Origin of the sequence: Acinetobacter sp. MD2(2019) (assembly GCF_035615615.1) — a bacterium.
Lineage (GTDB): Bacteria > Pseudomonadota > Gammaproteobacteria > Pseudomonadales > Moraxellaceae > Acinetobacter.
In genome coordinates this window covers 1-57,671 of the sequence record NZ_VTDU01000003.1, presented here as the reverse complement: position 1 = coordinate 57,671, position 57,671 = coordinate 1, and the positions used below count along the sequence as shown (strand labels likewise).

At 42.8% G+C, this 57,671-nt stretch carries 45 protein-coding genes and 2 tRNA genes (1 of these 47 running past the window's edge); 22 read left to right on the top strand and 25 right to left on the bottom strand.

Annotated features, from left to right (window positions below; translation table 11 throughout):
- The 13 genes from I2F62_RS02585 to I2F62_RS02525 form a co-directional block, all read left to right on the top strand.
- On the top strand, positions 1-23 hold the 3' end of the coding sequence (locus I2F62_RS02585) for an FFLEELY motif protein (protein WP_324625462.1). Its footprint begins 688 nt before the window's first position; 23 of the gene's 711 nt are visible here — the last part of the coding sequence; the start codon falls outside the window, past its left edge; it ends in the stop codon at positions 21-23.
- 125 nt (positions 24-148) lie between these two features.
- A complete protein-coding gene (gene ubiE, locus I2F62_RS02580) occupies positions 149-1,093 on the top strand; it encodes a bifunctional demethylmenaquinone methyltransferase/2-methoxy-6-polyprenyl-1,4-benzoquinol methylase UbiE (protein ID WP_324625461.1) in 945 nt (314 codons plus the stop codon).
- Between the two features lie 13 nt (positions 1,094-1,106).
- A complete protein-coding gene (locus tag I2F62_RS02575; protein WP_324625460.1) occupies positions 1,107-1,778 on the top strand; it encodes a hypothetical protein in 672 nt (223 codons plus the stop codon).
- Between the two features lie 12 nt (positions 1,779-1,790).
- Entirely contained in the window at positions 1,791-3,410 is a 1,620-nt protein-coding gene (locus I2F62_RS02570) for an ABC1 kinase family protein (RefSeq protein ID WP_324625459.1), read from the top strand.
- A gap of 77 nt (positions 3,411-3,487) precedes the next feature.
- Positions 3,488-4,570 (top strand): patatin-like phospholipase family protein, encoded by a 1,083-nt coding sequence (locus I2F62_RS02565; protein WP_324625458.1) that lies wholly within the window; start codon positions 3,488-3,490, stop codon positions 4,568-4,570.
- A 105-nt stretch (positions 4,571-4,675) separates the two neighbouring features.
- A complete protein-coding gene (gene hisIE, locus I2F62_RS02560; protein WP_324625457.1) occupies positions 4,676-5,467 on the top strand; it encodes a bifunctional phosphoribosyl-AMP cyclohydrolase/phosphoribosyl-ATP diphosphatase HisIE in 792 nt (263 codons plus the stop codon).
- 9 nt (positions 5,468-5,476) lie between these two features.
- Positions 5,477-6,997, top strand: coding sequence for a UvrD-helicase domain-containing protein (locus I2F62_RS02555; RefSeq protein WP_324625456.1), 1,521 nt, complete (start codon positions 5,477-5,479; stop codon positions 6,995-6,997).
- A 295-nt stretch (positions 6,998-7,292) separates the two neighbouring features.
- Positions 7,293-10,121, top strand: coding sequence for a monovalent cation/H+ antiporter subunit A (locus tag I2F62_RS02550; RefSeq protein WP_324625455.1), 2,829 nt, complete (start codon positions 7,293-7,295; stop codon positions 10,119-10,121).
- A gap of 4 nt (positions 10,122-10,125) precedes the next feature.
- A complete protein-coding gene (locus I2F62_RS02545; protein WP_324625454.1) occupies positions 10,126-10,497 on the top strand; it encodes a Na+/H+ antiporter subunit C in 372 nt (123 codons plus the stop codon).
- On the top strand, positions 10,494-12,314 hold the full coding sequence (locus tag I2F62_RS02540) for a monovalent cation/H+ antiporter subunit D (RefSeq protein WP_324625453.1): 1,821 nt from the start codon (positions 10,494-10,496) through the stop codon (positions 12,312-12,314). Before I2F62_RS02545 ends, I2F62_RS02540 begins: the two co-directional genes overlap by 4 nt.
- Positions 12,315-12,836, top strand: coding sequence for a Na+/H+ antiporter subunit E (locus I2F62_RS02535; RefSeq protein WP_324625452.1), 522 nt, complete (start codon positions 12,315-12,317; stop codon positions 12,834-12,836).
- Positions 12,833-13,108: a monovalent cation/H+ antiporter subunit F gene (locus tag I2F62_RS02530; RefSeq protein WP_324625451.1), complete on the top strand. Its 276-nt coding sequence runs from the start codon at positions 12,833-12,835 to the stop codon at positions 13,106-13,108. The genes I2F62_RS02535 and I2F62_RS02530 overlap by 4 nt, the downstream gene beginning before the upstream one ends.
- A 15-nt stretch (positions 13,109-13,123) precedes the next feature.
- Entirely contained in the window at positions 13,124-13,510 is a 387-nt protein-coding gene (locus tag I2F62_RS02525; RefSeq protein ID WP_324625573.1) for a Na+/H+ antiporter subunit G, read from the top strand.
- Positions 13,511-13,538: 28 nt separating this feature from the next.
- Here the strand turns inward: I2F62_RS02525 and I2F62_RS02520 are convergent, their stop codons facing one another.
- The 7 genes from I2F62_RS02520 to I2F62_RS02490 form a co-directional block, all read right to left on the bottom strand.
- A complete protein-coding gene (locus I2F62_RS02520) occupies positions 13,539-13,931 on the bottom strand; it encodes a ribosome-binding factor A (RefSeq protein ID WP_324625450.1) in 393 nt (130 codons plus the stop codon).
- Positions 13,931-16,621, bottom strand: coding sequence for a translation initiation factor IF-2 (infB, locus tag I2F62_RS02515; RefSeq protein WP_324625449.1), 2,691 nt, complete (start codon positions 16,619-16,621; stop codon positions 13,931-13,933). Before infB ends, I2F62_RS02520 begins: the two co-directional genes overlap by 1 nt.
- 10 nt (positions 16,622-16,631) lie before the next feature.
- Positions 16,632-18,116 carry a transcription termination factor NusA gene (nusA, locus tag I2F62_RS02510; protein WP_324625448.1) on the bottom strand — a complete coding sequence of 495 codons (1,485 nt, stop codon included), beginning with the start codon at positions 18,114-18,116 and terminating at the stop codon, positions 16,632-16,634.
- Positions 18,117-18,148: 32 nt separating this feature from the next.
- The gene (rimP, locus tag I2F62_RS02505) at positions 18,149-18,673 is read right to left on the bottom strand and encodes a ribosome maturation factor RimP (protein WP_324625447.1); all 525 of its coding nucleotides are present in this window, start codon (positions 18,671-18,673) and stop codon (positions 18,149-18,151) included.
- A gap of 201 nt (positions 18,674-18,874) precedes the next feature.
- Positions 18,875-18,951, bottom strand: a tRNA-Met gene (locus I2F62_RS02500).
- 325 nt (positions 18,952-19,276) lie between these two features.
- Positions 19,277-21,643 (bottom strand): membrane-bound PQQ-dependent dehydrogenase, glucose/quinate/shikimate family, encoded by a 2,367-nt coding sequence (locus tag I2F62_RS02495; RefSeq protein WP_324625446.1) that lies wholly within the window; start codon positions 21,641-21,643, stop codon positions 19,277-19,279.
- Between the two features lie 845 nt (positions 21,644-22,488).
- Positions 22,489-22,565 (bottom strand) — tRNA-Met (locus I2F62_RS02490).
- 816 nt (positions 22,566-23,381) lie between these two features.
- On the opposite strand from I2F62_RS02490, the gene I2F62_RS02485 reads away from it, so the two are divergent.
- Positions 23,382-23,855: a pilin gene (locus tag I2F62_RS02485; RefSeq protein ID WP_324625445.1), complete on the top strand. Its 474-nt coding sequence runs from the start codon at positions 23,382-23,384 to the stop codon at positions 23,853-23,855.
- Between the two features lie 132 nt (positions 23,856-23,987).
- Here I2F62_RS02485 and I2F62_RS02480 read toward each other — a convergent pair whose 3' ends face one another.
- The 13 genes from I2F62_RS02480 to I2F62_RS02420 form a co-directional block, all read right to left on the bottom strand.
- Positions 23,988-24,542, bottom strand: a complete 555-nt coding sequence (locus tag I2F62_RS02480) for a TPM domain-containing protein (protein ID WP_324625444.1) — start codon at positions 24,540-24,542, stop codon at positions 23,988-23,990.
- Complete coding sequence (locus I2F62_RS02475) at positions 24,536-25,591, bottom strand: TPM domain-containing protein (RefSeq protein ID WP_324625443.1); 1,056 nt, start codon at positions 25,589-25,591, stop codon at positions 24,536-24,538. Before I2F62_RS02475 ends, I2F62_RS02480 begins: the two co-directional genes overlap by 7 nt.
- 16 nt (positions 25,592-25,607) lie before the next feature.
- Complete coding sequence (locus tag I2F62_RS02470; protein WP_324625442.1) at positions 25,608-26,198, bottom strand: LemA family protein; 591 nt, start codon at positions 26,196-26,198, stop codon at positions 25,608-25,610.
- Positions 26,199-26,325: 127 nt separating this feature from the next.
- Positions 26,326-27,747: an FAD-dependent oxidoreductase gene (locus I2F62_RS02465; protein ID WP_324625441.1), complete on the bottom strand. Its 1,422-nt coding sequence runs from the start codon at positions 27,745-27,747 to the stop codon at positions 26,326-26,328.
- A gap of 75 nt (positions 27,748-27,822) precedes the next feature.
- Positions 27,823-32,298 (bottom strand): glutamate synthase large subunit, encoded by a 4,476-nt coding sequence (gltB, locus tag I2F62_RS02460; protein ID WP_324625572.1) that lies wholly within the window; start codon positions 32,296-32,298, stop codon positions 27,823-27,825.
- 479 nt (positions 32,299-32,777) lie between these two features.
- A complete protein-coding gene (locus I2F62_RS02455) occupies positions 32,778-33,584 on the bottom strand; it encodes a hypothetical protein (RefSeq protein ID WP_324625440.1) in 807 nt (268 codons plus the stop codon).
- 5 nt (positions 33,585-33,589) lie between these two features.
- Positions 33,590-34,675: a 3-dehydroquinate synthase gene (gene aroB, locus I2F62_RS02450; RefSeq protein WP_324625439.1), complete on the bottom strand. Its 1,086-nt coding sequence runs from the start codon at positions 34,673-34,675 to the stop codon at positions 33,590-33,592.
- 19 nt (positions 34,676-34,694) lie between these two features.
- The gene (gene aroK, locus I2F62_RS02445) at positions 34,695-35,240 is read right to left on the bottom strand and encodes a shikimate kinase AroK (protein ID WP_324625438.1); all 546 of its coding nucleotides are present in this window, start codon (positions 35,238-35,240) and stop codon (positions 34,695-34,697) included.
- Between the two features lie 34 nt (positions 35,241-35,274).
- Entirely contained in the window at positions 35,275-37,359 is a 2,085-nt protein-coding gene (gene pilQ / locus I2F62_RS02440; protein WP_324625437.1) for a type IV pilus secretin PilQ, read from the bottom strand.
- A 16-nt stretch (positions 37,360-37,375) separates the two neighbouring features.
- The gene (locus I2F62_RS02435) at positions 37,376-37,903 is read right to left on the bottom strand and encodes a pilus assembly protein PilP (protein WP_324625436.1); all 528 of its coding nucleotides are present in this window, start codon (positions 37,901-37,903) and stop codon (positions 37,376-37,378) included.
- Positions 37,904-37,906: 3 nt separating this feature from the next.
- The gene (locus I2F62_RS02430; protein WP_324625435.1) at positions 37,907-38,656 is read right to left on the bottom strand and encodes a type 4a pilus biogenesis protein PilO; all 750 of its coding nucleotides are present in this window, start codon (positions 38,654-38,656) and stop codon (positions 37,907-37,909) included.
- The gene (locus I2F62_RS02425; RefSeq protein ID WP_324625434.1) at positions 38,653-39,282 is read right to left on the bottom strand and encodes a PilN domain-containing protein; all 630 of its coding nucleotides are present in this window, start codon (positions 39,280-39,282) and stop codon (positions 38,653-38,655) included. The genes I2F62_RS02430 and I2F62_RS02425 overlap by 4 nt, the downstream gene beginning before the upstream one ends.
- Complete coding sequence (locus I2F62_RS02420) at positions 39,282-40,340, bottom strand: pilus assembly protein PilM (protein ID WP_324625433.1); 1,059 nt, start codon at positions 40,338-40,340, stop codon at positions 39,282-39,284. Before I2F62_RS02420 ends, I2F62_RS02425 begins: the two co-directional genes overlap by 1 nt.
- Before the next feature lie 164 nt (positions 40,341-40,504).
- Between I2F62_RS02420 and ponA the strand changes: the two genes are divergently transcribed.
- Positions 40,505-43,024 carry a penicillin-binding protein PBP1a gene (gene ponA / locus I2F62_RS02415; RefSeq protein WP_324625432.1) on the top strand — a complete coding sequence of 840 codons (2,520 nt, stop codon included), beginning with the start codon at positions 40,505-40,507 and terminating at the stop codon, positions 43,022-43,024.
- Between the two features lie 40 nt (positions 43,025-43,064).
- On the opposite strand, the gene pgsA is transcribed toward ponA, so the two are convergent.
- The 4 genes from pgsA to I2F62_RS13165 all read right to left on the bottom strand — a co-directional run bounded on the left by pgsA (position 43,065) and on the right by I2F62_RS13165 (position 46,819).
- Entirely contained in the window at positions 43,065-43,652 is a 588-nt protein-coding gene (gene pgsA / locus I2F62_RS02410; protein WP_324625571.1) for a CDP-diacylglycerol--glycerol-3-phosphate 3-phosphatidyltransferase, read from the bottom strand.
- Between the two features lie 149 nt (positions 43,653-43,801).
- On the bottom strand, positions 43,802-44,275 hold the full coding sequence (locus I2F62_RS02405; protein WP_324625431.1) for a hypothetical protein: 474 nt from the start codon (positions 44,273-44,275) through the stop codon (positions 43,802-43,804).
- Positions 44,276-44,373: 98 nt separating this feature from the next.
- Positions 44,374-46,173: an excinuclease ABC subunit UvrC gene (gene uvrC, locus I2F62_RS02400; protein WP_324625430.1), complete on the bottom strand. Its 1,800-nt coding sequence runs from the start codon at positions 46,171-46,173 to the stop codon at positions 44,374-44,376.
- Positions 46,174-46,267: 94 nt separating this feature from the next.
- Positions 46,268-46,819 (bottom strand): CHAP domain-containing protein, encoded by a 552-nt coding sequence (locus tag I2F62_RS13165; protein ID WP_420713701.1) that lies wholly within the window; start codon positions 46,817-46,819, stop codon positions 46,268-46,270.
- Between the two features lie 545 nt (positions 46,820-47,364).
- Here I2F62_RS13165 and fadB point away from each other — a divergent pair.
- The 7 genes from fadB (at position 47,365) to I2F62_RS02360 (ending at position 55,372) form a co-directional block, all read left to right on the top strand.
- Positions 47,365-49,518 (top strand): fatty acid oxidation complex subunit alpha FadB, encoded by a 2,154-nt coding sequence (gene fadB / locus I2F62_RS02390; protein WP_324625429.1) that lies wholly within the window; start codon positions 47,365-47,367, stop codon positions 49,516-49,518.
- An 11-nt stretch (positions 49,519-49,529) separates the two neighbouring features.
- The gene (fadA, locus tag I2F62_RS02385) at positions 49,530-50,702 is read left to right on the top strand and encodes an acetyl-CoA C-acyltransferase FadA (RefSeq protein WP_324625428.1); all 1,173 of its coding nucleotides are present in this window, start codon (positions 49,530-49,532) and stop codon (positions 50,700-50,702) included.
- Between the two features lie 382 nt (positions 50,703-51,084).
- Positions 51,085-51,783, top strand: a complete 699-nt coding sequence (locus I2F62_RS02380) for a DsbA family oxidoreductase (protein WP_324625427.1) — start codon at positions 51,085-51,087, stop codon at positions 51,781-51,783.
- A 156-nt stretch (positions 51,784-51,939) separates the two neighbouring features.
- Positions 51,940-52,125 (top strand): hypothetical protein, encoded by a 186-nt coding sequence (locus tag I2F62_RS02375; protein ID WP_324625426.1) that lies wholly within the window; start codon positions 51,940-51,942, stop codon positions 52,123-52,125.
- A 6-nt stretch (positions 52,126-52,131) separates the two neighbouring features.
- Positions 52,132-53,388, top strand: coding sequence for a hypothetical protein (locus I2F62_RS02370; protein WP_324625425.1), 1,257 nt, complete (start codon positions 52,132-52,134; stop codon positions 53,386-53,388).
- A gap of 100 nt (positions 53,389-53,488) precedes the next feature.
- Complete coding sequence (locus tag I2F62_RS02365) at positions 53,489-54,376, top strand: hypothetical protein (RefSeq protein WP_324625424.1); 888 nt, start codon at positions 53,489-53,491, stop codon at positions 54,374-54,376.
- A gap of 84 nt (positions 54,377-54,460) precedes the next feature.
- Positions 54,461-55,372 carry a cation diffusion facilitator family transporter gene (locus I2F62_RS02360; protein WP_324625423.1) on the top strand — a complete coding sequence of 304 codons (912 nt, stop codon included), beginning with the start codon at positions 54,461-54,463 and terminating at the stop codon, positions 55,370-55,372.
- 77 nt (positions 55,373-55,449) lie between these two features.
- Here I2F62_RS02360 and htpG read toward each other — a convergent pair whose 3' ends face one another.
- Positions 55,450-57,372, bottom strand: a complete 1,923-nt coding sequence (htpG, locus tag I2F62_RS02355; RefSeq protein ID WP_324625422.1) for a molecular chaperone HtpG — start codon at positions 57,370-57,372, stop codon at positions 55,450-55,452.
- Positions 57,373-57,671: the final 299 nt, after the last annotated feature.

The following is a 57,671-nucleotide window of genomic DNA, read 5'->3' as shown; positions in this document are numbered from 1 at the left end:
CGAATCCATTTCATCCTGTATAAGCACTGTTGATAAACATCCACAAGATTCGGTTTTTTCTGTATATTATGGGCAGTCCATGCCAAATGTTAAAACACCCTCATTTGGCAATTTTAAATTATTTGTAACGGGTGATGAGGAGAGACTCATGTCAAATGAACAACAAACACCAAATACCGTGAATGAGTCGACACAAACTTCTAAAAAAGTCAGTCCATTTTTAACCGCACCATTGCCTGAAGGCACCGCACAAGGACAGCAAGAAAGCTTGAATGCCTTAAATACCGACACAACTACGCATAGCATTCCAAAATATAATTTACCCCGCGGCGCAGGCAAAACCAACAACGTGGGCGAAACCACACATTTTGGTTTTGAAACGGTTCGCTCTGAAGATAAAGCCCAAAAAGTTGCCGAAGTGTTCCATTCGGTTGCCAGCAAATACGACATCATGAATGACTTGATGTCTTTTGGCATCCACCGTTTGTGGAAGCGTTTTGCAATTAACATGTCTGGTGTGCGTCGTGGACAGCACGTTTTAGATATTGCCGGCGGTACAGGCGACTTAGCCAAAGTATTTAGCCGTGAAGTCGGGCCGCAAGGTCATGTGGTGTTATCTGACATTAACGAATCAATGCTAAATGTTGGGCGTGATCGTTTACTCGACGCAGGCTGCACCAATGTCGATTTCGTTCTTGCCAACGCAGAAACCTTAGAACCTTTTGCCGATAATAGTTTTGACTTAGTCACCATCAGCTTTGGTTTACGTAACGTCACCGATAAAGATGCCGCTTTAGAAGCCATGTACCGTGTACTTAAACCAGGCGGCCGTTTACTCATTTTAGAATTTTCAAAACCTGTATTCGAACCGTTCTCAAAACTGTACGATTTGTATTCATTTACTGCACTGCCAATTATGGGCAAAATTATTGCCAACGATGCAGAAAGTTATAAATACTTGGCTGAATCGATTCGTATGCATCCAGACCAACGCACCTTAAAAGGCATGATGCAAAACGCTGGCTTCCAAAACTGCGACTACCACAACCTCACTGGCGGTATTGTTGCCGTTCACCGTGGTTTTAAACTGTAAAAAGGCACCATCTATGTGGTCAATTCTTGCTCTGGGTGCAGCCGAACGCCTCATCAATCAAACCATTGATTTAGATGCTATTAGCCGTCAGCAACTCAACCAATTACATGGTCAGTTGCTACGTGTCTGTATTGATCATCCACACATGAGTGTTGATGTATTTTTTGACCTTGACCGTATTCGCCTAGAAACAACGGCCACAGGTCAACCCGAGCAAGAATCTATTTTTGAGCCGCAAGGGCAATTCAGCAGCGAAACAAAACAACAAGCGATTGAAGCCACAGCAACCTTAGGGGTTAAAAATATTGTGGAATTAGTGAAACTTGTCTCGGCGCAACACGTCGGCAATATTTCACTTTCAGGCGATTACCGCCTGTTGCAAAGTATTCAGCAGATTATGCAACAGATGCACCCCGACCTTGCAAGTAAACTTGCCCCATGGATTGGCAGCACCGCTGCGCATGAACTGGGAAAATTGCAACAACTTCCACAATTACTGAAACGAAACCTACAAAGTAAATTATTCTTTGTCGAAGATGCGTTAAAAGAAGACAGCCAATTACTTGCCCCACGTTGGCAAATGGATCAATTACAGCAAGGCAGCCGGCAATTACAGCAAAACCTTGACCGCTTAGACGCACGAATTCAAGCATTACAGCAGCACATCTCTCCCGATCAAACTTAGGTGACACTTTTAATGATTCCGCACATTTCCCGTTTATTCGAACTTTGGCGCATTGCTGCGCACTATAGACTCGACACGTTGGTCGCTGCGGAAGATGTGCCTATTAAAATTCGTCCCTTACTTAAACTCATTCATTTACACCCTGCGGCATGGTCAAGCAAAGAACGTAAAAATCCGCTCAAGCTAAAAGAAGCGCTAGAGGATATGGGGCCTTTAGCGATTAAATTAGGGCAATTGCTCTCGACCCGTCGCGATTTAATTGCACCTGAAATTTTACAACAATTGACGTTATTACAAGACCGCGTTAAACCATTCGACAGCGATGTCTCAAAAATGCGAATTCAGCAATCACTCAAAGCCGACATCAACAGCCTATTTTTGCGCTTTGATGACAAGCCATTGGCTGCAGCGTCAATTGCACAAGTACATACCGCAGCATTGCACGACGGCAAAGAAGTGGTGGTAAAAGTCACTCGGCCCAATATTCGTGCACAAATTATTCAAGATTTTGAAATTTTAACGTGGTTAGGTCAGTTCTTAGAAAACCGTTTAGATGCCGCGCGCGCGTTGCATTTATCCGAAATTATTCAAAGCTACCGACAAACCATTTTAAATGAACTCGATTTAAGCTTAGAAGCAGATAACACCCGCCGTATGCGTCAGTATTTCACGGGCTCAAGCATGATGTATGTGCCTGAAGTGTATATGGATAGCACAGATGTGATGGTGGCAGAGCGCATTACAGGCGTACCCATTTCAGACACCGAAACCTTCGACCGTTTGGGGATGGATCGTGCCGATTTAGCAGAAAAAGGCTTAACCATTTTCTTCACCCAAGTATTTCGGGACAATTTTTTCCATGCCGATATGCACCCGGGAAATGTGTTTGTTGAAACACTGAATCCAAGTCAACCGCGCTATATTGCACTCGACTGCGCCATTATGGGCGAGTTATCTAAACAAGACCAAATGACGGTTGCACGCATGTTATTGGCGGTTATGAATAGCAATTTCATGCAGCTGATACAAATTGTGCATCATGCCGGCTGGATTCCACCGGGCACCGACCAAGACACGCTGGCGCGTGAAATGCGCCGTACCGTTGGGCCCATGGTGTCTAAACCAATGGATCAACTCGATTTTGCTGGCATTTTATTGCAAGTCATGGATATTGCACGGCGCTTTCATCTTGAAATTCCACCACAACTGATGCTGTTACTTAAAACATTGGTCCATGTGGAAGGCTTAGGCACAGATTTATATCCGCAACTCGATATTTGGAAACTCGCGAAGCCAATTCTGACTGAATGGGTCAAGTCGAATATGGATCCGGTGAAGAATATTAAACAACTGGGGCAGCAAATTCCTGATTTGTTACTCGGTGCACAAGATATTCCGAGTTTAATTGTCGACAGTTTAAATGGTCTGAAAAATCAATCGGCATGGCAAGACCGCCAATTAAAAGAACTGCAACAACTTCGCCTGCAAATGCAAATGCAACAGCGCCGCAGTTGGTTATTCGGCAGCATGGTGGCTATTTTACTCAGCATTGCCATCATCTCGCCTTGGTATATTTCAATTGCGCTGATACTGTGTGCAAGCTTCATCGCCTTTTGGCGTATCATAAAATAATTGCACTTGGCGTATCTACACGATGCGCCAATGTAAAAACGACTGAACTACAAATTCATTATTTATAAAAATGATCTATGACATATATTTTAAAACAACATCCGCCTGCCCTGAATTTGCGTGTCGGGCATTTGGCTAAACAACATATTTTACAACATGGGCTACAAGCCAAAGACGTCGATATTATTCCGGGCGCTGCGGGCGGGCCTAAAGGCATTGGCTTAACTGGTTTAGACCAAGCCATTTTTGCCGACTTTTTAACTCAAGCACCACAGCGACGCTTTTTGGTGGGATCCTCTGTGGGTGCTTGGCGCTTTGCTGCAATGATTGCCCAAGGCGCCAAGCGCGGCCCTGCCTGCCTAGCCGAGCTGTACAGTCACTTGCGCTTTCATACAAAGATGACCATGCAGGACATTGAAATCATTTCTCGTGAAATGCTAAGTAATATTCTGGCGCAAGGTACGCAACATTTAATCAGCCATCCGGACTATCATCTCACCATTATTGCGGCCAAAGCCGAAAAGCAGTTTCAGAGTGACCATAAACTGGCGCTTTACAGCGCGTTATTGGGTATTGTGGTTGCCAATAGTCTTTCGCGCGATCGCTTAAGTCACTTTATGCAACGTGTGATTTGTCAACCAGCACAGTTTCCGCAATTTCATATTCAACCCGATGCTTTCAAAACCCATTATCTTCATTTTAATCAGGATAATGTGGCCGATTGGTTAATGGCTTCTGGTTCTATTCCCAGTGTTGCGCCTGCGGTTAAAAACATTGCAGATGCACCGCAAGGTGCATATCGAGATGGCGGCTTGATTGATTACCACATCGACCTGCCATTTGAAAGTCAAGGCATTGTTTTATATCCTCATTTTAGCAACCAAATTACGCCCGGTTGGTTCGATAAAATGTTTAAATCGCGCAAGGCCAATCCTCAAAACCAAGCGCGTACCTTACTGATTTCACCCTCACAAAGTTATTTAGATGCATTACCTTTGCAGCGCTTACCCGACCGCAAAGACTTTGTGTTAAAAGGTTTAGATGATCAAACGCGTATTCAAATGTGGAAGCAATCGGTGACCGAAAGCCAGCGTTTGGGCGATGAGTTTTTAGAGATGGTTGAAAAACAAAATTTTGCCGAACATCTTCAAGACTTATAAGGCCAAAATGCTGTAAATATTCGTTTTAGAAAACGGCACAGATGCCGTACACTATAGCTTGTTTCAGATGTTGCCTTTTTACACTTATCCTTTTGGTGATTTTTCATGAATAATTTGCAGTGGCTCGATGAAGTAACATTTAACGAACAAGGCTTAGTACCTGCTATTGCACAGCATCATCAAACAGGCCGTGTGCTGATGGTGGCATGGATGAACCGCGAAGCTTTACAAAGCACCGCCGAAAAAAAACAAGCGGTCTATTATTCGCGCTCTCGACAAAAACTTTGGCACAAGGGCGAAGAATCTGGGCATTTTCAAAGCGTGTATGAAATTCGCTTAGACTGCGATGCCGATGTGATTGTGTTACAAATTGAACAACACGGTGGCATTGCTTGTCATACTGGGCGGGAATCGTGTTTTTATCGTAAATTAACTGAAAATGGCTGGGAAATTGTCGATACACAACTTAAGGACCCCGAGCAAATTTACGGCAAAAGTGCAGCATCGACCAATCCGCATACGCAAGCCATGAATGCCTCGAATGCACAAGCCGAACAACTTGAAGTCATGGCGTATTTGGGCCAAATGATGGCAGAACGGAAACACGCCGACCCTGACAGTTCTTATGTGGCCAAGTTGTATGCCAAAGGCTTAAATAAAATTTTAGAAAAAGTGGGTGAAGAAAGCTTAGAAACCGTTCTTGCGGCTAAAGATTTTGACCGAAATGCTTCTGAAGACAATAAAAATGACTTAATTTATGAAGTGGCAGATCTTTGGTTTCATAGCATTATGATGCTCGGTTATTTCGACCTCGACCCTCAACTGGTGCTCAATGAACTGGCACGCCGCCAAGGTTTGTCTGGCTTGGTTGAAAAAGCCAATCGTCAGGCGCACTAAGTCAAATTTATGCACAAACCATCGCATCAAGCCACCTATGAACAATCCATTGCTATCGATAATGCCCGTTTGGGAGAATCGTTTAAAGTCGTGGCTTATGCAGGTACTGGTAAAACCACCACGTTACAAATGATTAGTGATGCCATGCCCGAACGGCGTGGCATGTATTTGGCGTTCAATAAAGCCATTGCCAGTGAAGCCCAACAAAAATTTCATCGCAATATCGACAGTCGAACCTTTCACTCGTTGGCGTATCGCAGTGTTCCACGTGAAATCACCGACAAATTGCGCCTTCCTCGGCTCAGCCCAAGTTTTGTTGCCAAAGAATACCGACTCGAACCAATTACCTTGCGTCGGTTAATGGGCGGACGCTATGAAAAATATGTCTTAATGCCAAGTCGATTGGCCAGCATTGTTGTGAATGCCGTCGGCTATTTTTGCTCGACCAACTCACAATATCCTGCGCCCAGACATATTCAGGCACCGAGTTGGTTACATGACGACGATATTCCCGCATTACAACAACATTTATACCCTGCCTTAGAAAGACGTTGGCTCGATTCAATTCACCCGCAGCACCAAGCCGGTATTGGGCACGATATTTATTTAAAATTATGGGCACTGTCTGAACCGTATATTCCGGCAGACTATGTGTTATTTGATGAAGCACAGGATGCCGATCCGCTCATGCTTGGCATTTTGCTGAAACAAAAAAATACCCAAGTGATTTATGTGGGTGATGCACATCAACAAATTTACGCATGGCGTGGTGCCATTAACGCCATGCAAAAACTGCCGTTGCCCGAATCTCGCCTGACCACATCGTTCCGTTTTGGCGATGAAATTGCCGACGTTGCCAATGCTTTGTTGGGAGGATTAAAAGAAACCGTGCCGTTGCATGGCAATCCGCAGCAAAAATCGAGTGTATATAACAAACCACACACCAAGAAGCGCGATGCTATTTTATGCCGTACCAACGCCCGAGCGATGGAGTTGCTATTAGCCGGTTTGGTTAATGGCGATAAAGTCAGTTTACAAGCAGATCATGCCAAAATTAGTAAATTTATTGATGCGGCAAGTATGCTCAAACAAGGCAAACGAGTCACCGATGTTCCTGAATTGGCATGGTTTAATTCGTGGCATGACGTACACGAATATTGTGAAACACACGAAGGCAGTGATATCAAACCGTTGGTGAAATTGGTTGATGATCACGGCACCAATCCACTAAAAAAAGCACTCGACAAAATTACGCCTATCGCACAGGCCGATTATGTAATTTCAACCGCACATAAAGCCAAAGGGCTCGAATGGGAACGGGTTCATTTAGAAGATGATTACCAGTTTAAGGTGAATCAGAACGACCACAAAATTAGTGATGAAGAATTGCGTCTGTTATATGTTGCTGCAACACGGGCAAAAAGCAGCCTGAATATTCATCACATTTACGACTTAGTGCAACAACTCAAAGTGAAAATGCCCGCATCACTTAGAAAAGCCAAGCCCAATAAAAGCAGCACTGAAGCTTAATTGCGTCAAAAAAATTTAAAAAACAGAATATTAACGCCCTGTTGTGCTGTTCAACACTCAATATGCCTCAGCATGCTACATAATGTAAAAATCCTAGCAAGATCTAATGCTTACTGTATAATCAAATCGTATATGCAGCATTTTTATACTTATTTTATTGTGTCATTTTCATTACATATCAACGAAACATCGGCTTTTAAAATTTGAATTTTTGGATTGCTCTTTGACATCCTGTAAATTTTAAAAGAAATATAAAACTTAGGGAATCATCCCTAACTCAACTTAGGATACACGTGTGTTATTAATTATCATACTGTTACCTCTGCTTTTGGGTACTGGCTTAATGGCATGCTTATGGCATGCGCCACGCAAACTTAGCCTTGGAATTGCAGTCAGTATTAGTTTAAGTTGTGTAGGTATTTTACTCAGTCAGTCAACCTATGTGCTTGCAGGTGGAACCTTACTGCAAACATGGTCGTGGATGCCGCAACTGGGCATCGACTTCAGCTTTCGTTTAGATGCGCTCGGTTGGTTATTTGCCCTGCTCATTAGCGGCATTGGAACACTCATTTTTATTTATGCTTATTTTTATTTAAGTCAGAAAAATTCTCTGAGTAAGCTGTACCTGCTTTTACTGTTGTTTATGGCAGCCATGCTGGGTATTTCGCTGTCGAATAATTTAATTTTGTTACTAACCTTTTGGGAACTCACCAGTATTTCATCATTTTTATTGGTGGCATATTGGAGTCATTACCATGCAGCGCAACGTGGTTCCCGTATGGCGCTCAGCATTACCGGCATGGGTGGTTTAAGCATGTTGGGTGGTTTTTTACTGTTAGGACACATGGCTGGCAGCTATCAAATTGACCAAATTTTAATGCTTGGCAGTTCATTACAACAACAGCCGCTGTTCATTCCAGCCATGCTCCTGATTTTATTGGGGGCATTTACCAAAAGTGCTCAATTTCCGTTTCATTTTTGGCTACCCAATGCCATGGCCGCGCCGACACCCGTATCGGCTTATCTACATTCAGCCACCATGGTGAAAGCCGGTATTTTTCTAGTTGCACGATTATTGCCAATTTTTACCGGGGTGGCATTATTTCACCAATTGGTGACCAGTATTGGCTTAATTACCCTGTGTATTGGGGCATTTTTTGCCATTTTTAAAGAAGATTTAAAAGGCTTACTTGCCTATTCAACCATTAGCCATTTAGGCTTAATTATGGCCTTGCTGGGCTTAGGTTCGCCGCTTGCGGTTGCTGCAGCGATTTTTCATATTATTAACCACGCCACATTCAAAGCTGCATTATTCATGATTGCAGGGATTATTGATCATGAAACCCAAACCCGCAGCCTGAAAAAACTTAAAGGGATTTGGCATTTGCTGCCATTTACCGGCACCTTAACCATGGTGACCTGCGCAGCGATGGCCGGCATTCCGCTCACCAATGGATTCATTTCTAAAGAAATGTTTTTCACTCAGCTGTTACAGCATCTTTCTGGCTACGCGCTGATTTTTGGTCTTTTGATTGCCACCATTTCAGGCATTTTTGCAGTTGCTTACTCGGTGCGGCTCGTCCACGGGGCGTTTTTTGATGGCGAGCTTGGCAAAAACATCCCTAACCAAAATGCCCATGAACCACCTTTAGGCATGCGCCTACCGGCGACATTTTTGGCTATATTGTGTATTGCTATCGGTCTTCTACCGGCTTTTTTTGCAGAGAAAATCGTCAACAGCAGCACCATTGCCAGTACTCAAGATTTCAACTTTGCAGGTGAGCATTTGGCCATCTGGCATGGGTTTAATCTACCACTGATGATGAGTATTGCAGCGATTGTCGGTGGTTTAAGTCTGTATTTTGTGCTCGCCAAAGATGGACTGATTCGACAAATCGACCTAGACCGTATGTTGCGAAGCATCCAAGGGAAAAACGTATTTGAACGGTTTTTAGAAAAATTGTTTTTATGGAGTCGGCGGTTAAAACGCCGCACCGAAACAGGGAAATTACAAGATTACTTATTATGGATGATCTGTTTTAGTTTGGCTTTAAGCAGCATTCCATTTATTGGCGGCCCGTGGATTGGTACCGGCACACGCATTCTCACCCACGCACCGTGGATTGCCATCATTTTATGGTTATTGCTATTTAGTGGCTGCTGGATGATGCTTTGGTTCCATCACGAACGGATTAAAGCAGTTTTAATTAGTGGCGCCATTGGTTTAGTGGTTTCTGTAACCTTCGTAACGTTATCGGCACCCGATTTAGCACTCACACAAATTACGGTCGATGTTGTAACCACAGTTTTACTGTTAATGAGCTTATCGCTATTACCACAGCTCACTCCTTATGAGTCGACCGTGGCACAGCGCTGGCGAGATGCCGTGATTGCCATTGGCGCAGGTGCTGGCATGGGCTGGATTTGTTGGCTGATGCTTACGCGTGACCACAATTCTATTTCATGGTTTTTTGCACAACAAGCACTGCCTTTAGGCGGCGGCTCAAACATCGTTAATGTCATTTTAGTCGATTTTCGTGGTTTCGATACCTTTGGTGAAATTACTGTTTTAGGCATCGCAGCAATTGGGACGTTGTGTTTAATGGATGGCATGCGCATTCATGGCACATCTATCACCCGTGGGCTGACTTACCGTTTTAATCCATCGCCGCTGTTGGTGCGCACCACTACATCGTGGGTGTTACCTATTGCCTTGGTCGTGAGTCTGTATATTTTTATGCGCGGACATAACTATCCCGGCGGTGGTTTTATTGCAGGCTTAATTACTGCAATGGCGCTGATTATGCAATATATCTCGCTGGGTCAAGACTATACCGAACAACTGCTGAATGCTAAATCGGGGCGCTTATATGAAATTTGGATTAGCACTGGGCTCAGCATTGCCGGCATCACTGGCCTTTTGGCTTGGTTTTGGGGACGGCCTTTTCTCACCAGTGCACATATTTATCTTGAATTGCCTGTACTTGGAAAACTCCATCTTGCTTCGGCAGCCGTGTTTGACTTAGGGGTTTACCTAACCGTTGTTGGCGCAACCATGTTGATGATTTCGGTCTTAGGCGATGCACGACATTCAAGCATGTCTGGCCCTGTTCCAAAGGAGTAAATGAATGATTAGTTTAGAATTATTAATTGCATCAGGAATTGGGCTTTTGGTTGCCAGCGGCGTGTATTTATTACTGCGTGCGCGTACCTTTGCCGTGGTTCTCGGTTTAGTGATGATTGGCTATGCCGTGAATTTATTTTTATTCACGACCGGCAGCGTTCAACTCAATGCACCAGCCATATTAACTGAAGCCACGCATATTACCGATCCCTTGCCACAAGCATTAGTGCTAACCGCGATTGTGATTGGTTTTGCAACCACTGCCTTTATTGTGCAATTGGCGCTGCGCAGTCGTTATGAATCTGGAACAGACCATGTCGACTCGAAGGAAATTGCCGAACTGCCCAATGACCCAAGCGAGGATAAAGTCCAATGAGCGTGGTGTTCAATCTGTGGCAACAGCATACGCCCATTTTAAGTATTCTCATTCCAGCATTTACGGGATTTTTCCTATTACTTTTGGGCAATCCCGGCAGTAGTGCATTAGCCACCGACTGGCGCCAACCCTGGCGGCGCGGCATCAGCCTAATAGCAACTGCACTTGGGCTAATCACCGCATGCGGTTATTTATACCAAGCCAACCAAGGGCACATTGTGGTTTATCAACTCAGCCAATGGACCGCGCCTTTTGGCATTGTTTTGGTCTTAGATCGGCTTGCGGCCTTTATGTTGGTACTGACCTATGTCTTAGCGTTACCATTGCTTTGGTATGCCAGTAAAGATTGGGATTTACGCGGTCGATATTTCCACGCCTTGGTACAATTTTTATTGATGGGGCTATGCGGAGCATTTCTTACAGGCGATTTATTTAACCTATTCGTATTCTTTGAAATTTTACTGATGTCCTCTTATGTACTGCTCATTTACGGACAAGGTAAGGCACGTTTTCAAATTGGTGTGCACTATGTCAGCATTAACTTATTGGCAAGCAGCTTTTTCTTAATCGGACTGAGTTTAATCTATAGCAGTGTCGGCAGTTTAAATATGACCGATGTTGCACGCCTGTTACCCACACTCACCCCAGACCAAAAAAAACTGGCCACCTTAGGCAGCTATTTACTGTTTACCGTATTTGCAATTAAAGCGGCACTATTACCACTAGGGTTTTGGCTACCTAAAACCTATGCTATTGCTAGCACACCGGTGGCGGCATTATTTACCATTATGACCAAAGTCGGCTTATATGCCATTTTACGGGTCAATTCGGTTTTATTTTTCCAAACCAATGATGCCTTTTTATTTAATTTTTTACTAATTTTAGGCTTACTGTCTTCACTTTATGGCGTGATTGGCGCATTAGGCGCTATACGCTTACGCCGATTTGTTGGCTTTATGATTCTGTCTTCACTGGGCACCATTTGCGTGGCTTTAGGTTTACATCAACCACAAGCATGGGCCGGTGCATTGTATTATTTGTTCCATAGCACATTAATTGGTTCGGTGTGTTATTTACTCTGCGGCTGGATTACCGCGCAGCGCGGTGAATTTAAAGACCATCTTAAAATTTCACCACGTATGAAACAGCACAATATATTGGGATTATGCTTTTTTCTAGTGGCGTTAATTATGGCCGGCTTACCACCATTTAGTGGCTTTATTGGGAAGGTATTTATTTTACAAGCCAGCCTGCAACATCCTTATGCTTGGGCCATTATTGCCGTTGTATTGGTGGTCAGCTTGCTAAGCATTTTAGCGTTTGTCCGTGCAGGCTTTATTTTATTTTGGCAAGCAGCTGAGCCGTCACAACGCCTCAATAGCGAAGAATATCAACAATATTTAGCCTTGCCGAATCGGCCACCGGCACGAAATAACATTGCCACTTATATTTTACTCGGCAGTTTAATTAGCTTGGTTGCGTTGGCATCACCAATCCAAAACTACTTGGCGGCAACCGCACAACAGCTTGCCAATCAACACGCCTATCAGCAACGGATGTTAAAAACCGATGAAACTGGGCAGTACATCAGCACACAACCGTTCGACAGTCACTATATTCCCGAAACAAAATATAGCGGTGAAAATTTCGACCCGAATGCGCATCTAATTCCCTACTTAATTGCCCCTGAAACATTGGCAGGCGAGCACATTTCGGAATATAAATGGCGCCAAATTAACGAGCAAAAAACCGCCAAAAAACCGCTCAGCAATAAAAACACCACGCCACTCAAATTCAGTGCCACGGAGGATCCATAAATGTCAAAACCCAATTGGATCGCAAAAATTTTTCCCCATCCACTGGTTTCGGTGATGGTTGGGCTGAGTTGGCTAATGTTATCACATAGTGTAGATGCCAGTGATCTGCTGCTTGCGCTGTTACTGGCCATTATTATTCCAAAAACCATCCGCCGCTTTATTACCTACACGCCCAATATTCATTGGCTCAGTGCGATTCGACTGCTGTTTGTAGTGTTGTGGGATATTGTAGTGTCCAACTTTATGGTAGCCAAATTGGTGCTGGGGCCACAAAAAAACTTACATCCGCAATGGTTCCGCGTGCCTTTAGAAACACAGCATGAACAAGTCAATTCATTATTGGCAATGATTATTACCACCACACCCGGCACGGTCAGTGCCGGAATTGACCAAGAACGGCGTGATATTTTAGTACATGCCTTAAGTACAGACGACCCAGAAGCGGATATTCAAATGATTAAACGGCGCTATGAAGCCCCTTTAATGCATATTTTCCATGTCCATACGGAGGATACTCCATGATCATCTTGCCTTATGTACTGGCCATTTGCCTGTTGGCCATCTGCCTATCGATGTTCTTGTGCCTGATTCGCTTGGTGTCTGGACCTTCTGTCGTTGACCGGCTGCTTGCACTGGATACTCTATTTTTAAATAGCACCTGCTTGGTGGTGGTTCTTGGGATTTATTGGACCTCCATTCATTTATTTGAAGGCGCATTACTGATTGTGATGTTAGGTTTTATCTCGACCATGGCACTTGCGCGCTACTTTACCACCGGTCATGTGATTGATTAGGAGAACAACATGCATATGCAACTCATCATGGAAGTGTTGGTTTCATTTTTCTTACTGATTGGCAGTTTTTTTATGTTGGTCGGTGGCATCGGCATGGTTCGCCTGCCCGATTTATTCACACGCCTGCATGCACCCACAAAATCAAGTACGCTCGGTTTAGGCAGTTTTTTAATTGCCTCTATGCTTTTTTGGGCCTTTCATAGTCGCTATGGCTTTGCAGAACTGTTAATGACTTTATTGGCGTTTATTAGCGCACCGGTTTCAGCCAACTTAATGGCGCAAGCGGCACTGCATTTAAAATTACGTTCTTTAAGTGGCGATGTGCCTGAGTCGATTGAACGTCCGTTGCCATGGAATCGTTATCGTTTCAAAGCTGATGCGAATGATGAAAAAAAGTCATAAAAAAAGTCACCCGAAGGTGACTTTTTACTTATTCATCTTTTGACTCGGGCAAGTCTTTGACTGCCTCGGCAATTAAGCCAAACATATAGTTACCATACGCATTGGTTTTATCGTAATGAAAACGCAAACGCGGGGTAATACGTGTTTTGATGCGACGACTCAATTCGTGACGTAAGAAACCCGATGCTTTATTTAACACATCTAAGGTTTCTTTATTGGCTACGGCACTTTGTTCATCGCCCAGTTCACGCCCCATAACAGTGACATAAACTTCGGCATAACCTAAGTCTGGGCTTACTTTTACCGCAGAGATGGTCACAAGACCACCTAAGCGTGGATCTTTTAGCTCTTGACGAATCAGTTCAGACAACTCGCGCTGAACTGAATCCGCCATACGCTTCAGACGTTGACTACCCGCCATTAAAGACTCCGTTTCACAATTTGAACATCGTACACTTCAATTTTATCTAGTGCTTTGATGTCTTTATAGCCTTTCACCGCAAGACCACATTCCATACCTGCGCGAACTTCTTCAACCACATCTTTGAAGCGACGAAGTGATTCAAGCTCACCTTGGAAGATCACCACATCATCACGCAATACGCGAATTGGTTTATTACGATGTAACATACCTTCAAGAACCATACAGCCTGCAGCCGCACCAAATTTACTTGAATGGAACACTTCACGCACTTGTGCTACACCTAGAATCGTTTCACGATGTTCTGGTGCAAGCTTACCGCTCATTGCGGCTTTAACATCATCAATTAATTGATAAATCACAGAATAGTAACGGATGTCGATGTCATCTTGATCGGCTTTTTGACGTGCTGTGTTATCGGCACGAACGTTGAAGCCAAGTAAAACAGCTTCTGAAGATTCAGCCAATGTCACGTCAGATTCAGTGATTGCACCTACGCCTGAACCAATAATACGGACTTTAACTTCATCCGTTGCAAGGTCAGCAAGCGCAACGTGTAATGCTTCTAAAGTACCGCGTACATCAGTTTTCAAGACCACGTTAACAATTGGCACATCTTTTTTGCCCATTGACGCCATCAAGTTTTCAAGACGCATTGCAGATTGACGCTCAAGACGTTTTTGACGTTCACGATCCATACGTGCATCGGCAACTTCACGCGCTTTTTTCTCGTCGGTAACAACAAGAACTTCGTCACCCGCCATTGGCGCTTCAGGTAAACCTAAAATTTCAACTGGAATTGAAGGACCTGCCGATTGAATACGTTTACCATTTTCATCGGTCATGGCACGAACACGGCCGTAAGATGAACCAGCAAGCACCAAGTCACCTACGTTTAATGTCCCGTTTTGAACCAGAATAGACGTCACCGCACCACGACTGTTGTCTACACGTGCTTCAATAACAACCCCTTGTGCAGCACCTTCTTCAGACGCTTTCAACTCTAACAACTCTGCTTGAATTGAAATGAGGTCAAGAAGATCATCAATACCTGCGCCTGTATGTGCAGATACCATTGCCACAGGAACATCACCACCCCATTGTTCAGGCACAATTTCTTTGGTGGTTAATTCGTTTAGTACGCGATCTGGATCGGCCGATTCTTTGTCCATTTTGTTAATGGCAACAATAATTGGCGTACCCGCTGCGCGTGCATGGTCAATCGCTTCGGCAGTTTGTGGCATAACACCATCGTCTGCTGCAACAACCAATACCACGATATCTGTAGCTTTGGCACCACGTGAACGCATTGCTGTAAATGCTGCGTGTCCCGGGGTATCTAAGAAAGTAATAATGCCTTTGTCGGTTTCAACATGGTAAGCACCAATGTGCTGGGTAATGCCACCTGCTTCGCCTTGTGCCACTTTTGCACGACGAATACGGTCTAGTAACGATGTTTTACCATGGTCAACGTGACCCATAATGGTAACCACTGGCGCACGTGTGGTTTGTGCGCCACGCGCTTCTTCAGCAGCTTCAAACAAGTTATCTTCGGCTTGAGTATCAGAGACTAAAACAGGATTATGGCCCATTTCTTCAACCACAAGTGCTGCAGTTTCTTGCTCGATGGCTTGGTTTTGCGTAACTAACTCACCCATTTTCATAAGTGTTTTAATCACTTCACGCACTTTTACAGCCATTTTTTGTGCAAGGTCAGCAACAACAATAGTTGAACCAATTTCAACATCATAAACTTGTTTTTTAACTGGTTTTTCAAAGCCATGCTTGTTAGATTGGCTGGTTTTTAAACCACGTTTATGATGATTTTGGCTGAAGTTTTGCTCTTCTTGACCACGGCGACCGCCTTTTTTCTGGCTACGTGGATCTTTCGTACCACCGCCACGTTTAATTTCACGGTCTTCCTTATTAAAGGAATCTTCATAGGCTTGACCAACCAAACCTGCCGCTAAAGGCGAGTCATCAATCACGCGAATGGTTGCGCCGCTTTCGTCATTTGAATATTTAGATGCCATTTTACGCATCTGTTCAAGTGTACGTTGCTGCGCTTCTTCTGCCGCTTTACGACGTGCTGCTTCTTCAGTCGCTTTAAGCTGAGCCGTTTGTGCTTCACGCGCTTTTTTCTGCTCTACAGTTTCAACCGCTTTAACCGGTTTTACTGTACCGCCACCTTTACGCTTAACCACAACAGCTGCTTTCGGTGCTGATTCAACGGCTTTGTCTTTCTTTTGCGCCGCGCGCATTGCATCTAAAGTTGCAGCCGCTTTGTTTTCTACCACAACACGCGCCGGTTCTTCTGCACGTGCTTTCACTTCAACGTTAATCCGTGTTTTGGCTTCTGCAGCTTTCACGTCGGCTTTCATTTGCTCTGGATCGGGCTTGGTAAAAGTATGCTTTTTGCGTACTTCTACATTAATGGTTTTTGCTTTACCTGAGGTACTTGCAACTTTTGCTGTACTGGTTGTTTTACGTTTCAACGTGATTTTTCCTGCATTACTGCTTTCTTGACCATGAACTTTTTTCAAATGGTTCACTAAAGCATCTTGCTGTTCTGTAGTAATCATATCATCAGCGCGTTGCTGAGGAAGACCTGCATCGCGAATTTGCTCTAGGAGCTTCTCGACGGGACGCCCAACTTTTTCCGCCAATTCTTTAATCGACTTATCCGTCATTGTTTACCTCCTAGTTAAACCATGATTCGCGAGCTTTCATAATGAGTTGACCCGCAGTTTCTGCATCCATTCCTTCAATATCTAAGATATCGTCAGTGGCTTGATCTGCTAAATCGTCAATCGTCACTATGCCGCGGCTAGCAAGTGCATACGCAAGTTCACGCGTCATACCTGCCATATTTAATAATTCTTGACTTGGCTCTTGTACATTTTCTTGTTGCATTAAGGCATCAGCCACTGCCGCTTCTTTTGCACGGCCTTGCAACATTTCAACGGTGTCTTCATCCAATTCAATTTCATTGAATGTTTCGGCAGGAACGTAAGCCACTTCTTCTAATGAAGTAAAGCCCATTTCCACAAGTGCCATCGCTAAGTCTTCGTCAATATCTAAACGGGTAACAAACATATCTAAATATTGTTGTGCTTCATTTTGTTGACGCGCACGGTACTCATCTTCAAGCATCATGTTGAGTTTAAAGCCTGTTAATTCAGACGCTAAACGTACGTTTTGCCCTTGAGAACCAATAGCACGTGCCAATTGATCGCTGGTTGCGAAAATGATGTCTGCGGTGTTGGCGTCTTCATCAATCACAATGCCCGATACATCGGCAGGCTCAAGCGCACTTGCGATATATTGTGCAGGATCATCCGACCAGACCACCACGTCAATACGTTCACCGTTTAACTCTTGTTGAACCGCTTGAATACGCGTACCACGCATACCAATACATGCCCCAACAGGGTCGATACGATGATCGTTGGTTTTCACTGCAATTTTAGCACGAACACCCGGATGACGGGCAGCCGCTTTAATTTCAATGATTTCTTCGGCAATTTCCGGAATTTCTTTCTTCATTAAAGCAATGAGCATTTCAGGCTTCGCACGCGACAATAACAATTGTGCGCCACGGCCTTCACGGTTCACTTCAAAAAGAATGGCATTCATGCGTTGTTTCGGACGCAACATTTCTTTAGGAATAGTTTCTTCGCGTGCCAAATACGCTTCAGCATTGTCACCTAAGTCAATGATGAAACCGTCTTTGGTTTGCTTTTTCACTTCACCGTAAACCAATTCACCCACTTTAGAGGCATAGGCATCGGCAATTAATGCACGTTCAGCTTCACGAATTTTTTGTACAATCACTTGTTTGGCAATTTGCGCCGCAATACGACCAAACTCAATCGATTCCACTTCAAGTTCGCGAATATCGCCAATCGACCATTTTGCAGGATCGACATCAGAAATCGCATCTTGGCAAGCTGGCATTTCGTGGTCTTCATCTGCCACCACTTCCCATTGACGGAAAGTACGGTAATCGCCAGTTTTACGGTCAATTTCTACACGTAAAGCAGCTTCTTCAGCATGCGTTCCGTCGTAGTATTTTTTGCGCGTTGCTGCAACAAGTGCTTGCTCAAGGGCTTGGAAGATGGCTTCGCGGCTCACACCCTTTTCATTACTAACCGTTTCTGCAACGGTAAGAATTTCACGACCCATAAGTCACCTATATTTCAGATTTTATTAATAATTTAGTCTTGATAAACCAGATTGGCTTTATCAATATTATGGCTATCGATTTCAAGTACTTGTTGCTTTTCTACTTCCACCTGAATGGTTTCTGCGTCTAAATCGACTGCAACCAATTTTGCCTGAAATTTACGACGATTCTCAACCGCGCTGATTAAACGCAATGCCACTTGTTGCCCAATATAATCAGGCATTTGTGACAATTCAAAGAAAGGACGATCCCAACCTGGTGAAGAAACTTCTAACGCGTATTCACCCGAAATTGGGTCGTGAACGTCAAGCATAGCGCCCACTTGTTGGGTCACACGTACACAATCTTGCACACCAACACCACGGCCTTCTTCAACTTCACCGTCTTCATTTAATACTGGCGCTGCATTTTCATCGACGGCTTTGTCGATATAAATGCGTAGCAAAGAACGTTTGCCTTGAGGTAAAAATTCAATCCCCCAAAGATTTACATCACACGCTGCAACCGCAGGGGCGATAAGATCTTGTAAGGCTTGGGTTTTATTTGATAGTTTCATGTACTCTCGTCATTTTGTGCAATACGACAATCGGTTTAAACCGATAACCTCTTGTAGTGAAGCACGTCTATTTGACCAATTGATGTCCACACTACACGAATAGCCAATAAAAAAGGGCGTAATCGCCCCAATTCTGCACAGTATTTTAAAGCCCACTGTGCAAAAAGGCCCACCTGTCTGTGAGCCTTTCCAAAAGAATCTTGGTAGCGGGAGCTGGATTTGAACCAACGACCTTCGGGTTATGAGCCCGACGAGCTACCAGACTGCTCCATCCCGCATTAACGTGCAATTATTATAAATAAATAACCGCAAAAGTCAATTTAAGGTTTGACTAAAACCTTGAGTTGTTCAGCTTTTAATTTTAAAAACCACAACATCTCTGGTGGTGCGAACTATAGTGTGGTTGAGCAAGTATGTCAACATTTAAATCTAAATATGCCCAACAACAGTGCAAATTACAACCAAAAGTAGACCTTTTTTATTTTTAGAAATTTTACGATATCTGCCATTTTGACCTTCGGGTCAATACATTCTCAAGTTCAGCGCTCGAATCAATTTTTTATAAAAAAAGCTTGTCGAAACAAGCTTTTTTTAATGCAGATTTTATTTTAGTCTGAAGGCCACCACACTATCACCCTCGGTTGTACCAAGCGAACCATGTCCACCTGCCGCAATCACAACATATTGTTTACCATCTTTACCGATAAACGTTGATGGGGTTGATTGAGCACCTGCACTCAGTTCAGTTTGCCATAACAACTCACCGGTTTTGCTGTTATAGGCACGGAAGAAGTTATCTGCGGTTGCACCGTGGAAAATAATATCTCCTGCGGTAAGTAACGGACCACCATGCGCAACCATGCCCATGTTAAATCCGATAGGGAAGCGTCCCGGCAAGAAGCTGGTTTTTAAGTTTTTGGTATTACCAATACGACGTAACCATTCAGTTTTACCTGTCTGTAAATCAACACCCGCTAAACGCCCCCAAGGCGGAGTAATACATGGGATGCCAAGCGATGAAGCAAACTGTTGAATATGAATTGCATATTTACCTTGGAAGTTTTCATTCCAATAAGGTTCACCATTTTTTGTGAATAAACGCGTATTTTCTGTTTGCGCATCGCGTTTAATTAAGTTGTACTTATATGCAAGTCGAATAGGTGAAGCCACTAACAATTGACGTTGTGGATCAATCGCCACAGAGCCCCAATTGAATACACCAATATTACCAGGGAAAATAAGCGACCCTGCTTCTGTTGGCGGTGTCCAAGGATTACCATCATAACGCAATCCTTTAAAGTCGATACGACATTGGATTTGGTCAAATGGCGTAATCCCCCACATAGATTTTTCAGTCAATTTCTCAGGAATAAAATTCAAAGCAGACACAGGTTGGCTGCTTGCATATTTTTCACCCGTGATGCCACCTTCGGTAGATGTTTTTTGCATTTGAATCGGATAAACAGGCTGTCCGTTTAAACGATTCAAGACAAAAATATTACCCACTTTGGTTGGTAAAATTACAACAGGCTGCGGCTTACCTTGATAATTAATATCAACAAGACTTGGCTGAGATGGATTATCACGATCCCATAAGTCATGATGAGAGCTTTGGAAACGCCATTTTAATGCACCTGTTTTTAAATCCAGTGCAACTAAAGCATCTCTAAATTGCTCTGCGGTGCTATGGTCATCACGTGCAGTCCCAATTTCATCGGGTGACGCATTTCCAAACGGCACATATACAATGCCATTTTTAATATCGGCACTTAATGTACCCCATGCAACAGGTGTATCTTGTGGATAGCTTGAATTTGCAGCGATAGGCTGTGTTTTGCTTGGATTGGCTGGGTCAAAATTCCAGACTAAACGACCAGTGTGTACATCATAAGCGCGAATCACACCCGATGGATTGCCACGATCGTAGCCATTGTCCATTACCGAACTGCCCAAAATGACTAAATTCCCTGCAACCAAAGGCGCTGCCGTTTGCATTAACGCATGCGGTCGGATTTTACCCATATTTGCACTTAAATCGATAACACCATTTTGACCAAAATCACTACAAACTTTGCCGGTATCGGCATTTAACGCAACAAGTTTTGAATCTGCTGTGGCATTAAAAATTCGTTTTGGACAAACAGCAGATGTTTCTGGTTTAGCTGAATTATTCGTTGCTTGTACGACATCTTCATAGTAACTCACACCACGACAGGTTTGATGTTGTTGTAAATATGAACGATCTTTAGTGGGTACATATTTCCAATTCAACTGACCATTTTCAGGATTCAGCGCATGAACTTCATTGTGCGGTGTACACAAGTACAGCATGCCATTTACTTTTAATGGCGTTGCTTCAAACGTATATTCTTTTGCATCATTATTTTTACGTAAGTCGCCGGTATGATATGTCCATGCAACTTCTAAATTTTTCACATTCTCTTTATTAATCTGAGATAAACGCGAAAATCTTAAACCGTCTGTTGTGCCACCATACGCCGACCAATTATCAGCAGTACCTTGTTCAGTACTCTGTGCGCGTGCGGTGTTGATCTCACCCTGTTTCGGTAATGGATCGTAAAAGAACATCCCAAGTACAAGCAGTATCATTAAAATAACTGTTGTGCCTAAAAATGGATGGAATTTACGCTGTCCTTGATACAGTGGTTTAACAACCCAAGGTAGTGCTAACCAAGCACCGAATAACGCAATTAAATCTCCACGAGGAATCCACTGCCACTTATCAAAACCGACTTCCCAAATGATCCATATCAGGGTCATCCACATGAGAACTGCATAAATTGATAATGCAATGCGCTTATTTAAAAACAGCAAAATAGCGCAAAGTAGTGATCCGATGGCAATGATAAAATAGAAAATACTACCGCCAACCAGTGCGAGCTTTATACCCATGTATAAAAGTGCAACTGAAAAAATAGCAAGTAGAATACTCGTTATTTTATTAAACATAATTAAACCTATCCTTTATAGACTCGTTTTAACAGAATTTAGATTAGATGTTACAGGCCAAAATAAACCTTTTTATTCAAACACTTATATCTTAAAATTTACTGAATTTAATAATCATGTATGGGATGCAATATAGGGATGATGTAACACAGTTGCACTCATTAGCCCACAAAAGTAGCGTCCTAAGTGATTACGCTGCGATAACTATTAAAATTGTTTAACGTATTTTTTATTAAATAGGGATAAGACAATTCACCGAGTATCATTTTATCTAAACTTTAATTATGGTGTTATTGCATTGTACACCTGCAGATATTTTTTGCGGCAAAAAAATTGTTAAACGCGTAGCAATCAAGATTAAAAACTAAAGGTGCACTTCACTTCTGATTTACACAACACATTACCCAGCTAGTTTTAATTTGATCAGCCGTCATTAGCTAAAACTCACAGCTATGATATTTGATGTAGACGTATAGGATGTCTATTCAATTTCATTCTGGATATAAGTAGCAAAAAAGATAAATTTTTAAGTGTTTATTTTCTAATCGTTATCGTCCTTCATATTTTTACTTCTATGAAGTCAGGCATACATCATCTTTAAGAGAGACAAATTGAGTTTGGCTTTTTAATTTAATAAAGCAAAAGAACTTTTAAAAGTTCCAGAAAAAAAAAGCATCTTATATAGATGCTTTTACTTACAAAATTTTGTTTTTTACTTCAATAAATTTGCATACTTTATTGAATTGGTAGCGGTAGCTCAATTTAAACCGAACAACCTTCGATGCTTTTATAAAGTGTTGAGCCAGACGGGCTAATACCACTTATGCATCTACTACTATAAAACTTGGTAGCGGGAGCTGGATTTGAACCAACGACCTTCGGGTTATGAGCCCGACGAGCTACCAGACTGCTCCATCCCGCAACAACCACTTACTTTCTGGTGTAAAGTAAGCTTTACTATCAACCTTAGTTGATGCGCGCATTGTATATAGAGGCCGCAAATTAAGCAAGGTATTTTCATGTTTTTGTTGCATTTATAGATCAATCACTCATTTTTTACACAATTTAAAGCATTTTTTAGTTCTTTATTCGGCTATGTTTAAATTTAAAACAGCATTGTACGCTTTAGCTTACATGCGTTATTGTCTTTTGCGACTATAGATAGAACCAATTTAATTTTAATATAGCTTTATCAGCAAATGGATATGAACAACGGATGTGTTCAACATGGATGACGCTGATGGTGTCACGGATTTGACCCAATATGGATAAAATGGATGTACCTTTCAAGATATTAAACCCGAACCCTTGGTTCGGGTTTTATCTTTTGTGAATTAAATTTCCTAGATAAGTCCAAACGATTGATTAATCCTTCCAAAACCAAGCACGAAATTAGACACAAAAGCACTGAACTTAGAGATAATTTAAAAAAATTGATCATTTTTTCATTGAATAAGAAGCGCATACCAACAATAAAAACATTTAGCGACTTTATAGCAAAAAAATTCTTTCAATATTTACAACCAACTGACAAATTTCGTCTATTTCTAACTGACATTTTTTGTCACCTATTGACACTTAATGTAACAATGCGAAACAGTAAAAATCTAAGATAAATATAAAGCAATGTTTTTTATAGCTTTTAAAAGTTGGCATGCTTTGTGCTAAGATACACTCAGAAATAAATGTATAATACAGATTATACATAAAACTATAGTTCGTAAATTGGAGAAACACTATGAACGCACAAAAGGGCTTTACCCTTATTGAGTTAATGATTGTGGTTGCAATTATTGGTATTTTGGCAGCAATTGCGATTCCTCAATATCAAAATTATATTGCTCGCTCACAAGTAGCTGAAGCATTCACACTCATGGATGGTGGTAAAACTGTTATTAATACAAATTTACAAAATAACAAATGTACTTCGGATACAACAACCGAAAATACTATTAATGGAAAATATGGTGCTCTCGTAATATCTGGTACTCCAACAGCAGGAACTAAAGATGCAGCTGTAGACACAGATAAAAATGGCTGTACATTAACGTATAAATTTAATAAAGATGGCGTATCATCTAAAGTTTCAGAATTGACTGTTGTTGCAGATATGGCAAACAATGGCCAATTATACAATAATGGCAGTACTGTAGCCGCCGATTTACTTCCAAAATCATTTGGCGCTGCTGTTACTACTAAAAAATCAGGCTAATAATATAAAGTTCTGCTTTTTTACAAAACGCATCAAATTTGATGCGTTTTTTTATTTAAACTTAAAATTTTATAACAGTACAAATCTAAACCGATCCCATGCTTTTTAATCTTCATTCACTATCACCTTAACTTATAACAACACTGGACTATTCGGCAGTTCATCGTCATCATTTTTTTGTTGTTGCAAATAAAACTGTTGTAATTGCTGACCAATTTGCTCGACCCCAATTAATACCGCTTGGCGGTATTCGGCTTGTTTTAAGCATATAATCATATTGTCGCAAATCTGTTGCCATACTTCTGGCATAACCAACGCATGAATACCGCGGTCGACCACAATTTCAACTTGGCGTTCGCACAAATTTAAATACAACAAAACACCACTATTGGCAGCCGTGTCCCATACACCCAAACTTGCAAATAAATGTTGCGCGCGCTGTTGCGTATTTTGTTGGTAAGCAACTGCACAAGGAATATGCCCCTCTATCACCACCTGAATTTCACCGGCATGGCCTTGCTCGGCGTGTTGCACGGCCGTTGCAATTGCCTGTTCATCTTGCTGCTTAAAGTATCGTTTGCTGGATGACACATAGCAAAAATGCTTAAGCCAACGCTTAAAACTGGGCTGAGGCTGCGGGGTTAGCTTCACTGTTGCCACAATGGTTTGATCTATAATATTTACCATGAGCCAGATGCACCTCCACCACCAAAACGACCGCCACCACCACCGTAGCCGCCACTTCCGCCACCAAAGCCACCGCCTGAACCGCCGCCACGCCCCGAACCGGATAAAATCATCTGTAAAATCAGTTGTGCCAAAGAGGTAATCAGCAAGAAAAAGACCGCCACACCAAGCAGCAAACTGGTTAGGAATCCTGCACCGCTAACCAAACCAGCCGTGGTTGCAGCAACGCTTGCGGTTGCAGCACTCACCCGATTTCCCACCACAAACGAAGCAAACACACCCACCACCAAAATAATGGCGGTATACAACCACATTTGCTCTCGCGCTTGTTGCTCTGCCAATGCTTGTTCGTGTTGGCGTTTTAAGTTTTCTGCCGCTTGTTTGGCAATTTCAGGGTCTTGATTTAAAATCGTTATAATGGCATTTAGCCCCGAATCTAAACCTTGCGCAAACTGATTTTGTTTAAAATACGGGGTGATTTGATTACGGATAATTCGACTGGTTATGGCGTCTGGTAAAATCCCCTCTAAACCATAACCATTTAGAATTTGTATACGATGATCATTCACCACCACCGCAATAAGCAAGCCATTGTCTTGCTTAGCTAAACCCAATTTCCATTGGTTTGCAACGCGCATGGCGTAATCAAAAATATCCTCTTGGCCGGTGGTAGGCACAATAATAATGCCAATTTGCGCCTTACCTTGCTGATACACCGTTTGGATTTTTTGACTTAACTGTTGTTGCTCTGCGGCAGTTAAAATATGTGCCTGATCAATTACGGGTTGATTCAGACTAGGCAGTGTACGCGTCGTCTGCCCTTGCATATCATCAGCAACATTTAAAGCCGTAGGTTCACTGGCAGCTACGGCTTTTTTAGGCGTTGCCGCAGTCATCGGTTGGATGATTTTGGCTGCCACCACTGCGTCAGAATCGTCAGCCGTAGCAGTGGCATTTTCTGCCCACACGAAGCTGACTGGCGCAAAGCAGAATACCGCCAGTAAAAGCAGCCACAATCGCCGATTCAAACCTAGTGCATCGCCTTGCATTAGTGCTGATCCGTGTTTATTCAAACGAAACTTTCGGGGCTTTTTCTGCGCCAGCATCGGCACTAAAATTGGCTTTTGGTTTCATGCCAATGACTTTCGCGGTCACCACTTGCGGGAACTGACGCACGTAGGTGTTATAGTCTTGTACGCTGCCAATATAGCGGTTACGCGACACAGCAATGCGGTTTTCTGTGCCTTCAAGTTGGGCTTGCAAGTCTAAAAATTGTTGGTTGGCTTTTAAATCGGGATAATTTTCAGACACGGCAATTAAACGCGATAAAGCCCCCGTTAACTGTGCTTGTGCTTGTTGATATTTTTGAAATAACGCTGGATCTTCTAGTACTTGTTTATCAACCTTTAAACCAGCAACATTTGAACGCGCTTCGGTTACGTCGGTTAAAACTGTTTGTTCATGTTTGGCATAGCCTTTGACCACATTCACCAAATTCGGCACTAAATCGGCGCGGCGCTGATATTGGTTTTCAACGTCAGACCACGCAGCAGTGACTGCTTCATCTTTGGCCTGCAACGTGTTATAGCCACAACCGGTCAATAATAAACTGCTACTTAGCATAACAACCAACGTGCTTTTTTTGGCCCAGTTCATGTTTAATCCTCTTTTTATAATCTGTTTTGCTTATTGTAATTAAAATTCAACCCATCTTTGTTATTTTATTTATCAAAAAAAACGCCAAGTGACAACTTGACGTTTTTTAGCTTAATGCAATTGCGCGTTAAACATTTAAGTAATCTAAAATGCCTTCGGCTGCTTCACGGCCTTCCCAAATTGCAGTCACTACAAGGTCTGAACCGCGCACCATGTCGCCGCCTGCAAATATTTTTGGATTAGACGTTTGGAACTTAAATAGTTGTTGCTCTGCTGCCACAACACGACCGGAACCATCTAAATTAATATTTACATCTGCAAACCAATCCGATGGGCTTGGGCGGAAACCAAAGGCCAATAGAACCGCATCAGCAGGTAAAATTTCTTCTGAATTTGGAATTGGTTCTGGGCTACGGCGACCACGACTATCAGGCTCGCCTAATTGTGTAGTCACCACTTTAATGCCAGTCACTTTGCCATTTTCACCGACAACCTCAATAGGTTGACGATTAAATAAGAAGTTCACCCCTTCTTCACGCGCATTGGTGACTTCACGGCGTGAACCCGGCATGTTTTCTTCGTCACGACGATACGCACAACTCACTTCGGCCGCGCCTTGACGAATCGCGGTGCGGTTACAGTCCATTGCCGTATCACCACCACCAAGAACAATGACCTTTTTACCTTCCATGCTAATGTATTCGCTTGGGTCTTTTTCCCAACCTTGGCAGCGGTTTACATTGGCAATTAAGTAATCGAGTGCATCGTACACACCATCGAGTTCTTCGCCCGGGAAACCGCCTTTCATATAGGTGTAAGTGCCCATGCCCATAAACACGGCATCGTACTCATTAAGCAATTCTTCAATGCTAACATCTGTGCCAATTTCAGTATTTAAACGGAATTCAACACCCATGCCGTGGAAAATTTCACGGCGGCGTTTCATTACATCTTTTTCCATTTTAAATTCTGGAATACCGAAGGTGAGCAATCCCCCAATTTCTGGGCGTTTGTCGAACACAACTGGTTTAACGCCATTACGCACCAAAATATCCGCACAACCTAAACCAGCTGGGCCTGCACCAATAATGGCCACTTTTTTATCCGTCCATTGCACAGACGACATATCTGGACGCCAGCCCAAAGCAAAAGCGGTATCGTTAATGTATTTTTCAGCATTACCAATGGTCACTGCACCAAAACCATCATTTAAGGTACAAGCGCCTTCACACAAACGATCTTGCGGACAAACACGACCACACACTTCAGGTAAAGTGTTGGTTTGATGGCACAATTCTGCCGCTTGGAAAATACGACCTTCCGAAATGAGTTTTAACCAGTTCGGAATGTAGTTATGTACCGGGCATTTCCATTCGCAATACGGGTTACCACATCCCAAACAACGATGGGTTTGATTCTTTGCAACATCTGCCGTAAACGGTTTATAGATTTCAACAAACTCTGTTTTACGAACTTGAACTTCTTTTTTCTCTGGATCTTGGCGCGCTACATCTAGAAACTGAAAGTCGTTATTAAGGCGTTCTGCCATGTTTCTCTCCGTGGGTAAGTATGAAGAACATGCGCTGTTCTCCATACCTGCCTATCAATTTTCTTGAGTCTTGAATTACTGTGGATCGGCTTGAGTGGCTTTAAGCAAGGTTAACAAGTTCGCAGCTTTTGGTTTAACCAGCCAGAATTTACGGCTATAAAAGTCAAACTCATTGCGAATTTTGTAGGCCCAAGCACTTCCTGTTTCTTTGATATGTTCATCTAGAATACGCAATAAGAACTCTTGATGATCTTCCATTGACTCAGTCGAAATACGGGTTAAGTCAATCAGCTCGTGGTTGTAATAATCCACAAAGCTATTGTCTAAATCAAGTACATAAGCAAATCCACCAGTCATCCCTGCACCGAAGTTATGACCGACTTTACCGAGCACCGTCACAATCCCGCCAGTCATATATTCACAACAATGGTCGCCTGCGCCTTCAATGACTGCAAATGCGCCAGAGTTACGCACTGCAAAACGCTCGCCGGCTGTTCCTGCTGCAAATAATTTACCGCCCGTTGCACCGTATAAACAGGTGTTACCAATAATGGCGGTTTCTTGGGTTTGGAACGGTGAACCTTTAGGTGGGAAAATTGAAATGCGTCCACCCGCCATGCCTTTACCGACATAGTCGTTGGCATCGCCTTCAAGTTTAATGTGCAGACCACCGGCATTCCACACACCCAAAGATTGACCCGCTGTACCCTTTAAATTCACGACTAATGGATTGGCTTCCATGTTTAAGTCACCATGGCGACGCGCAATTTCACCTGAAATTCGCGCACCGATCGAACGGTTACAGTTACCAATGCTGTAGCTGAATTCACCCGCCTGACCTGCTTCAATATTTGGCAGCATATCGGCAATCATTTGCTCGGCAAGTTCGCCTTTATCAAACGGTGCATTGCCTTGTACTTGGCAATATTGTGCTTTGCCTTCGGCTGCAGGATGCGACTGTAATAGCGGGCTTAAATCTAAATGCGCATGTTTTGCAGTTTCACCCGGTAAAACTTCGAGTAAATCGACACGACCAATTAAGTCTTTTAAGCTTGCCACACCAAGCGCTGCCAACCATTCACGGGTTTCTTCTGCAATAAAGCGGAAGAAGTTGATGAGCATTTCTGGCTCGCCAATGTAATGGTCTTCGCGTAGTTTATCTTGCTGTGTTGCAACACCGGTTGCACAGTTGTTTAAGTGGCAAATACGTAAATATTTACAACCCAACGCAATCATTGGTGTTGAACCAAAACCAAAACTTTCTGCACCTAAAATGGCCGCTTTCACCACGTCTAAACCAGTTTTCAAACCACCATCGGTTTGTACACGCACTTTGCCACGCAAGTCATTCACACGTAACGCTTGATGTGCTTCACTTAAACCCAACTCCCACGGCGAACCGGCATGGTGAATAGACGATAACGGCGACGCTGCAGTACCACCGTCATAGCCTGAAATGGTAATAAAGTCGGCATAGGCTTTGGCCACACCGGCAGCAATGGTACCCACGCCCGGTTCAGACACCAATTTGACTGACACCATGGCTTGTGGATTGACTTGTTTTAAGTCGAAAATCAGCTGCGATAAATCTTCAATCGAATAAATATCGTGGTGTGGTGGTGGTGAAATTAAAGTCACACCCGGTACCGCATAACGTAAGCGTGCAATTAAGCTGTTCACTTTACCGCCCGGTAACTGACCGCCTTCACCCGGTTTTGCACCTTGCGCCACTTTAATTTGAAGCACTTCGGCTGAAGTTAAGTACGCCGGTGTTACCCCAAAACGCCCCGAAGCAATTTGTTTAATTTTCGAGTTGCGAATGGTGCCATAACGCGCAGGGTCTTCACCACCTTCACCCGAGTTTGAACGTCCGCCCATGGTGTTCATAGCTGTGGCAATCGCTTCGTGTGCTTCTGGCGACAATGCACCAATCGACATGCCAGCCGAGTCAAAACGCGGCAAGATCTCTTCAATGGCTTCGACTTGATCTAAAGCAATCGAATTTTCTGTTTTTAACTTAAATAAATCGCGAATGGTCGCAATTGGACGCGCATTCACCAATTCTGCATATTCTTTAAAGTCAGCATAATCGCCTGAACGCACCGACTTATGCAGCGCATTAATCACATCTGGGTTGAAGGCGTGATATTCCTTACCGAATACGAATTTAAGCATGCCGCCCTGATCAATCGGCTTACGATTTTTCCATGCCAAATCGGCCAGTTGTTTTTGGTCTTGCTCTAAATCGTCAAAAGTTGCCCCTTGAATACGACTTGGAACACCTAAGAAGCATTTATCCACCACTTCGCTAGATAAACCAATCGCTTCAAATAACTGGCCACCACGGTAGGATGCAACCGTTGAAATTCCCATTTTAGACAAGACTTTAAGTAAGCCTTTTTCAATGCCTTTACGGAAATTGGCTTGTGCATGAATTGGGTCACCCAATAACTCGCCTTTGGCAATCAAGTCATTAATCACGTCATAGGCAAGGTAAGGATAAATTGCAGTTGCACCAAAACCTAAAATAACCGCAAATTGATGCGGGTCACGCGCAAGTGCGGTTTCAACAATAATGTTGGCATCGGCACGTAAGCCCACTTGCATTAAATGGTGATGAATGGCACCGGTTGCCAAAATTGCGCTGGCAGGCAAATAACCTTCACGAATTTTTTTATCGGAAATTACCAATAAGGTTTTGCCATCGCGAATCGCCTGAGCCGATTCTTCGCAAATACGGTGAATCGCTGCTTGCAAACCTTCCGCTTCTGGGTAATTTAAATCGATATCGGCAATTTCATAGCCTTTACGTCCCAAAGTACGAATTTGATGCATTTTGGAATTTGACAGCACCGGGCTTGAAATAATCAAACGATCGGCATGTTCTGCGCTTTGTTCAAATACGTTTTGCTCACGTCCCATACAGGTTTCAAGCGACATCACGATCGACTCACGTAATGGGTCGATTGGTGGATTGGTCACCTGTGCAAATTGTTGGCGGAAGTAGTCGGCAACATTACGCACCTGACGCGACAATACAGCCATTGGCGTATCATCACCCATTGAACCCACTGCTTCTTGGCCACTTTCTGCAATTGGGCGCAAAATTTGATCGCGCTCTTCAAAGGTCACGTTAAACATTTTTTGCGCAGCTTTTAAGTGATCACCTTTTAAGCCTTGGTCAATTAAATGTTCTTCTAATTCAGGGCTACCTTGTAGACGCACTGAATTTTCACGTAACCATTGACGATATGGACGCATTTTTTTCAAATGGTTGTTTACATCTTGCGTGTCGAGCACTTTACCCGTAAAGGTATCGACCACGAGCATTTGCCCTGGCCCAACACGGCCTTTAGAAATCACATCTTCAGGTTTGTAGTCCCAAACCCCAATTTCAGAAGCTAAGGTAATGTAGTTGTTTTTAGTGATTACCCAACGTGCAGGACGTAAACCGTTACGGTCAAGCATACAAATGGCATGACGACCATCTTGAATCACCAGACCCGCAGGACCATCCCATGCTTCCATGTGCTTCGAGTTAAACTCATAGAATGCGCGCAAGTCTGTATCTAAGGTTTCTACGTTTTGCCACGCTGGTGGCACAAGCATACGCAGTGCACGGAAGAAATCCATACCACCACCAACAAGAATCTCTAGCATATTGTCTAAACTAGATGAATCTGAACCGGTACGATTCACCAAAGGTGTTAACTCGGTTAAACCTGGTAGCAATGGGTTTTCAAATTTTGAGGTACGCGACATGGCCCAGTTACGGTTCGCTGTAATGGTGTTAATTTCACCATTGTGCGCTAAGTAACGGAATGGCTGCGCCAAAGGCCAACGCGGTAACGTGTTGGTCGAAAAACGCTGATGGAAGACCACAATATGCGAGGCCAAACGTTCATCGGCAAGGTCGGTGTAAAAGTCGGCAATCGCCGCAGGCATCATTAAGCCTTTATAGCTAATGACCGTTGAACATAAAGTGGTAACGTAAAACGACGCATCATTTTTAAGTTGTTGTTCTGCACGACGACGCGCCAAAAATAATTTACGGTTAAATTCAACTTCTGAAACACCCATTGGGCAGTTCACAAAAACTTGCTCAAAGGCAGGTAACGATTGTAAAGCAATTTCACCTAAAACAGCGTTATTGGTTGGCACAACACGCCACGCAATCACTCTTAGGCCTTGGGCTTCTAACTCTTTGGTTAAAATATTTTTTGAATGTTGAGCAATGGCAGGATCAAGGTTTAAAAAAACGGTACCGACAGCAAAAATTTCGCTTAAGGTAATATCACTGAGTCTTTTTGCTTCTTCGCGGAAAAAGGCTTTTGGCATGGCTAATAATAAACCGCAACCGTCTCCGGTCTTACCATCTGCAGCGATTCCACCGCGATGCGTCATGCAACTTAAGCTGTGCATGGCGGTTTGCACAAGATGATGACTGGCATCCCCTTGCATGTGGGCAATTAACCCAAAACCACAGTTATCTTTAAACTCATCAGGTTGATATAAACCTTGAGCGGGAGCTACCGTATTTGGCGATGGCATGTGCATAGCGTACCCTTCTTTTACATTGCTCGTTTGAGCATCACACTTTCATAACGTCCTTTGGCAATTAACATTTGGTTATCTACAAACCCGCACATTAAGCCGTTACCTCTCCTCAAGAATAGACCGAAAACCCTACACTTGCATACACTTTGTAAAAATAGATGAGGAAATTAATGCACTTTTTTATAGCAAACACATCTGTTGTTTTGCATCCACATTGAATCATTTAGCGTCAAAACGCACAGAAGAACTCAACTCATGCACTAATAAAGCAAAAAATATGCCAATTAACAAAAAACCTACACAAGCATTGATATTGCAAGGAAATTCACAAAATACGAACCAGGAAAACCTCTCTTTGATAGCGAAATTTGCACCAAATTAGATCAAAAATAAACTGTTCGCCGATTTTTTGCTTTTTTTTAGCACATTTTATATCCACTGCAGATGCAAGCTTAACGGCATAATGCCCTAAATTAAGGCGTTTTTAGTGCTGGATTGGATGCTGCATGTGAAACATTGGAATGTGTTTGCTCTTGTTTTACCACATTGCCTGCTGCATCTTTTTGGGTGATTGTTGTAGATGTGGTGGCGCTAGTCTTTGGCGGTTGTGCCGTCACTGCTGTTGGTTCAGGCGCTGTAGGAGCTGGTGGTAAAGCAGCCACAGGCACTGCTTTTAAATTCACCGCATAAACCGATTGAGTGTCTTTTTCATCCATGCCGATATCATTCACAGAAGACAGATATTCTTTTAAAGCCACGACTTTTGGCCGTACAGATACCGGCAAAGAAAGATCGAGTTGGTGCAATTGATTTTCAGCCGCTTGGCGACTACTAAACAAGCCGTAATTTAACACGTAATGCTCTGGCTGATTGGGCTGCGCCAATCGAAAATACATAAAGGCATTGTGGTTGGCGTGTTGTGCCAAGAAATTGCGAATAATGTCTTCTTTAGTAACCTGAATCAATTCAATGCTATAGCGGTCTTGGTTGGCCAATATAAATTTTGTACCACGAAACTCGTGCCCATGGTTGCCCGCCACCACAACACGTGTGGTTTGCTGCAAAGGACGAACCTCATCTGTCATTACCCCTAAATTTGGAGTTGCCGTCACTTGCTCGACTTGAAATTGCGGCTGCGTATTTTGTTCCACCGCATCATCTTGATTTTTTAATGGACGAATATCGGTAATTAGCCAAAAAACCCATGCGAAAAACAAACTAATGATTCCCACAGTTAAAAGCAACCACTGTTGAAATTTAGTCTTGGTTTGATTTCGCATGTTCGTTATGCACCTTGTTGATTTGCCAATATGGCATGTTTCATCTGTTCTACATCAAAATCTCGAGTAATCACCGCTTGCCCAAGACGTTTTAAGAGTACCAAACGCAATTGTCCATTCAGAACTTTTTTATCATGCGCCATATATTCTAGAAATTGCTCGAGTGGGATCTGTGGACATGCTATCGGTAAACCCGCACGTTGTATGATATTTTTTGTACGCGCTAAATCATCCGCATCAATCCATCCCATACGGTAAGATAAATCGGCAGCCATGACCATTCCCGTAGCCACAGCTTCGCCATGCAACCAAACACCATAACCCAAGAAAGATTCAATCGCATGTCCGAAAGTATGGCCTAAATTGAGTAATGCACGCTCACCTTGTTCTTTTTCATCATTGGCGACAATACGCGCCTTATGTGCACACGAACGATATACTGCTTCAGCCAGTAAGGCTTCATCGCCCGCCAATAGCTGTTCAATATGTTGTTCCAGCCACGCTAAAAAGTCCACATCGCCAAGCAAGGCATATTTAATAATTTCAGCCAACCCTGCCGATAGCTCGCGTGGTGGCAATGTGCTTAATTGTGCCATGTCAGCCAATACGGCTTGTGGCTGCTTAAACGCACCAATCATATTTTTGCCAAGCGGATGATTAATTCCAGTTTTTCCACCTACACTTGAGTCAACTTGTGACAACAACGTGGTCGGAACTTGGACAAAATAAACCCCGCGCTGGAAACTCGCGGCGGCAAATCCGGCCATATCGCCAATCACACCGCCACCCAATGCCAATACCGTACAATCACGGTTAAATCCTGCGCTTAATAAGGCATCAAAGATCAGATTCAAATGCTCGATATTTTTATATTTTTCGCCATCGGGCAAAATACAGTGCGCAACGGTTTTTCCCAATTGCTGCAATGCTTGGGTGTAACGTGCTAAATACAGTGGCGCAACTGTATCGTTGGTGACAATCATGACTTGCTTTGCAGGAATATACGTGCCAAGCAACTGTTCAGGATCTAACTGACTACCAATAAAAATAGGGTAACGGCGATCGCCTAATTCAACATATAAAGTTTGCATGACCTAACCCATGAATAAATTAACGGTGAAGAGAATAGCCCGAAATGTCCCTCAAGATTTTATGTGCCAACTCTCGGGCAGCACCTTGATGGGTATCGATAATATGGTGTGCAATTTCTCGGTATAGCGGATCACGCATTGCAAGCAAATCTTGCAAACGTTTTTCAGGATTTTCAACCTGTAAAAGAGGACGATTTTTATCGCGATAGGTACGCTGCAGTTGGATTTCTACAGGCGCATATAAATAAATCACAATGCCACGTTGTTGTAATGCTTGTCGATTGGCGAATTGCGTAACGACACCACCACCGGTGGCCAAAACTAGATTTGGGCGCTGAGTTAGTTCATCAATGACCATTCGCTCGCGTTGGCGAAAGCCACTTTCACCTTCTTTTTCAAAAATCCATGGAATAGACGCACCAGTTTTGCGTTCAATTTCATGATCGCTATCGATAAACTCTCGCTCTAATAATTCAGCAAGATGTCGACCTACAGTCGTTTTCCCAGCCCCCATAGGCCCCACCAAATAAATATTTGGTAGGGGGATTAATGCTTTATTTGGCAAGAGCCACCTATTCTATTCGCGCAACCATTTTATCTTAATGATTTCTCGAAACCGTGTCATCAATTATTCGAGGTGTAATAAAGATTAATAGCTCACGCTTAGAGTCGCTTCTTTGCGAGTTCTTAAATAAATTACCAAGCACTGGAATATCACCAAGCACGGGTACTTTTTTCACAGAATTGGTCACTTCATCTTCATATAAGCCACCTAAAACAATGGTTTCACCATCCGCAACAAGCACATTGGTTTGCAGTTTGTTAACGTTAATTGCATAACCCGCATCAGTTAATTCAGAACCTAAGGTATCTTTTGAGATATCTAGCTTCATTTGCACTTTATTGTCTGGGGTAATGCTCGGTACAACTTTCAACTCCAACACAGCTTCTTGGAATGTGGTGGTGGTTCCTGTGTTCGCACTTGAGCTTGAATATGGAATTTTCATCCCCGAGCGAATTAATGCTTCTTGTTTATCTCCAGTCATGACTTTAGGTGTAGATAAAACTTCACTTTTGCCATCACTTTGTGATGCTGCAAGTTGTAAATCTAAAATGCTAGAGCCGAGTCGCAACAAGCCTAAAGACAAGGTGCCATATGATGTTGAAGCACCTAAGTCGACACCCAAGCTCCCAGAACTGGTGTATTTACCCTGATCCCAACTTGAAGCATTGGTTGGCTTGGTCAACCCCCATTTCACACCCAATTCATGCGATAAATCGATTTGCGTTCGCACAATACGCGCCTCAATCATCACTTGCTTCACAGGCAAATCAATTTGGCTAATAATGCCTTTGAGCTGCTCAATTTTAGCGGCGGTATCATTAATAATGACCGTATTGGTGCGATTATCAATCACAATTGAACCGCGGCTACTCATCAATGAACGCATGCCTTCATCTGAAGTATTGTTGCTGCCATTGCTAGCTTTACTTGCCGCATCATCAATCATCTTTTTCACATCTGCAGCTTTGACATAGTTTAGCTGCATAGTTTCGGTTTGTAATGGTGCAAGTTTTACGCTTTGTGAGTAGGCTTTGGCTTCATCTTCTTCAGATTTCAGCAATTCGGTCACGGGTGCAACCCAAATCACATTGCCATTTTTTCGCTTATCTAAACCTTTGGTTTTCATGATGATATCAAGGGCTTGATCCCAAGGTACATCTTTTAAACGTAGGGTAATGTTGCCTTGCACGGTATCTGAGGCAACAATGTTCATCCCCGTAAAGTCCGCCAATAATTGCAGAACACGGCGGACTTCAATATCCTGAAAATCGAGAGAGATTTTTTTGCCGGTATAAGCACGAGCGGCATGCGCTGCATTATTGGCAGTAGTCTCTTCTTTTTTCGCCACACTAATGGTTAAGGATTTTTCAGCCTGATACGCCATGTAGTCAAAACTACCATTGGCATTAACGCTAATTACACCATTACGGCCATCATTATAAGCTTCAACTGAAGACACAGGCGTTGCAAAGTCATTCACATTCAAACGCTTAATTAGGTTCGCAGGAATTTTATTGCCTAAAAAACGCACCAAGATTTTATTGCCTTGTTGTTTTACATCAACTGGCATATTGGGGTCATTTAAGTTCACAACCACTTGGCCTTCGCCTTTGTTGCCGCGCTGAAAATCAATTTTATTGATGCCTTGCTGCGCTTGAGCCGCAACCTTGGTGGCTTGATTGGCCGACGTCGAAGTCGCTGAATTGACTTTTAAAATAAAAGTGTTGCCTTCGATGCGCGTGGTAAATGCACCTGCATTGGCTAAATTAACAGTTAAGCGTGAACGTGTTGCATCCGAGCTTAAATCGACCGATTTTGCTTCGGCTGTTGCCACAGGAATCGTGCTTTGCTTTAAGTTTTGCGTGGCTTTATTAAAGTCTAAAACCAAGCGAGACGGCTGTTCTAACTGATACGCTTGTGGCTGTGGTGGTAAGCCATTAAACATGACACGAATTTCTGTACCTTGCCCAGGTACTTGTAACGGGATGATATTGGTAATTGCAACATCAGCATGGGCCACTTGAAAAACAGCCATCGCCATTGTAGTTAATGCAAATTGACGAATAAACGGACTCATGATGCTCTTCCCAAAACCTAATTTCTCAACAGAATCTTTCATTATTATTTCCCCAAACTTATGATGCCGGCCCAATCAATACAAGACTTCTAGGTCGCTCAACATAACCATCATGTCCATCTGAAATGATTTCAACCAATTCAATTGCAGTTGCTGTAATTTTGGTAATTCGCCCTTGATTCAGCCCCATATAATTTCCAACCTGTACGCGACTAATATCACCATCAGGTGTTTGAATTAATGCCACAATATTTCCGTGTATATCTTTCATGCTGCCTTTCATACTTAATGTTTCAAGCGCATAACTTTCCAGTGGCTGCTGCTGTCTAGACAGGTCTGGATAAACACGTTTGCCTGCCATCACTTTTAATTCGGTATATAGTGAACTTTGCAGGAAAGGACTTCTGATATTTTGCGCAGAATAGTTAAATACTGGCACGGCATCAAAGGTGGGTGCAGGTTCAATCGGTAATGGGGGCTGGCTACGAATGCTCGCCATTTGTTGGTTGACATCGTCCATTCGAGAACTACAACCTGCCAGCATCACACAACTTAAAGCAAGTAGGCTTAAAGACTTAGAATTCATCTGCTATGCTCCCTTTTGCTCAGACGTTGCTGCTGCACCATTATTTGCACCATCATCCGATGCTTGAGGATTCTCTTGCGCCGAGCCTTCGCCTAAATAACGATAGGTCTTAGCCTTCATGGTGTAGGTAATTACAGGAATATCAGACTTTTTGTCGTTGGCTTGATTGGCCGTAATGCTGAAGTCATGCAACGTCACAATTCGTGGCAATGCCGCCAAACCACTGGTAAATTGACCAAATGAATGATAGTCACCCGAAGCTTCAATTAAAATCGGTTGTTCAACAAAGAAATCGTGGCGGACTTCTCGGTCTAGGCTAATATTTTTAAATTTTAAGCCCGACTTCACCCCAGTAATATTGATATCTTCAACCAAACCTGGAATTTCAGACTCTTTTGGAAGTTGCTGTAATTGCTGAGTAAAGTTCTGCTGCATCACCACCAATTGTTTTTTGTATTGCTCTAAATTGCGTAATTTAGATTCTTTATCCCGATAATCGTTCAATAAATTGGTTTCTTGCGCTTGCGCAGTTGAAATGGCATCTAGCTGGCTGCTAATCAGGACAAAATATCCTAAGAAGCACACCATCAAGCTAATAAAAAACCAACATGTCACTTTCACCGCAATCGGCCAACCGCCATAATTGCTTGGGTCGAGTGAGTTAAATTGCTGAATAAATTTATCTAACGACAGCTTTTTCTTTGCCGCTGTTTCGGCGCCATCATTTAAATCGTCAAATTGCTGTTTACTCATGGTTGCGCCCCTTGTGGTTCAGCTGCTTCTTGTGCGTTGTTACTTTGGGCGATTTGACCCAAATCGGCAGTCACCACAAAGTTTCCATAGCCTTCTTCTACACGCGGCACCACTGAACTTGGTTGGGCATTGGTTTTATCATCCGCGGCAACAAACGAGCTCATAAACACATTGCGATACCACGGCGATGCACCCAATTTACGCATAAATTCGGCCACCACATTCGGGCTTTCAGCCTTGCCTTCAATACTAAACTGATCGCCCTGACGAACCACTTTGGTTAAATACAAATGGTCTGGAATCACACGAACCAATTCATCAACCAATCGCACTGTGACTGGTCTTTGCGCTTGTAGGCCTTGAATCAACTTCATACGGTCGATAATGGCATTGCGCTGTTCTTGCAAACCATTTAATGCTTGCAACTTTTGGTCTAGCTGCTGATTACTTTCGGTAATCACTTGATTGGCATGCTGTTGGTCATTTAATTTTTGCTCGAAGAAACTCCACGCAGCAAACACCAACACAACACCGAATACCGCCGCCAAAATTGAAATAAAAATAAATTTCTTTTTGCGCTGTTCTTTTCGTTCTTCACGCCAAGGCAGTAAATTAATTTTAGCCATTAATCAAAACTCCTTAACGCCAAACCGCACGCAACCATTAATGATGAAGCATCATCTTCAATTTTTTTAATATTGATCTGTGGTGAAAAGCCCATTTGTAAGAACGGATTGGCCACCGTAACGCGATACCCCAACGACTGCTGAAGTAGTTTGGCCAGCCCCGGAAGGTTGGCTGTACCACCGGCCAATAAAATGTGGTCGATATCGTTAAATTGCGAAGAGGAGAAAAAGAGCTGCAATGACCGTTGCGCTTGTTGAGCAACGCTATCCATAAATGGCAACAACACTTCGGTGTCGTAGTCATCTGGTAAGCTGCGATCTTTCTTAGAACGCCCTGCATCGGCATAAGACATGCCATAGCGTTGTTGAATATCTTGTGTCAGTTGTCTGCCCCCAAAGACATGCTCTCGGGTATACACAATTTTACCCTCTTGCATCACTGACAATGTGGTCATGCTATGCCCAATATCGAGCAAAGCCACAATTTTTGCGCCCATAGGCAAAGTGTCGGCAAATACAGTTAACGCACGTTCCATTGCATAGCTTTCGACATCTGCAATGGTCGGCACTAAACCCGCATAAATTAAGGTGTCATTACGGCTTTCGACATTTTCGGTGCGTGTTGCTGCAAGCAAAACATTGACTCGACCAGAACGGCCAGTAGGTTCATCAAGAACCTCGAAATCTAAACTGACATCATCTAAAGCAAATGGAATATATTGCTCGGCATCCAGACGAATTTGAACTTCTCGTTCATCGTCGTTCATGTCGGCATCCATCTCGATGATTTTATGAATCACCGTCGATGTTGGCACAGCAAAGGCGGCGGTAATGGTTGAAGGATTTCCAACTTCAAGCGCCTGCTCAATGGCTTCTGCAACAGCTTCTGGATTGACAATATTTTTTTCAACCACAGCACCTTCGACCAAAGGCACAAGTGCGTAGCTTTCCACACAATAGCGATCATTCTTGAAAGAGAGTTCAAGCACTTTTACCGAAGTCGAACTAATATCAACCCCGATTAACCCTTTTTTAGGTTTACGATAGACCCCAAACACGATATGTTCTTCCTGTTATTATTTATATCCAACAGCGATATGCATCATATATTCCAAGAATTTATAGCGCTTGTTCATAGAATATGTAGTTTATCCCCTGAACCCAGTTTTTCTACGCTATACTCACCCTCGGTCACCCCACTGCGTATTAAATATCACTTGTTATGAAAAAGCTATCTTGTTCGGGTCGAATTCATCCAATTTTTTTGTTTGTCCTGATAATTCTGACTCTCATTCCAATGGGCTTCTACGGCATGTACTTGTACATTGCCCCGTCTTTGCCTGAAATGAGCAGTTTAAAGAAAGCACCTTTGTTGAAACCCATTCAAATCTATACTGCGGATCAACAACTCATTGGTGAGTATGGCGGCAAGCTGTCTGTTCCGGTCGAATACAATCAAATTCCAGCGCATTTTATCCAAGCCTTTTTGGCCGCAGAAGATTCTTCGTTTTTTGAACATAGCGGCATTAGCTTTAAAGGGTTAGGACGTGCGTTAAGTGAGAGCATTACCGGCTCAGATGTACAAACGGGTGGTTCTACAATTACCATGCAGGTGGCAAAAAACTATTATTTAAGCCCAGAACGTACCTTAAAAAGAAAACTGACAGAAATTTTCTTGGCGCGAAAAATTGAAGAAAATTTAAGCAAACAAGATATTTTAACGCTGTATGTGAATAAAATTTTTCTGGGTAAAAATGCCTACGGCATTGCTGCTGCGGCAAAAATTTACTACAACAAAAATTTAAACGAGCTCAGTATTGCTCAAATGGCAATGATTGCAGGTTTACCTAAGGCGCCTTCAAAATACAATCCTGTGGTGAATCCCGAACGCGCGCTCGAACGCCGTAACTGGATTTTAGGGCGTATGTTACAACTTGGCTTTATTCGTCAAGCAGAATACCAAGCTGCGGTGGCTGAACCATTAAATTTGAACATGCCAGAGCGCGGCGTAAATAATCGTTTCCCCTATATTGGCGAAATGGTTCGTGCCGAAATTGTAGAAAAATTCGGCCCACAAGCGGTCGACTCTGGTTTAAAAATTTACACCACAATTGATAGTAAACGTCAGGCCTATGCAGAAGAATCGGTTCAGTCAGGTTTAGAAGCTTATGATCGTCGTCACGGTTGGCGCGGCCCTGAAGCGCATGATAAACCACTCAGCCAATTTAGCGCATTTGCCAACACCTACCCTGCCAAAGTGATTAAAGTTTCACAAAACACGTTTGAAGCTGAATTTGCGAATGGCACAACCGTGACCGTACCGTGGTCGGGCATGGCATGGGCCAGTCCTTATCGCAATGCCAATAGTGTTGGCCCTGCACCATCACGCGCGGCACAAATTGTAAAAGTAGACGATATTATTCGTTTGCGACCAAATGAAGAAAAAACTTCGTGGTCTTTGGTGCAAATTCCCAAAGCGCAAGGACAATTAATTGCCTTAAATCCAAACAATGGTGCCATTGAAGCAGTGGTCGGTGGCTATAGCTATTATCAATCGACCTTTAACCGTGCGTTACAAGGTTGGAGACAACCAGGTTCAACCATTAAACCCTTTATCTATGCCTTGGCACTCGAACGTGGCATGACGCCCTACACCATTGTGGATGATAGCCCGATTACCATTGGTAAGTGGTCGCCCAAAAACTCCGATGGTCGCTATTTAGGTGAAATTCCATTGCGCCGCGCATTGTATTTATCTCGAAATACCGTGTCTGTGCGCTTGCTGCAAAGTGTTGGGGTTGAACGTGCCCGTCAATTACTGATGGATTTTGGTTTACAAGAAAATCGCATTCCCAACAACTTCACCATTGCACTCGGCACACCGCAAGTCCTTCCGTTACAAATGGCAACGGGCTATGCCACATTTGCCAATGGCGGCTACCGTGTCGAGCCTTATTTTATTGACCATATTGAAGATGCGTATGGCAAAGTGGTTTACAAGGCCAATCCCGAATATGCCTGCATTTCATGTATTACAGAAAATCAGGCTCAAGGCAGCAATACAAGCAACACGCCAGATGATGAAGCCTTTCATCAGCATGTAAATGCAGCGCAAATAGCCACACCAAAACCGAATTTAAATAAGAGCGATTATCGTCAAGCACAACGGATTATTAAATCGAGTTCGGCTTACGATATGGCGAATATTCTGCACGATGTGATTCAGGTCGGAACAGGACGCGCAGCCTTAAAAATTGGCCGTGATGATTTAGGCGGTAAAACCGGCACCACCAACGATGCCAAAGATGCGTGGTTTGCAGGCTTTAACGGTAAATTGGTCACCATTACCTGGGTTGGTTTCGATCAACCCTCGACATTGGGAAGACGAGAATATGGTGGTGTTGCCGCTTTACCGCTATGGATTAATTTTATGGGCAAGGCCTTGGCTGGAACACCATCGGCATGGGTGAGCTTAGATAAAGATGCCAAAGCACCGACCTTGCATAATCAAAATGCAAGCCAAGTCGATGTGCAAGAAAACCGCATTACACCACCGTTAGCACATCCAGCCTTCCGTCCTGCGCCTGTGGCACCGGTGCGTAAACACGAGCAGGACTTCGATGATTTACCGGGAGAAGAAGAAGTGCTCCTGCCATCAAGTCAAAAACCACCGAAATTAGGCAATTCAGCAACAGCGCATAAAGCCGATGCCATTGAACAATTGATTAATCAAGTTGACTGATTCAGCAAACATAAAAAAACCAGCCGCGGCTGGTTTTTTATTAGGGCTGTTTCAAATAAGGCCAAGCCGCACGTAAATAAATAAACATCGACCACAAGGTTAAAATCACGGCGGTATATAACAAAATATAGGCCAAAGCCTCAAGCGGTTGCCAATTCAATAAAAACACACTAATTGCGACCATTTGAAACGCGGTTTTATACTTACCAACCGTAGATACTGCCACATTGGTGCGCGCACCGAGCTCGGCCATCCACTCACGTAAAGCAGATACGGTAATTTCTCTTGAGATAATCACAATTGCGGCAAAGGCCATGGTAATGGTCGGCTTCCACTGCACCAACACCACTAACGCTGCGGCAACCATTAATTTATCGGCAACCGGATCTAAAAAACGCCCAAAGGCAGAGGTTTGATTCAATGCACGTGCCAAATAACCATCTAACCAATCGGTTACGGCGGCTAAAATAAAAATAGACGTTAATAACACATGACGAAATACACTGCCTTCATGCCCACCGACACCAATTGCCGGCGGCCAATACACAATGATTAAGAACACAGGAATTAAAATAATTCGTGCAATGGTTAAAATATTGGGAATATTCAGGATTCGCCCTGCTACCATAGACACCGCCCGTTTTCTCCTGCCTTCACATGCTGCATGTGAATTCACCATATTTTTTTAAAAGAAATCTTCCGCAACTGTATACGAAATGCGTGAAAGTGTCGACCAGCATTAGTAGTAGCGATGTTTTTAACGCTGCAATAACCGCATTAAAACACCTTAAATTGGTCTAAATTTTTGATCAATTCATCGGTGACTTCATCATTTGGATTCATTTTTATAAACTTCATTAACACCGCATCATTGTTTGCATTGGTGCTAAAAACATAAATAATTTTCACCTGAGTCCGTGCATCAATCACTTCATAATATTTAATAGTGTTGCGCTGTTTTTCTACCAAATCTCGACCACGGTACTGTGCTTGCATCTGCAACATGGCTTGCGTCCAAGGCTGTAATTGCTGATCTGCCTGTGCCAATTGTTCTCGCACTACCCCAACGCCGAAGCTTTGAACCGCGTTGGTATAAAATAAATTGGCGGTATTCTGCTGCAATTCAGAATATTCGAGTTTCATCGGCGTATTGCCGAACATGGCATGATTGCCACTTGCACATGCCGCTAACAATAAATTGCAGAAGAGCACGAACAGAAAAGGTAATTTTTTGTGACTCATATGCATCATCTTTGTCTCCACCGACAAACCCACCACCCAATTATGTGAAATTACTTTAGCACGTCTATCTGGCGACAAAGTGTAATCTGCATCATTCTTTAGATTGATTATTCATGCAGAATTTTATAGATGGTGCGTGCCATTACCTCGCCTAAACCCGGCACAAATGTTAATTCTTTTTCGGAGGCATTCAACACTCCTTGAATACCGCCAAAATGGGTAAGTAAATCACGGCGACGTTTCGGCCCTAGCCCCGGAATTACCTCCAATACTGACCCCGCACGGCGCTTATCGCGTTTAGCGCGATGACGGGTAATGGCAAAGCGATGCGCTTCATCGCGAACCTGCTGAATTAAATGCAACGCTTTGTGGTCTTCTGCCAATTGAATTTTAGTGCCATCGGTAAAATGTAAGGTTTCTAAACCCGGTTTACGTCCCTCGCCTTTAGACACGCCAATCATAAATGCATCCAAACCAAGGTCTTGCATGACTTGCATGGCCATATGCAATTGCCCTTTTCCGCCATCAATCAGCAGTAAATCGGGCAGCATGGCTTTTTTATAACGCCGCGTCAGCGCTTGTCGCATGGCGGCATAGTCATCTCCAGCTTGAATATCTTGAATGGAAAATTGTCGATAATCGCGCTTACGTGCACCGCCTTGGTCAAACACCACACACGAAGCAATGGTCGCCTCGCCCATGGTATGGCTAATATCGAAACATTCAATCCGATCCACCGTGCGCCCAACCACTTGTTGTAGCTGATAAAAACGCTCGTGCAATTCAAGATGATTACTCAGCTGCGCTTTAATGGCATGCTGTACATTCATTTGTGCAAGCTGCAACCATTCCGCCCGCGTTTCGCGTACGTTCGATTTAATGTGAATCTTTTTATTAAACTGTTGTGAAAAGGCCTGTTCTAATAAGGCCCGATCAGGCAGATCAACATTCACAATCAATTCATTGGGGATTTCATCGGCAACCTGAAAATAAAAGTTGGTCATAAAATCACTCAGCATTTGCCCCAAATCATCGCCAAGCATGTCGGGCACGTAGCTTTTACCCCCTAACATTTTACCATTTCTGACATGCATAATTTGTACGCAGGTCACCCCGGCTTGATGGGCAATCGCCAAAATATCGGCCTCACCTTTAATTTTATATACGGCTTGTTGCGCACCAATTTCACGCAATAACGCCAAGCGATCGCGATAAAAGACTGCCTTTTCAAATTCTAATTGTTCGGCAGCCTGCTCCATATTTTGAATTAATTCTTGGTTTAATTCTTTGGTGTCACCTTTTAAAAAGCGAATTGAATTTTCGACATCTTTGGCATAGTCTTCGGGACTAATCAGCCCCACACAAGGCGCACTACAGCGCTTAATTTGATATTGCAGGCACGGCCGTTTACGCTGGGAAAAATAGCTATTTTCACACTGGCGGACATTAAATAATTTTTCTAGGGTTAATAATGTATCGCGAGCACTGGCCGCACTTGGATATGGGCCAAAAAACTTACCTATTTGATGTTTGCCTTTGCCTCGGCCACTGGCAATTCTTGGATATGGCCGATCGCTCGACACGAAAATATAAACATACGATTTATCATCGCGCAGCATAATATTGTATGGCGGACGATGCAGCTTAATTAAGTTTTGCTCAAGCAATAACGCTTCGGTTTCGGAACGAACAACCAGCGTTTCAATATCGTAAATACGAGCCACCAAGGCTTGTGTTTTCGGATGCTCAATGGTTTTAGAAAAATAACTGCTAACACGATTTTTTAAATTTTTTGCTTTGCCCACATACAACAATTCGCCGGATTTACCCAGCATTTTATAGACCCCAGGCAGTTGGGTCATATTGCTTAACAATACGCTAAGGTGTTCGCGGGCGTTTGAATTCACAGGCATCTAAATATAAAAGGCTCTGCTGTAATGTGATGCTTCAATGGCCTATTTTCAAGCAAATTTGCTTAATTTATCGTGAAAATGCTGTGCGTTATAAACGGTAATAACTGTATTTGACGTCTTTTTCTTTGTACACGGCGTAGTTCTTTTGACGAAAATCTGACACCCAACCATCGCCAGTATAACCTGCGATATGACCATAAATATGGTCGCCAGTGCGCTGAATAATATAAATATCGCCTTGTTGTGGATCATCAAATTTCGGGCTAATTTTATGATAGCCATTTTTCTCTAAAATTCGCCCCCAATCGGAGGCCGCAATCGGATGCTGTGCTACATTGGCTCCGGCCACTTGCAACGCTATACGCACATGTTGGGCACATTTTTCGGTGCTGTATGGCGCAGAAATACTTTGTAATTTGCGGGCAAATTTATGCACATCAATATCGCTGCTAGGCTGGTGCACAGTATTTTTTTTCGTATGATGATGACGACCCTTCACCAATGCCTTTTTAGCATCTGTATGCGTTTGGACCGGATGCTTTTTTAGCGCATGTGGTTTTTCATGCGAACGTACGCGTGCATGAACGGCGGTATGTGCGGCTGATTGCACATGAACTGGGTGATGGTGAGCATGAATCATGATAAGAAAACCTATTTCTGTTAAGCCCGCTGCAAAAACCGCTCAATTTTAAAGGCCAAATCCTTAATCTCAACTTAATAGTTGTAACAGATTCTTATTCATTTTTCGTCTGACTAAAATATTGTTGGAATTCCGGCAACTTATCCTACACAGATGGCATCAAAAAGATTTGTATCTCAGCCCTGCTGGTTTTATCGTTCAATCTTCTAAATAGACAATTAAGATTAAGCGAGATTGACTTAAATGACATCTAGCGACTAAAAGCATCTCTATTCAACAGAACAACCACAATTTTGCTATATAATGATGATTTAAAACATAATATAAAATTTACACAGTCATTTTTTTCAGTGTTATTCTCGAAAAAATGAATCTTTTTAGCGGCATTGAATTTAAAAATGTATGACCATTGCGTCACAGCTTGATACAACGTAGCCGATTATTTTTAGCTATAGTGAGCTTAAGATAAAAAAGTTATGTATATCAGATTTTAAAATATACAGGTTCTTTGACATACAATCCTCCAGAATAAAGGAGATCAGGGCATGATCCACGCAGGTAACGCAATTTCAGTTCTCATGTTAGAGAATGGCATTGCAGAATTCCGCTTTGACTTACACAATGAGTCGGTTAATAAATTCAATAAAGCCACCATTGAAGATTTCCAAGCAGCCATTGGCGCTGTAAAAGCACATCCTGAAATTAAAGGTTTATTGGTCACTTCTGCAAAACCGACCTTTATTGTCGGTGCAGACATTACCGAATTCGGTGCCAGCTTTGCCTTAGGTGAAACCGCCATTAAAGACTGGTTGCTTAGCATTCATGACATTTTTAACAGCTTTGAAGATTTAGACATTCCCAAAGTGGTTGCCATTAATGGTAGTGCTTTAGGCGGTGGCTTTGAGATGTGTTTGGTCTGTGACTATCGTGTCATGGCAGAATCGGCACAAGTCGGCTTGCCAGAAATTAAACTGGGGATTTTCCCAGGCTTTGGTGGCACAGTCCGTTTAAGCCGTTTAATTGGTACCGACAACGCCATTGAATGGATGGCGTTGGCAGCACCGAAAAAAGCCGCGGCTGCACTTAAAGATGGCGCAGTCGATGCGGTTGTCAGTGACGATCAACTGCGTGACGCTGCACTGGATTTAATTCAACAAGCCATGTCGGGGCGTTTAGACTGGAAAGCCAAACGGCAAGAAAAATTGGTACCCATTAAGTTAAATCCACTTGAACAAATGATGACCTTCAACACCGCCAAAGGCATGGTTTTGGCAAAGGCACCACCTGCGCAATATCCTGCGCCAAAGTTCATGCTCGATTCACTGCAAGCATCGGTGACATTAACTCGTGACGAAGCGGTAAAAGTTGAAGCAGAAAGCTTTGCCAAAGCGGCAGTAACCCCGCAAGCCGAAGCCTTAATTGGTTTATTCATTAACGACCAAGTCGTTAAGAAAATGGCGAAAAAGCACGAGAAAGGTGCGCATCCTGTGAATCAAGCTGCGGTGCTTGGCGCAGGTATTATGGGCGGTGGAATTGCGTATCAAGCGGCAAGCAAAGGCACGCCAATCATTATGAAAGATATTGGTAATCCACAACTTGCACTGGGTATGAGCGAGGCCAATAAACTACTGACCAAACAAGTTGAACGCAAAAAAATGACCCCAGTGAAAATGGGTGAAACTTTGGCGCGTATTCGTCCATCTTTAAGTTATGACGAATTTAAAGATGTCGATATTGTGATTGAAGCAGTCACTGAAAATCCAAAAGTCAAAGAAGCGGTGCTGGCAGACACCGAAAGTAAAGTCCGTGACAACACCATTTTGGCTTCAAATACCTCAACCATTTCAATTACCCGTTTGGCCAAAGCGTTAAAACGTCCTGAAAATTTTGTCGGTATGCACTTCTTCAACCCTGTACACATGATGCCGTTGGTAGAAGTCATTCGTGGTGAGCATACGTCTGAAGAAGCTGTGGCAACCACCGTGGTCTTGGCTCAAAAAATGGGTAAAACTCCGATTGTGGTGAATGACTGCCCAGGGTTCTTGGTCAACCGTGTGCTGTTTCCTTACTTTGGCGCTTTCGACTTATTGCTTAAAGATGGCGCAGATTTCCAACAAATTGACAAAGTCATGGAAAAATTCGGCTGGCCGATGGGCCCTGCATATTTAATGGATGTAGTGGGCATTGACACAGGCGTACATGGCGCAGAAGTGATGGCAGAAGGTTTCCCTGACCGCATGAAGCCTGATTTTAAAGGCTCAGTCCAAAGCATGTATGAAGCGAATCGTTTAGGTCAAAAAAATGATCTTGGTTTTTACAAATATGCCTTAGACAAAAAAGGTAAAAAAGCCAAAACCATCGACCCAACCGCGTATGAGGTGATTGCGCCTGTGGTAACAGGTGAAAAACGTGAGTTTGATGCACAAGAAATTATCGACCGCATGATGATTGCGCTGTGCAACGAAACCGTACGTTGTTTAGAAGACAACATTGTTGCCACGCCAAATGAAGCCGATATGGCCATGATTATGGGCATTGGCTTCCCACCATTTCGTGGTGGGCCATGTCGCTATGTCGACCAAACAGGTGTGGCGGAATATGTTGCTCTTTGCAACCAATACGCCCACTTAGGCAAGGCTTATGAAGCGCCACAATTGTTGCGTGACATGGCAGACAACAACAAGAAATTCTACGGTTAAGGAGCAACGTAATGACGACTTTAAACCCACGTGACGTTGTAATTGTAGACGGCGTACGCTCAGCAATGGGCAAAACCAAAAATGGCATGTTCCGTAATGTTCGTGCCGACAATTTATCGGCGGAACTCATTCGCGCGCTGGTTAACCGTAACGATTTCGACCCCAATGAAATTGAAGATGTGATTTGGGGTTGTGTCAACCAAACCCTAGAACAAGGTTGGAATATTGCCCGTAATGCCAGCCTTTTAGCTGACTTACCTAAAACCGTTGCAGGTCAAACCGTGAACCGTCTTTGTGGTTCATCGATGCAAGCCATTCACACGGCGGCGGCTCAAATTGCCACCAACCAAGGTGATATTTTCATTATTGGTGGTGTTGAGCACATGGGCCACGTGTCGATGATGCACGGTGTAGACATTAACCCTGAAGCGTCAAAACACTATGCCAAAGCATCGAATATGATGGGCTTAACCGCTGAAATGTTGGGCCGCATGAACGGCATTACCCGTGAAGAACAAGACGCCTTTGGTGTGGAATCGCACCGCCGCGCTTGGGCTGCAACCCAAGCAGGTCGTTTCAAAAATGAAATTGTGGGCATTGAAGGTCACAATGCAGACGGCTTTAAAATTCTGTGCGATGTCGATGAAGTGATTCGTGCCGATGCCAACATTGAAGCCTTTAAAGCCTTGCGCCCTGTGTTTGACCCTAAAGGTGGCACAGTCACCGCGGCGACCTCTTCGGCGTTGTCGGATGGTGCATCTGCCATGCTGTTAATGTCGGCTGAACGTGCCCAAGCTTTAGGTTTAAAACCACGCGCTGTGATTCGTTCAATGGCCGTTGCAGGCTGTGATGCTGCCATTATGGGTTATGGCCCTGTGCCTGCAACGCAAAAAGCCTTAAAACGTGCAGGTTTAAGCATTGCCGACATTCAAACTTTTGAATTAAACGAAGCCTTTGCCGCACAAGGTTTATCAGTGATGAAAGGCCTAGGTATTTACGACAAACAAGACCAAATTAACTTAAATGGTGGTGCAATTGCACTGGGGCATCCACTAGGTTGTTCAGGCGCACGTATCACCACCAGTTTGTTAAACGTGATGGAACAGCAAAATACGCAATTGGGCTTAGCCACCATGTGTATTGGTTTAGGTCAAGGTATTGCCACCATTATTGAACGCATTTAGTTCTTAATTTTTGTTCAAATCCTCGCTTCGGCGGGGATTTTTGTCCCTTAGTTGTCCCTATTTATACATTTGTCATATGTCATGATTCTTTTCGTAGCTAGAGGCTACATTACATTCACAAATAAATATATAGGCAACCAAATGAACTTTTTAGCAACTAATTTAACACAAAATCAAATCTTAGAAATTTCAAGCATTAGGTTCGAAAAATAAAAAGTTAAACTAGATAATTGGTTTTTATTTTATACAATCATACAAGAGGTTTAATGTAGATTAAAAAAATAGATGAAAATATTTTGTTCAGCGTATGACGGCTCATACACTTTAAATTTAACAGATTCATCCCTATTATTCACTTAACAAACATTAAAGAGCAATTCCCATGCGCGTAGATATTTGGTCAGATGTAGTCTGTCCGTTTTGCTATATTGGTAAAAAACGTTTAGAACATGTTGCAGCAGAAGCAGGCATTGAGCTTGAAATTTACTGGCATAGCTTTGAACTTGACCCAGACGCCCCTGCCGTTCATACCACCTCCAACACCGAGCGTCTTGCGCAAAAATACGGTCGTACTACCGCACAAGTGGAAGAAATGGAACGTCAAGTGGCGGCGATGGCAGCCGATGAAGGCATTGACTTTCAATGGCAAAAAGCCAATTCAGGCAATACGTTTAATGCACATCGTATTATTCACCTTGCTCAAAGCCATGGCTTAGGCAATGAAGCCGAAGAAGCATTCTTCTACAGTTACATGACCCAAGGTTTAAATATTGGCGAACGTGAAACCTTAGAAGATGTTGCGGCACGCATTGGTTTAAATCCTGTTGAAGTCGATGACGTTTTAGATTCAGATGAATTTGCTGAATTTGTTCGTCACGATGAGCAAATTGCTCGCGAACAACTTAATGTTACAGGCGTACCATTTTTCGTTTTTGATCAACGAATTGCTTTAGCTGGGGCACAACCACGCGATGTATTTGCCCACGTGTTAAAACAAGCTCAAGAAAAAAGCGATGCGGTAGAACCGAATACGACGAACACAGGCGCTACATGTAACGATGACAGCTGCTCGCTAGATTAATCATAAAATCGCTAACAGCATAAGATTTTTATCTTATGCTGTGCCATAAATTCAACTATTAACACGATTTTAAATTTTTTTTTAAATATTATCTATTTTCAATCTGTTAAGTTTGCCTATAATAAACGAGGAATGCCATGCCTTAGGGACTTCATCATGCAACAATTACAATTATTTTTACAAGAAAAAATAAGCTTAGATGAATTAGATCTCGATCAACTCATTGAATGTGCAAAACAACAAAATAATCCAGACTCGCCAGAATATCGTCTGCTTGAACTCACACTTAATCAAATTTTGCCGCAATATTTAGAACGAGCAAAAAAATATATATATCAGTGATTTGCTATGAATTTATTAGAAAAAGCATTAATTATTCAAGATATTAAGCATAATATTCAAATTATTGAGTCGACATCTTTGCCACTTTTCGAGCGAGCAAAAGCCACCCATCGCCTAAAAGAAATTTTTCAGTTTTGTGAGCAACCCATTTTTAAGAAAACCTATCCTGGGCTAACACGTTTTTATACGCCCGAACAAATGAGCACGGATTTGGTCGCCAAAAGTAACTTTCAAAAAAGTTATCGTGGGATGTTTCAAGAAGAAGGTTTGTTATTCGCTGCGCTGAATCAAAATCCCGTATTGGGTTGGGCAATTTTGTATGACGCGCCCACTAAAAAATGGCAAATTTGGCTGATTCCTCAGGCAAACAAAGGGGTTATTCACAGCAGTTGGAAGGATCAACTGAACGAAGCGTACCTGTGGTTGTCGCAACAGCAACACCTTTTACAATGCTTGATTGAAGACAACGAGATTGAGCAGATCTGCGATCAGGCAAGGCTTGAGCAATATACTGCACCTCAAGCAGCACCAATGCTGGTGCAGATTCCAACACAAGACAATATTGCATTTAAAGTTGGGCAATTTGTGGCGCAGCCAAGCTTGGTGCGGATTCCCACATTTGACCATGCAAACTACGTATTACATTTTGAACAACTCAAAGATTTAGATGCGCTTTTTGTCTATTTAAGTACATCAAAACAGCCGCAACACTTTTCTAATTCGCCGGTTATTGTTGCCGAACGCTTGAATTCACAACAACAATTTATGGGCTATCTTATTGTTTTTTCATGCAAAGACACTCAAATAGGTATGCAATTGGCGACAGAATATTGCAATCAATTTGAACAACAGCTTGGCATGGTGAAACAATTTTCGTGGCAAACATGGCAAGACAATGCCGAAAATTTAGAAAATTTCTATGACGCCTTCATTAATGCAACGCCGCTTTTAGAGGCTCAAACCGCTTTTGTATTCATTCCTAAAGCATTAATTTTGACACAACGCCTGATTACGTTTGACGAAGCGCCATCGACGCACGCCATGCCATTATTATTAATGCGCGAACGCTTAAAATATCGCATCATTCACGGCGAAACATGGATTGGCAATCATCCCGATGTGTTGGCTTATGCAAGCCTAGTGTTTTCACGCCAAGATGGTCTGTCTTTACAGCGTATGGATGCATTAATTGATACCTTGCCATCGCCAATATCGGCAGAAACACTCTATGCAAAAATTCAAACGGTATTGGCAGAAAAATAAAGGATTTAAGCTAAATTTAACTTCAACACAACACAATTATCGCTTGCGACAACGCGTTTAATCGCGTGATTTTCCTTTCATCTTGTAGCCGCTTATCTGTATGAAATTTTTCTGGTTCCCTTTATGTTTGTTCAGCCTGAGCATTTGGGCAAAAAATTTCGACACAGGGTTGCTATCGGCACATGGGTTGGGGCAAAGCAGTTGCAAAGCGCGTCATTCAAAGCATTATTTTAGACGCATTAAAGCGCAGCCTGAAAAAACAGACGATAACCCTTTTGCACCCCAATTTGACCCCAATTCGCCAGAACTTGCACGCCAACTGATGGCAGTATTTGGTGAGGATTCGCTGGCAGATCGAACACAGCGTACCTATCAAGCGCATCGCGTAATTCATAAATTTGGTTTTAAAAAAAGCACACCTACGCCGAAAAAAAAGCCATCGCAAAAATCTGGAATTAAAGCGGTCTTGTCCGATTTATCTAAACAGTTACCGTTTCAAAGTGACTTAAATTTGGGATCAAATTCTAATACCGATGTGTATGTCGAACTAAATGCACAAAAAGAATGGCAACTCAGCCCAGATCTAAACCTAAATACTCAGCAAACCTTTCGTTATGGCGCACAAAGTAAAAATTATTCCGAAACTTATTTTAATTTTACCCAAAAACAAGAACATCATGCGATTGCATCGACCGATTTATCAGTGACCAAAACCTATGAAGACACCTACAATTGGGAGAACCATTTATTTCGCAAACAGCATATTAGCCATGACCAAAGTTTAACCTATGGGCTGTATTCCAATGGTATTTATAATAAAGAAAAACGCGAAATTGAATTACAAAACTGGGGGCCATACCTTGCTTGGCGCCGTCCAATTTGGCGGACGTGGCTGTATCTAGAAAATGGCATCTCCTATTATGAAGACCGCAGCGACGACAACAGGCGCACCTTAAGCACCACCCTGCAATTCGAAATGAATTTTTAAAGCAGCGGCTCTGCATGCTCATGCACTGACAGAACGGTATAAATCACGTACACTGAGGCTTTCATTTTTACCGATTCGCACATTATGCTGACACCCCATTTTGATGAGCTACATGAAGATGATGTGATTCGCCCAGAACAAAAAGCGAAAGCCGCCAGTAAAAGTACATGGATAAGTGTGGTGGTGAATGTATGCTTATCTATTGCACAAATTGGCATTGGGATATTTTCTAAATCTCAAGGCTTAATTGCCGATGGCATTCATTCTTTAAGCGATTTGGTTGCCGATTTTATTGTACTCATTGCCAATCATTTTAGCCAAAAAGATGCCGATGAAAGCCATCCTTTTGGGCATTATCGCTTTGAAAACGCAGCCTCTTTCATGCTCGGACTGATTTTAGTCACCGTGGGCATTGGCATGTCTATTTCAGCCATTCATAAAATAACCCACCATGAAGCGATTCCCCAAGTACATAGTGTGGCCATTTATGTGGCGCTCAGTGCTTTGGTTGCCAAAGAATTGTTGTTTCGTTACATGCTTAAAATTGCCAAACAGGTGAAATCGAGCATGTTGGTTGCCAATGCGTGGCATGCCCGTTCGGATGCTGCGTCCTCTTTTGTGGTTTTGATTGGGATTGTTGGAAATTTGCTTGGCTATCCTATTTTAGACCCGATTGCAGCGCTTTTGGTGGGCTGCATTATTATTAAAATGGGCGCCGAGTTTGGATGGGATGCGCTAAACGACTTAATGGATCGCGCAGCAGACGAAGAAGATGTAGACGCTATTCGTGCAACCATTTTAGCCACAGCAGGAATCAAAGGCGTGCATAATATCCGCACCCGAAAAATGGGAGATATGATTATTATCGATGCGCATATTGAAGTCGATGGACATTTGAGTGTTCGTGACGGTCACGATATTTCGGTACAGGTTCGCAATCAAATTATGCAAAAACATCGCGTCATCGATGTCATTACCCATATTGATCCTGTTTAAAACGTGCGGCAGTTAAAATGGAAAACATATAAAAAACCGAGTGATCAACACTCGGTTTTTTATATTAGGCAGGATGTTTATTTCAACAATAAGTTATTGATGCGTTTGACATAAGCTGCAGGATCTTCAGGTAAACCGCCTTCAGCAATCATGGCTTGGTCAAAAATAACATTGGCTAAGTCTTCAAAATGACTTGAGCTGTCTAATTTTTTCACCAATGGATGTTCTGGGTTAATTTCCAAAATAGGTTTTAACTCAGGCACCGCTTGACCGGCCTGTTTAAGCATACGTACCAACTGTGGTGACAATTCACCTTCACCTGTAACCAAACAAGCTGGAGAATCGACCAAACGTGTGGTCACACGTACTTCTTGCGTTTTATCTTTTAAGGCGTCAGAGAGTTTTTCAACCACAGGTTTAAACGCTTCTGCGGCTTGCTCTAGGGCTTTTTTTTCTTCGGCATCTTGTAAATCGCCTAAGTCGACTGCGCCTTTAGATACGTTTTGTAGCGGTGTGCCATCGAAGTCATTGACGAAATTCATCGCCCATTCATCCACACGTTCAGACATCAATAACACTTCAATGCCTTTTTTCTTGAACAATTCAAGCTGTGGTGAGTTTTTGGCAGCGCTTAAGCTGTCGGCAGTTACGTAATAAATGGCTTTTTGGCCGTCTTTCATACGCGCTTTATAATCGGCCAATGAGGTAATGACGTCATCATTGTTCGATGTTGCATAACGTAATAATTTTAAAATACGTTCGCGGTTACCAAAATCTTCGCCTAAACCTTCTTTAATGACTGAACCGAATTCGCTGTAGAAAGTTTTAAAGTTGGCTTGGTCTTTTTCATCTTCAGATTTTGCCAAACCATCAAGCAAGGTTAAAATACGGCGCGCATTGCCTTCACGAATGGTTTTCACATCGCGGCTTTCTTGTAGCAATTCACGGCTCACGTTTAAAGGAAGATCGGCACTGTCGACCACACCTTGCACAAAACGTAAATAATTTGGAATCAGATTATCGGCATCATCCATAATAAAGACACGTTTCACATACAGTTTAATGCCGGCTTTGGCTTCGCGAGTGAAAATATCTTGTCCGGCTTTGCTTGGAATATACAACAATTGCGTATATTCAGTGTTGCCTTCCACACGATTATGCGACCACGCCAAAGGTGCGTCAAAGTCATGGCTCAAGTTTTTGTAGAACTCGATATATTGTTCTTCAGTCACTTCCGATTTATTGCGTGTCCACAGCGCACTTGCAGAGTTAATCGCTTCCCATTCATCGGTTTTCACATATTGACCCGCTTTCGGCTCTTCACCTTCTGCGACTTCTTCTTGTTGCCAAACTTCTTTTTGCATTTCAATTGGCAAGCTAATATGGTCTGAATATTTATTAATAATTTGCTTTACTTTATGGCTGTCTAAATACTCCAGCGCATCGTCACGCAAATGCAAAATAATATCTGTTCCACGACCTGCTTTGCTGATGTGCTGAACTTCGAAATCGCCTGTACCACCGCTAATCCAACGTACTGCTTGGTCTGCACTCACACCTGCACGGCGCGATTCAACGGTAATTTTTTCAGCAACAATAAAGCCTGAATAAAAACCAACCCCAAACTGACCAATTAACTGTGCATCTGATTTTTGATCGCCAGTTAATTTAGACATAAAATCTTTGGTGCCAGATTTGGCAATGGTGCCTAAATTATCAATCGCTTCTTGTTCAGTTAAACCAATACCATTGTCTGAAATAGTGATGATTTTTTGTTCTTTATCTAAACTGACACGCACACGTAAATCCGGCGCATCTTCATACAATTCTGGCTGATTAATGCCTTCAAAACGCAATTTATCGCAAGCATCCGATGCGTTAGAAATTAATTCACGCAAGAAAATATCTGGATTTGAATATAAAGAATGGGTTACCAAATGCAGTAATTGCGCAACTTCTGCTTGGAAGCTATGTTTTTGTGAAGCATTTTGTTCGCTCATGAATCACTCCTTTTTATCATTTCAATATGAGTAATAACGATGAACTTATTGATGGAGATAGTTATAAAAATTTCAATGCTTTTTGCACAGTGCAATTGCTTGCAAAAACAACAAATGATGCTTTTAGATAAAAAATGAGCACTCTATCGACATTTTAAAAGGATTGTCGCGTCAGCGCTTAAAAATAAATACAGATTTTATTTATAAAAAAAATCCCCATTACGATGAATGGGGGTTTTTCTTCTAACTCTGTTGCATTGAGACTTAGAAACGGTAGCTATAACCTAATGTATAAACCC

Coding starts and splice junctions, on each gene's coding strand:
- ubiE (WP_324625461.1), top strand. CDS start 149: ATGTCAAATGAACAACAAACACCAAATACCGTGAATGAGTCGACACAA.
- I2F62_RS02575 (WP_324625460.1), top strand. CDS start 1,107: ATGTGGTCAATTCTTGCTCTGGGTGCAGCCGAACGCCTCATCAATCAA.
- I2F62_RS02570 (WP_324625459.1), top strand. CDS start 1,791: ATGATTCCGCACATTTCCCGTTTATTCGAACTTTGGCGCATTGCTGCG.
- I2F62_RS02565 (WP_324625458.1), top strand. CDS start 3,488: ATGACATATATTTTAAAACAACATCCGCCTGCCCTGAATTTGCGTGTC.
- hisIE (WP_324625457.1), top strand. CDS start 4,676: ATGAATAATTTGCAGTGGCTCGATGAAGTAACATTTAACGAACAAGGC.
- I2F62_RS02555 (WP_324625456.1), top strand. CDS start 5,477: ATGCACAAACCATCGCATCAAGCCACCTATGAACAATCCATTGCTATC.
- I2F62_RS02545 (WP_324625454.1), top strand. CDS start 10,126: ATGATTAGTTTAGAATTATTAATTGCATCAGGAATTGGGCTTTTGGTT.
- I2F62_RS02540 (WP_324625453.1), top strand. CDS start 10,494: ATGAGCGTGGTGTTCAATCTGTGGCAACAGCATACGCCCATTTTAAGT.
- I2F62_RS02535 (WP_324625452.1), top strand. CDS start 12,315: ATGTCAAAACCCAATTGGATCGCAAAAATTTTTCCCCATCCACTGGTT.
- I2F62_RS02530 (WP_324625451.1), top strand. CDS start 12,833: ATGATCATCTTGCCTTATGTACTGGCCATTTGCCTGTTGGCCATCTGC.
- I2F62_RS02525 (WP_324625573.1), top strand. CDS start 13,124: ATGCAACTCATCATGGAAGTGTTGGTTTCATTTTTCTTACTGATTGGC.
- I2F62_RS02520 (WP_324625450.1), bottom strand. CDS start 13,931: ATGGCGGGTAGTCAACGTCTGAAGCGTATGGCGGATTCAGTTCAGCGC.
- infB (WP_324625449.1), bottom strand. CDS start 16,621: ATGACGGATAAGTCGATTAAAGAATTGGCGGAAAAAGTTGGGCGTCCC.
- nusA (WP_324625448.1), bottom strand. CDS start 18,116: ATGGGTCGTGAAATTCTTACCGTTGCAGAAACGGTTAGTAATGAAAAG.
- rimP (WP_324625447.1), bottom strand. CDS start 18,673: ATGAAACTATCAAATAAAACCCAAGCCTTACAAGATCTTATCGCCCCT.
- I2F62_RS02495 (WP_324625446.1), bottom strand. CDS start 21,643: ATGTTTAATAAAATAACGAGTATTCTACTTGCTATTTTTTCAGTTGCA.
- I2F62_RS02485 (WP_324625445.1), top strand. CDS start 23,382: ATGAACGCACAAAAGGGCTTTACCCTTATTGAGTTAATGATTGTGGTT.
- I2F62_RS02480 (WP_324625444.1), bottom strand. CDS start 24,542: ATGGTAAATATTATAGATCAAACCATTGTGGCAACAGTGAAGCTAACC.
- I2F62_RS02475 (WP_324625443.1), bottom strand. CDS start 25,591: ATGCAAGGCGATGCACTAGGTTTGAATCGGCGATTGTGGCTGCTTTTA.
- I2F62_RS02470 (WP_324625442.1), bottom strand. CDS start 26,198: ATGAACTGGGCCAAAAAAAGCACGTTGGTTGTTATGCTAAGTAGCAGT.
- I2F62_RS02465 (WP_324625441.1), bottom strand. CDS start 27,747: ATGGCAGAACGCCTTAATAACGACTTTCAGTTTCTAGATGTAGCGCGC.
- gltB (WP_324625572.1), bottom strand. CDS start 32,298: ATGCCATCGCCAAATACGGTAGCTCCCGCTCAAGGTTTATATCAACCT.
- I2F62_RS02455 (WP_324625440.1), bottom strand. CDS start 33,584: ATGCGAAATCAAACCAAGACTAAATTTCAACAGTGGTTGCTTTTAACT.
- aroB (WP_324625439.1), bottom strand. CDS start 34,675: ATGCAAACTTTATATGTTGAATTAGGCGATCGCCGTTACCCTATTTTT.
- pilQ (WP_324625437.1), bottom strand. CDS start 37,359: ATGAAAGATTCTGTTGAGAAATTAGGTTTTGGGAAGAGCATCATGAGT.
- I2F62_RS02435 (WP_324625436.1), bottom strand. CDS start 37,903: ATGAATTCTAAGTCTTTAAGCCTACTTGCTTTAAGTTGTGTGATGCTG.
- I2F62_RS02430 (WP_324625435.1), bottom strand. CDS start 38,656: ATGAGTAAACAGCAATTTGACGATTTAAATGATGGCGCCGAAACAGCG.
- I2F62_RS02425 (WP_324625434.1), bottom strand. CDS start 39,282: ATGGCTAAAATTAATTTACTGCCTTGGCGTGAAGAACGAAAAGAACAG.
- ponA (WP_324625432.1), top strand. CDS start 40,505: ATGAAAAAGCTATCTTGTTCGGGTCGAATTCATCCAATTTTTTTGTTT.
- pgsA (WP_324625571.1), bottom strand. CDS start 43,652: ATGGTAGCAGGGCGAATCCTGAATATTCCCAATATTTTAACCATTGCA.
- I2F62_RS02405 (WP_324625431.1), bottom strand. CDS start 44,275: ATGATGCATATGAGTCACAAAAAATTACCTTTTCTGTTCGTGCTCTTC.
- I2F62_RS13165 (WP_420713701.1), bottom strand. CDS start 46,819: ATGATTCATGCTCACCATCACCCAGTTCATGTGCAATCAGCCGCACAT.
- fadB (WP_324625429.1), top strand. CDS start 47,365: ATGATCCACGCAGGTAACGCAATTTCAGTTCTCATGTTAGAGAATGGC.
- fadA (WP_324625428.1), top strand. CDS start 49,530: ATGACGACTTTAAACCCACGTGACGTTGTAATTGTAGACGGCGTACGC.
- I2F62_RS02380 (WP_324625427.1), top strand. CDS start 51,085: ATGCGCGTAGATATTTGGTCAGATGTAGTCTGTCCGTTTTGCTATATT.
- I2F62_RS02375 (WP_324625426.1), top strand. CDS start 51,940: ATGCAACAATTACAATTATTTTTACAAGAAAAAATAAGCTTAGATGAA.
- I2F62_RS02370 (WP_324625425.1), top strand. CDS start 52,132: ATGAATTTATTAGAAAAAGCATTAATTATTCAAGATATTAAGCATAAT.
- I2F62_RS02365 (WP_324625424.1), top strand. CDS start 53,489: ATGAAATTTTTCTGGTTCCCTTTATGTTTGTTCAGCCTGAGCATTTGG.
- I2F62_RS02360 (WP_324625423.1), top strand. CDS start 54,461: ATGCTGACACCCCATTTTGATGAGCTACATGAAGATGATGTGATTCGC.
- htpG (WP_324625422.1), bottom strand. CDS start 57,372: ATGAGCGAACAAAATGCTTCACAAAAACATAGCTTCCAAGCAGAAGTT.